We start from the raw sequence: 57,266 nt of genomic DNA, 5'->3' as shown, positions 1-57,266 counted from the left end.
TCTAAAAAGGGGGCGCAAATCAGAAACATCGGCGATGAAAATTCTTGTGGTAGAAAATGACGAGCTAACTGCCAAATCGCTTGACAGAATTCTCTCGAGCCAAAACTATATCGTTGAAACCGTCAGCGATGGAGAAACGGCATGGGAGTTAATCGATGTCTTTCCCTACGATCTAATTATCGTAGACGCTACCTTACCAAAACTCGATGGGATTAGTCTGTGCAAGCAAATCCGCTCTAGCGGTCAAACGTTACCGATTCTTCTGTTAACCAGAGCGGACAGCAGCCAAAGTGGGGTCGCCGGATTAGACGCAGGAGCTGACGATTATCTTCTCAAACCCATCGATTCGCAGGAGTTGTTAGCTCGCGTTCGGGCGCTCTTACGTCGGGGAAGTTCTGCCTCGCTCCCCGTGCTCAAGTGGGGCGACTTACAACTCGAACCGAGTACCTATGAAGTCACCTACGAAGAACACCCTCTATCCCTGACGCCAAAAGAATACGCTATCCTGGAGCTTTTTTTACGCAATCCCCGCCGCGTGTTTAGCTGCGGTGCCATTCTCGACCATCTCTGGGAATTCGAGAAGTTGCCCGGAGAAAACGCCGTCAGAACCCACATTAAAGAACTCCGCCACAAACTTAAAGCCATCGGCGCTCCGGCGGATATCATCGAAACCGTTTATGGCATCGGTTACCGCCTCAAAGAACAAGATCGGACGTGTTTGCCCGAATCGGCAGAAAACATTGGCGACGACGATCCTCGACAGCAGACGCTAACAGGCGTAGCCGAGGTTTGGAAGCGGTTTCAATCTAGGATTTACGAGCAGTTGGAAGTCATAGAGCAAGTAGCTACAGTTCTCTTGGCGCGATCGCACGATCGACAACTGCAAGAGCAAGCCGAACAAGAAGCTCATACCTTAGCAGGTGCCTTGGGCACGTTTGGGTTATCTAAAGGGTCTCAATTGGCGCGAAAAATCGAACAATTGCTGCAAGTCGATCGCTTGTGGGAAGAAAAAGAAACCCTGCGGCTGCATCGGCTTGTGAAAGCCTTGCGCCGCGAAATCGATCGCGCCTCGGAAAGTTCTTTGTCCGAAGGAACAATTCAGCCAGAGGAGCGCCCCTTTCTATTGGTGGTGGAGAGCGATCGTCAACTCGCACAACAGTTGGCTAAAGAAGCCGAAAGCTGGGGAATGGAGGCAGAAAATGCTACCAGCCTCTTGCTCGCCAGAGAAATTCTCGAAGATCGAAGCCCTAATGTCGTGCTGCTCGAACCTTTTCTATCCGAGTCCCCTGAAGAAAGTTTCGAGTTTGTCGCACAACTAGCGCATCAAAGACCTCCCGTCCCCGTTTTAATCTTTACAGATCGAGATGGTTTGGAAGAACGGCTCGAATTCGTTCGTTCGGGAGGGTGTGCCTTCCTGCAAAAGCCAATGTCTCCCGCTCAAGTCCTCAACGCGATCGATCGGGTGCTGCACCGGGGAAAACCGCCCGATGCTCACGTGATGGTTGTAGACGACGATCCCAAAATTTTGGCGATTTTGCGAACCTTGCTCGAACCTTGGGGACTCAAAGTTACGACCCTCGACGATCCTCGTCGATTTTGGGAAACCCTCGAAGCCGTTGCTCCCGATTTGCTGATTTTGGATCTTAAAATGCCTCACGTTAATGGCATCGAACTGTGTCAAGTGATTCGCAACGATAGTCATTGGGGAGGATTGCCCATTATCGTTCTGACGGCAAATATTAACCCTAAGTTGGTCGATCGGGTATTTGCTGCTGGTGCCGATGATTTTGTTAGCAAACCCGTGGTTGGTCCCGAATTGATCGCTCGTATTATCAATCGTCTAGAGCGATTGAAACTTCTGCAAAGATTGGCAGAAGCATCAAGCCATCACATATCACGAAATAATGATTCTGTCAAGGCATAGTCTCGATCTTGTTGCGATCGAACTCAGCTTGGTAATAAGGGTTAGAAGATCGCACCACAATTGCATGGCGGTAAGGACGATAAATCGTTCCTTTGCGTTCAAATTGATTGAGTAGCTTGGTTACGGTTACCCTCGTCGTACCAGCCACTTCCGCCAATTCTTGATGAGTCAGCGGTAACTCAATTAACTGGCCTTGTTGAACCTTCCGACCGAATTTTTGTGCCAACCAAATTAGGATTTTGAATAAGCGTTGAGGAATTCGATCCGAGCGGAGAATATACAAGAGTTCCTCTGTTTGCTGGATGTGGCGACGAACGGCATCCGACGACCAATTCCACTGATGCAAAGAAATACAAGCCGCTTTGACGCGAGTCAAACATTGAATTTGATAAGGAACTATTTGAGAGAATGGCTGACCTACTACGTCCCCAGTTCCCCAGTATCCTAGCGTTATTAATGTGCCTTCTTCGTTCCAAGTCAGGGTTTTTACTGCTCCTTGTTGCAAGAACCAGATAACATCTCTCATTAGCGGAATGAGATCGCGCGGTTTAAATGTATGTAGCCTTTTGCCGTTGGCTAGAGTAGTTTGCATAAGTGACAACGCGACTGGCACGAGAACAGATAAATTTATCGCTTTTAAATTTTAAACTTGTTGCAAATAATTTGCAACAAGTGATGATGTCAATTATTCTCGCGATCGCGCCAAATCCACAACTTCCTGCTTCTAGCGCCGGGGCGCGATCGAAGCTACCCCACCAATTTTATTGAAAGGATAAAAACGAAAAATAGCACGACCGATCGCATTTTGCTGGGGCAAAAATCCCCAAATATGGGAATCATTGCTATTGTTGCGATTATCTCCCATAACGAATAAATGACCTTCAGGGACTTTTAGAGGTGGTAAATTATAGTTGGGAGGGTCGAGGATATAGTTCTCTTGCAAAGGCTTATCATTAATGTATACAGTGCCATTATCAACGGAAACAATTTCACCCGCTTGAGCGATAACTCGTTTGATAAACGCTTGGTCTTTTTCATAGCCTTGCATTTGTAATTGCGAAGGCGGTTCAAACACGATAATATCGCCTCGTCGCGGCGGATGAAAATAATAAGAAACTTTTTCTACCACCAGGCGATCGCCCTCCTGTAGCGTCGGCAACATAGAATCAGAGGGAATATAGCGAGGTTCCGCAATAAAAGTCCGAATTAAGAAGGCAATAACTAGGGCAATAATGACAATTTGCAGATTTTCCCAAACAGATTGCCAAAATTTAGACCTTGCAGTAGTTCGAGCTTTTTGAGAGTTGGTTGGTTCGGATTGAGAGCGATCGGTTGTCGTTAAATCTTTTTTGTCAATTGTCATAACAGTAACTGAAGTTAGTTGCTCGAAACCAAAATTAACAATTGTGAATCATCAATCGTTCGATCGCCACTCACCGTTTAAGTGGGCTTTTGCTTTTTGCCAAAGACGCTCTAACTCATCTAGCGTATAGTCCGTCAAAGGGCGTTCGGCAAACGTTTCCATTTTAGAGAGGCGTTGAATAAACCGTCGATTCGTCTCTCGTAAAGCTTCAGAGGGATCTAACCCATACCAGCGAGCTATATTGATTAAAGTAAAAAGAACGTCGCCTAATTCTGCTTCCTGGTGGGTCTTATCTTCGGTTTGCAGAGCTTCTTTCAATTCTGCTAATTCTTCCTCAAACTTTTCCCAAACTCCTTCTACATTATCCCATTCAAATCCAGCTGCGGCAGCTTTCTGAGAAATTTTCATTCCTGCCATCAGCGGTGGCAAAGTACGCGCATAGCGACTGATTTTACGACTGAGCGATCGGAATTCTTTTGGCGTTTCTCCCTTTTCTGCGGCTTTGATTTTTTCCCAATTGTGATGCACTTGTTCCGCATCTTCTACAGTTACGTCGCCGAAAACGTGAGGATGGCGGCGGATGAGTTTCTGGGTAATGCCCTGGGCGACTTCTTTGAGAGTAAACTGACCGGATTCGCTGGCGATTTGTGCTTGTAGAATGACTTGTAAGAGTAAATCTCCTAATTCTTCTGCGATCGCGTCGGGATCTTCAGTGGCGATCGCATCGACGACTTCATAAGCTTCTTCTATAACGTAGGGAATTAGCGTTTGTGAGGTTTGTGCCAAATCCCAGGGACATCCTCCATCGGGCGATCGCAATCGAGCAACGACTTTAATTAACTGTTCTAGCGCTTCTAATATCGCTTGGTAAGTCTGGTTCGTCGTTTCTTGAGAGCTAGACATGAGGTTAATTGCAAAGGTCACTTCATTATTCTTAACTAGATTTTGGTCATTTGTCATTTGTCATTTGTTAGTGGTTAGTAGTTAGTAGTCAGTAGTTAATTGTCTCGGAGTTTCCCCCTCTCCCCAGTCTCCCCGTCTCCTCATCGTCCTATGCGTGTAATTACTTATTTCCGAGCCAAGCGATCGCAAAGATTGGGTATTCTCCCTCTTCTCTAATTTTTACAAAACTTAATATAATGACAAGAGGAATAAATAAGTATTTTTCCTTATGTTATGATGGACAACTTTCAACTGCCGTGGCTAACTGCCACCATTCTTTTTCCCCTACTAGCCTCTTTGGCAATTCCCTTCATTCCCGACAAAGATGGCAAAACCGTTCGCTGGTATGCACTAGGAGTAGGTTTAGCAAATTTCGCCCTAATAATCTACGCTTTTTGGAGCAACTACGACTTTCGCGATACTAACTTTCAACTTGTTGAAACCTATTCTTGGCTTCCCCAAATCGGATTAAATTGGACGGTTGGCATTGATGGCATATCAATGCCATTAATTGTTTTATCGGGATTAATTAGTACCCTGGCACTTCTCGCCTCTTGGAAGATCGAGCGCAAGCCAAAACTATTCTATTTCTTGATGCTGGTATTATATAGCGCCCAAATCGGGGTGTTTGCCGCTCAAGATTTATTGCTATTCTTCCTCATGTGGGAGTTAGAATTAGTACCCGTCTATATACTGATCTCTATTTGGGGAGGCAACAAGCGCCTCTACGCCGCTACTAAGTTTATTCTCTATACCGCGCTAGCTTCTATTTTTATCCTGGTTGCCGCTTTAGGCATGGCATTCTATGGCGGAAACGTTACCTTTAATATGACTCAGTTGGGAATGAAGCAATTCCCCCTTGCACTAGAAGTACTCGCCTATGCAGGTTTTCTGATTGCCTTTGGAGTCAAATTACCGATCTTTCCCTTACATACTTGGCTTCCCGACGCACATAGCGAGGCATCTGCGCCAGTTTCCATGATTCTAGCCGGAGTGTTGCTGAAAATGGGCGGCTATGGGCTGATCCGCATGAATATGGAAATGCTGCCTCACGCTCACGTTAAATTTGCTCCTGTGCTAGCTATTCTCGGCGTAATCAACGTCGTCTACGGTGCATTGGCTGCCTTCGGACAAACCAACCTCAAGCGCCGTCTCGCTTCCTCCTCCATTTCTCACATGGGATTCATCCTCATCGGTATCGCTGCCTTTACCGACTTGGGAATCAATGGCGCAGTACTGCAAATGGTTTCTCACGGCTTGATTGCTGCTGCCCTCTTCTTCCTGTGCGGTAGTACCTACGATCGCACTCATACGCTGATGATGGATGAAATGGGGGGGTTGGCCAAGTCTATGCCCAAGATTTTTGCCCTCTTCACCGCAGCTTCAATGGCCTCTTTGGCGTTGCCAGGCATGAGTGGTTTTGTAGGCGAGTTGACGGTGTTCCTCGGAGTCGCCACCAGCGATGTTTACACTTCTCCCTTTAAAGTCGTGACGATCTTCCTGACGGCTGTAGGGTTGATTCTGACCCCTATTTATCTGCTGTCAATGCTACGAGTTGTCTTCTATGGAAAAAACAATCCGGAATTGATGCTAGAAAAATTTCAAGCCGACGCAAAGCCTCGCGAGATATTTATCACTGTCTGTCTGTTGATTCCGATTGTCGGTATCGGTTTGTATCCTAAGTTGGCGACGAATACCTATGATGTGAAGACGGTAGAAATCGCAACGAAAGTTCGCGCTGCCATCCCCGTCATCGTGCAACAACAAGAAAGCTTTTTTGAGACTAACTGGTCAAAAGCCCTATCCTCAACCGCTGCGATCGCGCCACAACTTTCTAAAAGAGATGGTTAATTAATCGCTTCAAGCAATCTCGATTGGTAACTCCCGCAGATTCAAACTGTGGGAGTTTTTTATTGACAAGTATTGACCAATAAAAAGAAGATTTTCTTGCTTTTTTAAAGATTCCGTAAAATTTTGGAAATCGGTAAAAATGTATGCTAGCCCTCTAATCTTTACTAGATAAAATTTACTTATCTTGTTAAATACTCATCAATCTTAAAAGCCTTTATGCAAGCCTTAAAGCTTTCTATTGTCATACTGACATCCGTCCTAATTCCTGCGCCAGCATTGGCAGGGATTCTCAGTACCATTGGAATTACTCAAATCTCTACACCGACTCAAGGGAATCTGCCAACAGCCGATACGATTCAAGTATTTGAGGAAACTACCGATGTTGCTTTCCCTGATGGCGGCATTGCTTTAAATGCCGGAAAAATCGCTCCTGGAACATTAGTAGATAGCTATAACATTTACTTTGATACTGAGAGCAATTCTGATTCTTGGAAAACTGCAAGCGGTTCGATTAGCTTTAGTAGTCCTATTGTGGGGTTAATTTGGAGCCGTCGCAATCTCGAAGCCAGTGACGCGCTTTTTGGCGCTGCGGGCGTTTCCTATGGGGGAAATTGGCGAGGGCTGGAATCTGAAGATCGCCAGGGATTGTCTGATTTCTTTATTAGCGGTGGAGGAAATACGTTAGATTTGAGCTTTAACATTCGGGGGACGGGGTATGATGAGTTGCGCGTTCTGACTGCTGCCGCTCCCGAACCTTTCACTATTCTAGGTGCAGCAACGGCACTGGGATTTGGTTTCTTCTTCAAAAAACGGCTTTCTCAAAAGCAAAAATAAGCATAAATCGCAGGACGATCGCCTTATGATTTCAATTCTTGGGGTTATCTGCCGACGATTGCGAAGCCAGATAAAATGCCATGTTCCAAAAATCCTTTTCTAGACTAGCAATTTGTAGAAAAGCCGATTCGGCTTGTTTTTGAATGCGATCGCAAGCGGTTGCCAAAGCTTCGTCAGCTTGTTTTTCTAGCAACTTTACATATTCGGTAAATCCTCGGTTTCCCCAACGATTGGCAAATTCTGCGTAAGGTTCTGGCATCGTTCCAGGTAATTGCCAAGCTTGATTGTAGGCGAGTTCGATCGCCCAAAGTGCAGTCGCTTGAACCGGATAAGGCATCTCATTCGTCTGAGCCATATACTGCGAGTATTTGGTAGTAGTTGCCTGTTTCTGGGTTTTTAGGTTGAGCTTCCTTTCGGCGGCTTTTGCTTCAAACCAATTCAATTCGTCTTTCAGGGCGCTCAGACCGCCTAAAATCACATCAAAATGTTCCTGGGGCGCATTGGCAAGAACTCTAGCCACAAAACGAGTAAATTCCACTACAAACAGATAATCTTGAACTAGCCAGGTATTAAATTGTTGCGGTTGAATCGTTCCTAAATAGCACCGTTCCAGAAAAGGATGTACTGTCGCTTGTTGCCAAACTTGAGGATGGTTTTGTAGGAGTTGTTGGCAAGTTAAATTCATCTAAATTCTCAGAATTTCTTGAATCTTTATAATAACCAGGTATATCTCTCTATCTATTTAATAACCTGCGAGTTTCGTCGGCGGCGGCTTTCATCGCTTTTTCTGGACTGAGTCTGTTAGCGATCGCCGCACTGAGGTAACGTTGTAAAATGTCGGAAGCTTGGGCATACTGGGCGATAGGAGGGCGAAGGGCAGCGTTTTCGATAACTTCTAACAGTTGCGGATAGTGGGGATACTTAGCAACAACGGTCGGATCGTTAAAAAGAGACTTGAGGCTGGGAACTTTGCCCGTTGCTAGAATAAATTTGCGCTGAATTTCCTCGCTCGTTAGAAATTCGATAACTTTCCAAGCTTCATCGGGGTGTTGGCTGGTTTTGGCGATACCGAGTCCCCATCCCCCTTGACATGCCCCGCTATCGCGTCCTGGCGCATGCACCATGGGTTTGATGCCATACTTGCCGATAATTGCCGAACCTTCTTGGGCAGCTAGGCTAAAAACATAGGGCCAATTGCGCAAAAAAGCCGCTTTGCCATTTTGGAATAAGAGGCGGGTTTCTTCTTCGGTATAGGTGGTTGTGCCGGGTGGAGAAATACCTTTCTCAATAGTACTGCGTAAAAACTGAACAGCTTGTATGGCTTCCGGGCGATCGAGTCCTACTTCCAAAGTTTGCGGATCGACCCAAAATCCTCCATACCCTTTGAGAATTTCGACAAACATTGCCGATAAACCCTCATATTGTTTGCCTTGCCAGAGGTAGCCCCAATCGACCAATCCTTGCTGTTGTAGCGATCGAGAGATTTCAACCAGTTCTGCAAAGGTTTCGGGGGGTTCGTACCCGGCTTGTTCTAATAAATCTTTACGATAGTAAAGCATACCTGCATCGGAACGCAGGGGAATGCGATAGAGTTTTCCTTGATAGCGACCGCCATTGACATCCCCTTCGAGAAAGGCAGATAACTGTTCGGGAGAAAGTCTATCCGATAGATCCATCAGCCATCCCGCCGCCGCAAATTTCGATGCCCAGGTAACATCCATGAAAACGAGATCGTAGGGAGAATTTCCCAACAGAAATGAGGAAGTGTAGAGATCCTCACGCTGGTCGGCATCGTTGGGACCTTCAATAACTTCTATGCGAATGTTGGGGTGAGTTTGATGAAATTCTTCAACGGAAGGCTTCCACTCGGCGGCTTCGGGAGCGTGCATTAAAACCGAGACGGTGACGACTTGTTGAGTGAAAGCAGGGATTATCCAACCCAAGATCGCAACTAAAACGATCGCGAGCGACAGAAAACCATACAGGATCGTCGTTTTGGCTTTCACTCCCCTCGTGCGTTGGCTGACTCGCTTGCCTATAGTCATTTCGATCGCAACACAAAATTATACTTTCAAACTTCAACATTTAAATAACTTCTACTTCGTCTTCTCGAAAATGGGCTTTAAAGTTTTTTTCAAACTTAACTACAATCGGAAGGTTAGCGCTGACAGGTCTTCCCTGCCAATTAGTCACGATATCGATGATTTCTCCCTCCATGCCTTTGAGATCCAAGGGTTGGTTTTTACTTTTTGGGTAATGATAAACTACAACTGATTTAGTAACGCGAACGCGATCGCCAACTTTCATCTTTGGTTCTCTCTCTCTTACTAGATCGGCTTCATGGCCTAATCGAGCATTCATTTTTGAATAACCTTATTATTGTTGCATAGGAACGTCCCCTCTCGGATCGTAGAAAGGCGATATAGAAGAGACAGAAGACTCTCAATAGATCGGGTTTGCTTAAATCCTCTCACCCCAGATCTCGACGCAGCACTTTTCCGTTAGGTCCGACAATCATTCTCGGTAAAGTTTTGATGTCAACTATAGCGAGGGTTTTCATGTCGTAGGTAGTGTAGGCGGTCGATTCGGACTTGAGATTGACATCGACTACTGTTAGCGTCTTGCGAGGCGGAAGATTGCTATTCAATAACTTGCGAGGGCCGCTTCCGATTGCCCCTGCATGAAGCAACTCTAATTTGCCCTGCTTTCCGGGAAAATAGGCGTGATGGTGTCCGCTAATGTAGGTATGCACTCGATAGCTCTCCAGTAGAGAGCGCAAGCGCTCGGCATCGGCGAGATAATTCCCAGCTGTATCTCTGCCCGCTGCTACGGCATAGAGAGGCAGGTGACCGAGAGCGATTCGCATCCTAGCTTGCCTGGCCGCAGGACTGGCGAGGCTTTTTTGTGCCCAGGCGATTTGCTCTGGGGGGATGATATGAGTCGAAGCGTCCCAAACGAGATAAAAAATGCCGTTCTGCACAAAGGTGTAGTAGAAAGGATAGCCCGCGCGATCGACGAATTGCAAGCCCGGATGATGCTTGGGATCTCTCCAATAGGCAGCGGCTAACTGGCGATCGCGCGCGAAGATAAATTTTCCTTGCGCCAAGGCTCCCGAACCGTCGTGATTGCCAATGGTAAAACCCAAGGGAATGTTAGCTTTTCTCAGGGGAGCCGCCACGTGGCGGTCGAAAGCTTCCCACATAGCTTTGAGCTGAGATCCGCTGAGGGAGCGTTTTTGAGCGGCTACCATGTCGCCGCCGCATAGAACGAGATCGGGTTGCCAATCGGGAATGAGCGCGATCGCGCGATCGACTTCTGGTTCGTAACTCGTCGAGCCATAAGAACTATTGAGATCGCTGATGACAACGATGCGCGCGTCCCTCCGCACGGGAGCGGCTGACGGGTTCGGGACGGTCGGTTTTGCCGTCGTCTCCCAATTTGGGAGTGCTTGGCGAGCGCAGGTCGCAACTCCCAAACCGCCTACGGTTCCCGCGATAAATATTAAGAATTGGCGGCGTTTGTAGGTCATCGATCTTTTATCTGCTAAACTGTTAGCAAAACAAGAGTTTAAGTTAACAAAAATAAAATTAGCATTTCGGGGGAACATAATCTCTAGCAAGGAAAGTCCTTCAATTAGGACTATTCCAAAAAATAGATTATTAAATTTTCCTAAACAAGTTCTTTACTTTTTACTTTTAACGTAAAACACGGTTTCTATTGAATTGAGAGCTTCTTCTATGAGGGCAACAGCAGAACTTTCTCCTGGGACTCTAGTGGGCGATCGCTACCTGGTGCAACGAACATTAGGATATGGAAGTTGCGGTTGTACCTATCTAGTTTTCGACAACCAGAATTCGGCTCAGCTCCGCGTCCTGAAGGAATTTGCCCCAGCAGACAACAGAGAATCGGTCATACAAAAGTGTTACTCACTCTTCGAGCAAGAAGCACAAGTTCTGTGCAAGCTCAAGCATCCTCAAATCCCTCAATGTTTTGGCTTTTTTGAAGACCGAGGACGGTTGTTCCTCGTACAAGAGTATATCGATGGCAAGACTTATTGCGAACTACTCCAAGAACGTCTTGCCCTGGGAAAAGTTTTCTCGGAAGCCGAAGTACTGCAATGGCTTAAAGACCTACTGCCCGTTCTAGAGAACATCCACAGTCGTCGCATCATTCATCGAGACATTTCTCCAGATAACATCATGTTCCCAAACCAGGGAAACAAACCTGTATTGATCGACTTTGGGGTAGTCAAGCAGGTTATCACTCAGATAGGAAGTCAGATCGGGAGCGAAGAAACGGCTGCTTCAGTTCGGGGAACGATGGTAGGAAAGGCGGGCTATTCACCGCCGGAACAGCTGCGTCTCGGTCAATGCTATCCCAATAGCGATCTCTATTCTCTGGCGGTAACCGCTCTGGTGCTTCTGACAGGAAGACATCCGAGCGAACTATGCGACGGATACTCTCTCAAGTGGCAGTGGCGAAAATTTGTCAAGCTTCACCCTTCTCTCGGTCTGATTCTAGATAAGATGCTGGCAGAAATTCCCAAAGACCGCTTTCAATCTGCTAGCGAAGTCCTAATGGCTCTGTCAACTATTTTGCCGCACAGAAGCTCGCTCTCATCGATGCCTCCCCGTCCAGCCCAACCCCGTAGTTACTATCGCAACGAAGGAGAACGGACAGAGTTTGGGAGCGAAGACGATACTTTAATCGCTCATTCCTATCTCAAACCCCCTTCATCGGCAGCGAAAAGAAGTTTTCCTTCTCAGCAGCGCACGGTCATTCAAGAGCCAGGGACGAGCCTTCAAATCGACCGGGATACGAGCGTTCAAGCCAAAGCGAAAAGTAGGCTTCCCAGCCAACATCGGCGCAGAAAACGAACTTCCCAGCCAATTGGGAGAAGACAGTCGGTTGCCTCTTCCGTGCGCTGGCTGACCGCAGGCGTTTTAGTCGCGGGGTCGTTGATAGGAGGGTGGGCGATTGGCGAGCGATCTCCTAAAATCGCCTTTGTGTGCGAAGTTTTCAATAACTGTGCCAGCGATCGACCGTTGCCAAAAACTGCCAAAGGAGATGCCCAAGCGCAGAAGAAAGTAGCTGAAGCGTCTTCCTTCGAGGGCAAGAAGGAATTGCAAGAGATTAGCGATCGCCTCGGCGGCACTAGAGACTCATCGTTTGGAGCGCCTGAAGTACCTAGCGCCACCCCAGAGTCTACCTCGCAATCCCAACAAGAGTTCGCTAATTATCAAAGAGAGCTGACCGAAAAAGTGCGACGCCTCCAAAGCCAGATCTCCGAGCTAGTTTCGCGAAGAGGTGGGGAGCAAACGGAATCCTCGGTGAATGGGAACACAGAACAAAAAGTCGAGCGACAAACCAAAGCACCCGAAGAAAACTCCGAGAAAAAGGCAACTCAGTCTGAGGAGACCGCTTCCTCTCAAAGCAGACAAGCAGAACCGCTCGAAACCCCCCTTCTCGAACGATCTGATTCGATTCCTTTAAAAGACGAACCAACTCCCGCCGCTCGAGAAACCCCGGCACCAGAACAATCCCCTGCGGATGTTGTTGCCAACTCCAACTCTAGCGAGTCGGAACCGAAACCACAAGCTCAAATTAATTTGAGCGCTGCCCAAAAAAACGAGGTTGTTCTGCCAGAAACAAAACCCCCGGCGGCATCTGAACAACCAACTCCCGCTCCGAAAAAAACTAACCCACCGGCTGAAACTTTTAAGCCCGGTTACTGGCAACCTGCCGCTAGGATCGACCCGCAACGACCTTTTCAAGTTAAATTGATCAACCAGACAGGCGAGCAGATTGAATACGCCTTGACGACCAATGAATTTTCGCCGAGACAGTTAGCATCCAGGGAAAGCGCTACTTTAACCCGCGTTCCCCTCGATGCTAACCTTTTGATTAATCCCATTGCATCGCCAAGCAATGGCGAGTTCGCTAGTAGCTTGAAGTTTGATGTAGCCGCTTCTAACAATCTGCTAACCGTTACGATTTTACCGGGCGAGCGCGAGCGGGCGGGGGACAGCACGGTTAACGTGCATCGAACTGGCGCTATCTATATCTTCTAGCTAAGAGCTGGACTTCGCAACTGCCGATTTGGGCTGGCGGTTGCGCCACCAAGCCAAGAGAGTACTGGCGATAAAGATACTCGAATACGCGCCCGCGATAAAACCTACAATCAACGCTAGGGCAAAATATTTGAGCGTTTCTCCCCCCAGGAAAAAAATAGCGACTAGGGGGAGTAACGTCGTCAGGGTCGTGTTGATCGATCGCCCTAACGTTTGATTGACGGCATTATCAACCGTTTCGTTAATCGAGAGATCGGGGAACTGAACCAGATTGTCCCGAATGCGATCGTAGATGACTACCGTATCGTTAACCGAGAAACCGATGATAGTCAACAGCGACACCAAAAACAAGCTATCGACTTCTATGCCTGCGACCAAACCCAAAATAGAAAAAATACCAGCCGTAACCAAGACGTCGTGGAATAGGGCTATGAACGCAAAAAAAGCGTAGTCAAATTGGAAACGGACGCTTAGATAGACGAGAATGCCGAAGAAGGAAACAATTAACGCCAGCATCCCCGACACAAACAACTCCCGACCGATGGTTGGACCAACTGTATCGAGTTGAGTCTTTTGGGGATCGAATTTGCCAATTTGTTGGTTAAGGCTGGTTTCTAACTGGGTTCGTTGGTCTACATTGAGGGTTTTGCTGCGGATCGACAAACCATAGTTTTCGATAACTTGGATGCTGCTATCTCCCAAATCTTGCTCGGAGAGAATGGCTCGAACTTTGGCACTGTCAATCAGGCGATCGCAGTTTCCCGCTACGGAGCAATCGAGTTCGAGTTGCAACCGAGTACCGCCCACAAAATCCAAGCCGGGACGCAGCGGGGCTTGAAATTGTGAAAAGGAAATGACCATGGCAACGACACCAGCCAAAATTACCAGTAAAGATATCGTCCACCAGATGCGTTGCTGTTTGATAGCGCTAAATTTCATTATCATTCGTCATTGATTATTTCTGATTTCTGACTTCTGAGTTCATCTCATCCCTTCAACGAGACAGGTAAGTTGGGACAAAAGAGTTCTGGTTTTTGTCGAATCCCTGGAAATCCCAACACCAATAGCAACATGAAAGTCCGACTGCAAGTCAGCGCAGTGAACATACTGACCCCTACGCCGATGCCCAGCGTAACGGCAAAACCCCTGACTAAACCCGAACCCAGCCAAGCTAGCGCCCCGCAAGCAATTAATGTAGTAACGTTACTATCCAAAATACTAGAAAAAGCTCGATAAAAACCGGCTTCAACGGCGCGATAGAGGGTGTTGCCAGCGCGGAGTTCTTCTCTGGTGCGCTCAAAAATGAGTACGTTAGCATCCACTGCCATACCGATACTGAGGATAAATCCCGCGATTCCAGGTAAGGTTAAGGTTACTCCCACCAAAGCAAAACAAGCTAGCGTTAGCAACGCATAGATAAGCAAGGCTAAATCGGCAATGAGTCCGGGAAGTCGATAGTAAACTCCCATAAAAATTAACACCAAGATCAAGCCAGCCATTCCGGCATAGATACTGCGACGGATGCTGTCTTGTCCTAGCGTTGCACCGACAGTGCGGTTTTCTACCACTTCTACTGGGAAAGGAAGCGAACCGCCGCGAAGCTGGACGGCTAGTTCGTTAGCCGTTTCAACGGTAAAGTTGCCCGTAATCACGGCATTGCCACCAGTAATCCCCGTTGTGGCAAATTTCACGTCAACAATCGGAGCGCTGATAAGATCGTTATCGAGGAAAATTCCAATACTGCGCCGCGTTCCTGCTAAGTTCTTAGTCAGTTCGGCAAATTTGTTGGCTCCTTCGCTATCAAAGCTAATAGCCACTTCCCAGGCACTGCCTTGAGTAGAACTCGGATAAGCGTTTTTAAGATTTTTTCCGGTTAAACCGACCGATTCAAAGAGTGGTGCGATCGCTGCGTTAGATTTCTTGATAGATTCATTTAATTCAGCAATTCTTTGAGCATTTCCTTGAGGATTTTTTCTGAGCTGGGTGAGTTCTGTTTCTAACTGCCGTTTAATAGCATACTCGGCATTAAACTGAGCTTCCGTTCCCTTTTTCTGCGCTCGAAATTCTAGCTGTGCCGTACCGCCTAAAATCCGTTCGGCTTGTTGAGAGTCGGTTACGCCCGGTAACTGTACTAAAATCTTATTGGCGCCGACAGTTTGGATGAGAGGTTCTGAAACGCCTAGCGCATTAATACGGTTTTCAATGACCGTTTTAACGGCTGTCAAATCTTCTGGTTTAATCTCTTTGGCTTCCTTGGTGGTTTGTACCTGAATCGTTAGTTGCGCGCCGCCTCTAAGATCCAAGCCAAGCTGAGGGGGAATCAATATTATAGTCGCGATCGCGCCGACGATTAGCGCCAAAATTAAGGCAATTTTCCAACTTTGTTTTTGCATATTCGCTATTAATAGTTAGTTATTAGTAGTTAGTTGTTGGTTGTGCGGATCGATAACGACTAACCAACAACTAATAACTAATCATCAAACCTTCAAGGCCAGCATGTTCTTCACGGCTTCAACAATTTGGGGAGGTTGGACGATAGTGAGTCTCTCTAGGGTGCCATTATAAGGCGTGGGAATATCTTGAGACGATAGTCGGACAACTGGCGCGTCTAACTCATCAAACAGTTGCTCGTTGATTAGTGCAATTAATTCTGCCGCAATTCCCCCCGTCTTCATACATTCTTCGACGATAATAACTCGGTGAGTTTTGCGAATCGAGTTGCTAATCGTCTCCATGTCGAAGGGTTTAAGAGAAATCAAGTCGATAATTTCGGGGTCGCAACCTTCTTTTTCCAACTGTTTCAATGCCTGCAAGCAATGGTGACGCATCCGCGAGTAGGTCAGAATTGTTACATCTTTGCCAGGACGAACGATTTCTGCTTTATCTAGCGGGACTAAATACTCCCTATCGGGTAAATATTCTTTCAGGTTATAAAGCAAGACGTGCTCGAAGAAAAGTACGGGATTGTCGTCGCGAATCGCCGACTTGAGCAATCCTTTAGCGTTATAAGGGGTCGAGCAGGCAACGATTTTTAAGCCTGGAACGGCGTGAAAATAGGCTTCGAGACGCTGGGAATGTTCTGCCCCTAATTGTCTGCCTACGCCGCCAGGACCGCGAATCACCATCGGAATTTTAAAATTTCCGCCGGAGGTGTAGCGCAGCATTCCCGCATTATTAGCAATTTGGTTGAAGGCGAGGAGCAAAAACCCCATATTCATTCCTTCAATAATCGGTCGCAACCCAGTCATGGCTGCGCCTACTGCTAATCCGGTAAAACTATTTTCTGCGATGGGCGTATCGAGAACCCTTAGCTCGCCATATTTCTGATATAAATCTTTGGTAACTTTGTAAGACCCGCCATAGTGTCCTACATCTTCCCCAAGAACAAATACCCGTTGGTCGCGAGCCATTTCCTCATCTATAGCTTGGCGCAGCGCATTAAAAAGTAATGTTTCTGCCATAGTTTTTACCAATTACAGCACAAGTAATCCTAACATTAGGATAGTTATTTATCGAGCCAACGACTAGCGACTTTGTATCTCATTTGCGATCGCGTCTATAGCCCTCTTCTGTCATTCCTGGAAAACATTTATCACAAGGATAACCGAGATGTCCTTTGACGTAAGCGTTTTGGCGATTAATTTTAATTGTTGAAATCAAAACATAGTTTGATCGCCAAAACGCTTATCAGATCGGAGTTTAAAAGATCTCGCTGCCCTAAAGTGACAGAAGAGGGATAGGCTGGCTCGTTCGCGAGAAATAGAGCAGCTCTATTGTTGCCGACATTTTCTCGCGCCTGCTAAGGACAACCATCCCAAGATTAGCAAGGCTGTAGTTGTTGCTGGTTCCGGCACTGTAACTCCGCCATTAATGTAAAACTGGGTTCGCTGCCAAACCTTCGCTCCAACTTTTTGTCCCATAATCTGGCTTTGGATATTTCCATCGCTAAAGTGAATTCCTCCATAAAGACGAGACATACCAGCTTCTTCGGCAGCCTCAGTAAACGTCGCCCAAGAAAGAGTAACCGTATCATTTGGCGTTATCCCAGGTTCAAATCGAGATGTCCCCGGATAAAACGTTACCGATGCCCCAAACGCATCGCTTCCAGTAAATAATTTGAGAATTTCAGCCGATGCCGAACTAAAAGCACTGTGTCCGGACGTGTATTCGGCAAACGGAGGCGAAGGATGGCTCCCTGGAGTCTGGTAAGTTATAAACTCGGTGGCTGGCATGGTGACAGTTCCTTTTCCCGCACCTCCCCATGCCTCGATGCAAAACGTACCAGTGCCATCGTCAGTACCAATCAATCCCAATCTACCTAACTCGCGAATTGCTCTGACGGGACGAGTATAATCATAAAATCCTTTTGCCTCCCAAGTGGCAATTCCCGCATCCATAACGGCATTGCCAAGGGCAAAGAACATCTGAATATCATCATCGAGAGTATGATTTCTTTGTTGGGAAACCAGTTGACCGAAGTACATCCAATGACCGGGAGGAAAAGGCGTTCCGGCTGGATCTTCCCAAAATTCGGCAATCAGTTTTTGCTTGTCGGTGAGATTGGCACTGATATCGATTAGTTCTTGTGCTTGTTGGATAAATCCAGGATTGATAATCGTCCCAATAAGGGAGCGATCTATATTCACTTGCGAACCATCTTGAAGCGTGATGGTTTTAGCTGCCAAATCGACCGTCGCTCCCTCGACTAATAGAAACGGTTCTGGGGCAGGAGGTCGAAACTCATTCCCCGAAGCAAGAGCAAAAGGAATTACTTCACCCCAATGAGGCGTAAGGTATTGTTGCAAAGGCGCACTTGCCTCATCGCTTATGTATTCTGGCGTCCATCTTTCGATGTCGATAACGTTCTCTGGTCTGTTGTTGATGGGTGAATACCCGCTCGTATCTACATAGCCTCCCAATTGGTTAGATCCATCGTAGCGTCTCAACTGCATGAGAGCATCTGCCATGACATTACCAATTCCCACTGCTGTTGTCGTGTCGGTAGTGAGATTGTTGGGGTCGAAACCCAGATTCGACATACGTGCATTGAGAGAATCGATGCGATTGGGAAACAGTTCGGCAAGCACTCGATAAGCGGCATAGCTAATAGCTGTTTCTTTATTTGCAAGCGTGTTTTCGCTGCCGGGGCGTTGTAGGTTATCGCCCAGTTGAGTGCTGATGGGCGTGAGTTCATAAGCCGACCAAGCATCGTACATGGCGGTTCCCAGAATGCCGTAGGCGCGGGAAGCCCCTGTCGGACCTATTTTAGGATTATATTTGACTGCCTCTAGCGCTTCGCTCACCCAGCTATTGGCTAGGGTAGCGGCGTTCGCAGGTAGGTCGATCGCGCTCCCTGCAATGGCTAGTCCAACAGACAAGAGAAATGAAAAACGAGATTTATCCATCCGACGAGAAAGCCGAGTTGATAGAGAGATTGGGTTCATAAATCGAGTCAGTAGCTAGAGCCTTAAAATGAGCTATCCCGCGTTTTACTCACGGTTTGAAAGATGGTAATGACACAAGGAAGCTATTTCCTATCGGCAAAATTATGGATAGTACCAACAATTTTTTGTCAAAAAATATGAAAGTTTTTTCAAAAAAAGGTACTAGAAAATTTCAGGATTAAGCCGCTCAAAAGAGATTTATTAATCCTTTCTAAATCTCTACAAGAATTAAAAACTGCCCATTACAGCAGAAATAATCTGGAGAATTAAAAGCTTGCTCCTGTTGTTGGATTAGATTTAGAAAAAATTTAATTTGATTAATTCTTTAATAACACTCTTAAAAAAAGCCGTCTACGTTTTTGAAAGAAGTTCATCAAAACTTCAAAATAAACTCGGTAAAATCGAGGGAAATTTAAAATTTATATGAAGCGAGGGATTCCGTTAATGTTGATTAAATACCCTGAGAAAAAGGCGAGGGGTAGAGCAATTCGCCCTACCCCTTTGCTACGGGGAATTATGACAGCCAGAAATTTATTGACTTTGCTTGTGATGACAAACTTCAATTACCGTATGTACGTTTCCCCGTGGGTTAAAATCCCCTTTAATTTTAGCTTCTAGTGGATCGCAAGCAGCCACAAAGTCATCTAAAATTTGATTGACCGCTTCTTCGTGGGAAATATAGCGATCGCGGTAGCTATTAATATACAGTTTCAGAGCTTTTAACTCCACGACCTTTTCATCCGGACAATAGGTAATATAAATCGTGGCAAAATCGGGATAGCCAGAAAAGGGACATTTACAAGTAAACTCTGGCAAAGTAATGTGAATATCGTAACGGCGACCGATACGGGGATTTGGGAAAGTAATTAACTCTCCTTGTGCGATCGCGCGTTCTCCGTATTTCATTTCTGGTTTTTCTCGTTCGGGTGCTTGCATTTTACCATTCTCATCAACCTACCTAGGGGAGCGATCGCCCTTAAAAAGCTATCCGCTCTCGCATAGGGATAGTGTCTCATTTAGCGACACGGGATGCGAGAGCGGTCTAGTGGGTCTTCTGGTTGAAACCTGACTGCCGGAAGGAACGCCAGCAGCAGTTTAAACAGGTTAAACTGACTGCTAGAGAACAGCCCCGGCACGCAGCCGGCTATTATCAACCAGGAGACCCATGATTTTACTACTTTCTACCATGGGCATCACCTCCTTTGTTGCCTGAACGGTTTATGTCTCAAAGACGACATCTGTCATCCTAACCTATTTTCTTTGTGAAAAGCAAGGCAGCGGGCAAGAAATCGTTGAGCAATTGCTTGCTGGGTGCCGAAATGCAAATGAATATAGGAGGCATGAACTTGTTGAAATCGCCATCCTTCTAGAAAAACCGGACTGTTTACCCAACAGCCTCTAGTTTCAAATAGTGGTGGTTGAGGCTGGGAAGTTAGTTGAGAGCGATGAAATTCGTGTCCCCAAACAGTTTCTTTAGCCCTAAAGAGTAAACTGTTGTCTAGAGCAGTTGCTTGGCGGTATCCAAGGGTTAGATGTTTTCCCATTGCGGCATTTGCAGGCAAAATCCCGACCATAGACCAAGTTTGTTCGTTAAAGTCTACTAGCTTTTCGCACAGATACATCAAACCGCCGCACTCGGCATAGGTTGGCATTCCCGATAAAACGGCTTGACGAACGGCTTCGCGTGCCGAGTGATTTTCAGCAAGCTCTCTAGCAAAGACTTCAGGAAACCCGCCACCAAAGTAGAGTCCGCAAGCTGCTTCAGGCGGTTTTGCGTCTTCCAGAGGACTCCAAGGAATAAGTTCAGCGCCGAGTTTTTCTAATAGGTCGAGATTATCTTGATAATAAAAATTAAAGGCGCGATCGCGGGCAATAGCGATTTTAATCGGAGACGGGGGGACTGGGGGACTGGGGGACTGGGGGACTGGGGGACTCGGTGAAGAATAGACTTTTAGTAAAGGTAGCAATCGTTCCCAATCGAAACTATTGTGAGCTAAGTGTGCTAAGCGATCGAAAAGGGTTTCTAAGTGGTTTAGTTCTGCGCTTGGAATTAAGCCGAGGTGTCTGTCTGGGATAGCAATCTCGTCTTGGCGGTGCAAAATTCCTAGAATTGGAATTTTGACAGGTTCTAGGGCATTTTTGAGTAAAGTTAAGTGGCGATCGCTCCCAACCCGATTTAAAATTATGCCAGCAAGGTTGATTCTGGGATCGAGCGAACGATAGCCGTGGACGATGGCAGCAACCGAACCCGACAAGCGACTACAATCAATGACTAATACAACGGGTAACTCTAGCAGTCGGGCGATATGAGCAGTACTAGCAAAATCTGTTATTTGTCCTTTGTTTTCACCAGATGATGCAACGCCGTCAAATAATCCCATGACTCCTTCTACTAACGCATAGCCCATACCTTGGCAATGGGAAGCAAAACAGGATCGCACATAAGCTTCGGAAGTCAGGATCGGATCTAGATTGCGACAAGGGCGATCCGTGACCGAGGTATGAAACATGGGATCGATGTAATCCGGACCGATTTTAAAAGACTGCACCTTGCTTTTTTGACGAGACAAAAATGAAAGCATCGCCAGGGTGACGGTTGTCTTTCCTACCCCACTACGTTCGCCCGCAATAACTAAGCTCATTTCAATTTTTTTAAGTTAAGAATTTCTCTTAAAATTTAACAGTAAACATGAATTATACAAATTTTGATAGATTACATAAAACATTGCGCCTAAAGCAGTGATATCCATGTTGAAATAAAATTCCCAGGAAAATCAAAAGAAATAAATAAAAGGATTTTATTCGCTTGATTTAAATTTTGGATGGTTAGTCGAGCGATTAATCTTCCGGATTGCAGCTTATTTCTAATAAAAAGTCATCGGGATCGTAAAAATAGATTCCTCAAAGGATGAAGTCGGCGATCGCGTGGCGGGTTTGGATGTGGGAGCCGATGATTATGTGATTAACCCCTTTAGCATCGAGGAATTACTGGCTAGAATTCGCGCTCATCTACGCCGTACTCAAGAAAAAGAAGAAGATGTCTTACAATTTGAAGACTTGAGTTTAAATCGCCGCACCCGCGAGGTTTATCGGAGCAAACGCGCCATCGATCTAACCGCCAAGGAGTTCGATCTACTGGAGTATCTTCTGAGTCATCCCCGACAGGTACTTACCAAAGACATGATTCTAGAGCGCGTCTGGGGATACGACTTTATGGACGATTCTAAATTATTGAAGTTTATATCCCCTACCTGCGCCTAAAATTAGAAGAAAACAACGAAAAGCGTTTGATTCATACGGTACGCGGTGTTGGTTATGCCTTACGAAAGTAGAAATTGAGAGATTTGTCTGGGGCGATCGCACAACTGACGGTCTTCTTGTTTTAGACTGGCATTGGTTTTGAGATAATCTTTTACCCAGTTGCAACCCCTCTCTAATAGTTGGTCTGGCGTAAAATTCGCATCCACATTCGAGAGAATTACTTCGCCAACCGAATCGGTAGAAGCTAATACTCGACCGTCTCGATTAAAACTCAAGCTTTTTACACCTGCCATGTGACCGCCAAAGGATTGTATTCTCTCTCCTTTAAGGTTCCATAGCTTGATCGTCATATCCTCGCCTGCCGAAGCAATTAGTTTACCATCGGGACTGAATGCGATCGCATTAACTGCACCCTCATGACAAATAAAAGTCAGCAATTCTCGTCCTTGCAAATCCCAAAGTTTTACTGACCCATCTTTGCTAGCTGTAGCAATGGTCTGTCCGTCGGGGCTAAATTTTACCATCATAACGCCAGCTTGATGACCTTTCAATGCGAACAATTCTTTCCCTTGACGATTCCAAAGTTTCGCCGTACCATCTTCGCTAGCCGTCGCGATCGTCATTCCGTCAGGACTAAACGCTATACTCCACAAACCTGCTTGATGACCTTTGAACGTTACCAGTTCCTTGCCTGCCAGATTCCACAATTTAGCGGTTGTATCCCAACTAGCACTGGCAATAGTTTGACTGTCAGGGCTAAAACTTACACTTCTAACATCTGCTTGATGACCCTGCATTGTAGCCAGTTCTTGACCCACTAAATTCCATAGCTTAACGGTTCTGTCTTGACTGGCAGTAGCAATTTTCTGTCCGTCTGGACTAAATTGTAGATTTCTGATGAGTTCTTGATGACCGTTGAGAGCAACAATTTCTTTTCCTTGGCGACTCCACAGTTTTGCCATCATATATTTCCCCGTCGTGCCGAAAATCTCGCCGTTGGGACTGAAACTAATGCTTTCTGTTGCGGCATCGCCAATATTAATACTTCCAGCATTGGTCTTCGCAAAACTCCACAGTCTAACCGTTCCATCCTCGCTACTGCTAGCGAGGGTTTGTCCATCAGGGCTGAAACTGACACCCCAGACGTTATCGGTATGTCCCGACAGCGTTTGTAATAATTGACCTTGACGGTTCCACAGTCGAACGCTTCGATCCCAACTCGCTGTGGCAACAATTTGACCGTCGCGGCTAAAAATAGCACTGGCAACCGTATCGCCGTGTCTTTGCAGGGTTGCTAGTTCTTCTCCCTTTAAATTCCACAGTTTCGCCGTCTTATCTCGACTGGAAGTAACAATCGTTTGACCGTCGCGACTAAAATTGATGTACATTAACCACGATAGATGCCCTCGTAATGTTAGCAATTCTTTGCCATCGGTACTCCAAACCTTTGCCGTGCCATCCCGACTGGCAGTAGCGATTATCCCCCCTTCGCCCCCCTTACTAAGGGGGGTTGGGGGGATTGGACTAAAACTAATAGCAACCACAGGCGCATTATGAGTTTGAAACGATTTTATCTGTTGACCTGCTAAATTCCAAAGTCGCATCCTACCGTGCCACTCCATTGCCGCCACCGTTTTTCCGTCGGGACTCCAAGCGACGCAGGCAACCCAATCCTGGAAACCCGATAAAGTCATTAGTTCTTTGCCATCGGCAACGCGCCAGATTTTGACGGTTTTATCGCGACTGGCACTGGCAAGCATCGTTCCATCGGGACTGTAATTAATACTCCAAACGGCATCGCTATGACCTCGCAGGGTATGCAATAACTTGCCATCGCGTCCCCAAATTTTGACCGTTTTATCCCAACTCGAACTCGCTAAAGTTTCACCGTCGGGACTAAATTGAACTCGCGTGACAATATCCCCATGACCAACTAAACGATTGCTTTCTCGCACCCAGTAAAGGGACTGTTGAAGAGATTTTTCGACTCGCATTTGTAGGTCTGTGTCTGCATTCTGCCAACCGATTTGTTTAAGCTTAATCCCCGCCTTCAAGCTTTGGAGTAAGGCATCGAAGGGTTGTTCGGATTCAATGGCGACTTCTGAGGCGATGGTCATAGCATTTACTTCGCTAAGAGCAACTCGGCGCTTTTGATAAGACGTTTGCCACGCCAGCAATCCTGACAGTCCCAGAAGGGCAACGGACCCCAAAGAAAGCAGAGAAACCAATCGCAATCCTTTACGAATAGTCTGTTTAGCTTGTTGTTCGGCTTCGGTGAGAATTTGATTTGCCTGTTGGGAAGCAGCTAACTCGCTTTGCACTTCTCGTTTGTCGTATTCCTCGCTGGCAGCTAAGAAACGATAATCTTGGTTGCTCAAACTCTTTCCTTTTGCCCAAACTTGAGCTTCTTTTAGCGTTTCTCCTCGCAAAAGAAAGGTTTCATCTTGGTAGCCAGAATCCACCCAGGCATTAAGAAATTGAGCGTAGGGTCGAATCTTCTGGAACTGTTTTTCAACCCATTCGAGATTAAATACTCCCTCGTAAATGCGGTTGTAAACTTTCAACTTTCCCTGTTGTTTGACGACTAATCCCGATAGGAGCAATTCGATTTGTTCGGGGGAATCATCCGCCGAGACGTTTCCAGTTTGTAAGATTTGCTGATAGAGTCCGAGTAATCGGCTAGCGCGTTGTTCGTTAACCAGAATGCGATCGCGTATCGTTCTTAAATGCGGTGGTTCGTCCTGTGCTGCCCAATTCTCAATAATATAAGTCCGAACGAGATCTGCAATACTATTCTTAAACTTGACATTTTTTCCCCCACTCTCCCCATCTCCCTCTCTCCCTCTCATCTCTTTTCCCTGCTGTACGACTAACTGACACAGCTTTTGCGTCAGAAATGGTTGTCCTCCCGTCCAAGATAAAATCTCTTCCATCGCTGTTGTGGGATTGTCTGTAACGCCGATTAATCCTTGCGCTAGCGGTTCTACTTCACAAGTGCGGAAACCATTTAATTGTATTGCTCGACCGATATTAAAAGGCGTTCGCGTTTTGTCGGCAATCAAATCGGAAGGCGTTGTTACTCCTAGTAGAGCAAAGGTGAGGCGTTTTTGTTCGTGACAAGCTCGAATTAAGGCAAAAAAGTCATCGGTATTAAAAGGTAAGCTGAGAGTGCTATCGATCTCGTCAAAAAAAATTGCGATCGCATGGGGAATTAACTCTGGTAAAGTAGCTTTCAGTAACTCGCCCAATCGTGCTACAGGCGATAGATCCTGTCTTTCGGCTAACCAATTACGGATATGAATTTGACTGGAAAGATTAAAAGTCCTTACCAGTCGCATGATGATATCGGCGTACCATTGTTCCGGCGTAATACCTCGGTTGCCAATCCCCGACAGATCAACCGTCGCGCAAGCAATGCCGTCCTCTTGCAATCGTTTCGCGACTTGTACTCGCAAGCTAGATTTTCCCATCTGACGACAGTTGAAGACATAACAAAACTCCCCTGCTTTCAAGGCGCGATAGAGTTCTTCATCTGCTTGTCGCATGACGTAACTAGGAGCATCGACTCTCAAGCGACCGCCGACTTGATATTCGTAGAATGAGAGCATATTTTGCATGGCTAGACCTGCCTTTCTATTTTCAGGCGATCTCCCTTCGCTAAGATGGTATTTTTTATAAATAATGTTTAATTACCAAACTGTCGATACAGAAAAGTTAAGGATTTGAGACGCGATCGCACTTAACTTTTGAAAGACTTTTGCTGTAGAACTGGGTTTTGGCTTCAGAAATTCTTGGCGGTATGAGTCATCGAATCGAACTCAAACCGTTGGGAATAGTCTGTAACCCCATAAAGATTAAATGAGATTGTCGGTTCGCAACCCAAAGGCTCGACGCTGTGAATGGTATCGGGTAGAAAGCCAATAATATCTCCAGGCACGAAAATTCTTTCGCTAACTAACTCGATTCGATTAGGATATTCTAGAGTAGGCGATCGCCGCCAAAACCGATGCTTTTCTTCTCCGTTAATAAGAGCAACAATTCCCCAAGTGGCATGGTTGTGAATCGGCGAAATATTTCCTGGCAGCCAAGCTACCATTTGTACTGTCAGGGGAAAGTCGCAATCCTCATAAAGAAAATGCACCGACCAACCAGGAGCGTTCGGGGGATCGACAAATTGCATTTGCAGCCAATAGGAGCTAGTGAGAAGCTTTCGCACTCTGGGCGCGATCGCGCGAATGCGATCGCGATCGTCTGCTACAGTATCGAGAATGTCCTCTAGTTCCGTGAGAAATCGGTAGAGACGATAAGGCTTTTGGGGTAGTTCGAGTTCGTCTAGAGGAAGCGCAACGCAGTCGCCATTGCCATTTACTAGCCAATCTTCACTCATATCTGCGAACTCTTCATCACAATAGGACCCGTAGGACGAGAAGAATTCGGATCTTTTTCTAGCGTTACGATTAACCCTCTAAATTGAGGATGATAAAATTCTGCGTACATTTGAGAAGTAAAGGGAAGTTGAGAGGTAAAGTCTCCCCAAGAATAAGGCTTAACCTCACCGCAGGGTAACTTTCTACTATCAATTACCGTCCAGAGCAAATAAACGTATCCTGGGGGAGGAGCAGGTAGATTGCGAACGACCATTACCGCTTTTTCTCGGTCGGGATTCATCATAATACTGCCTGAAGCTGTATTAGTTGCGTTGACTCCCTTGAAGGTAAATAGGCGAGTTCCTGATTCTTGAAGCAAAGTATTGACAGCTTGAGACTGACTGAGTTCTTGGCGCAAACGCTGGTTATCTGCCGTAAGAACGCTCAAATTCTGACGCAAGCGGTAGTAATCGAACCCTAAAACAGCAACAAACAAAGCCGCCAAACTGCCAGCGACTCTTCCCCATCGCATCCGAGATCGTTTTGCTGCGGTAGGTTTATCGCTCGAAATTTCAGCCTTGGCGAGGATGGCTGGTAATAGATGAGTTGGTGTTTCTACCTCGGTAAAACCATCGAGGACTTGTCGCAAGACTTCTTGTAAGTCATCGACTTCTTTGACGAGTTCGGGATTGTTAGCAAGTAATTGCTGAAACTCTTCAGCTTCTTCAGGGGTGAGGTCATCGACGACAAAACCTGCCGCGAGGGATTTGATGCGATCGCGTTCTGGAGATTCATTCATAGGTTACTGCACTGGAATCTAAGAGAATTTGTTTGAGTTTCAGCAACCCCTGACGGGTGCAAGTTTTGAGTGTCCCTAGAGGAAGATCGAGTTTTCGGGCAATTTCCGCCTGAGTGAGTCCTCCATCGTAAGCCATCTCGATCGCTCTTCGCTGCTTGTCTGGGAGTTGGGAGAGAGCATCGCGAAGGCGTTTTTGACGCTCTGCTAGGGTAGCTTGCTCGACTGGCGTAGGATAAGATGTTTCTTGAGTCATGGTTTGTCCCCATCGTTCGAGGAGTTTTAGCTGTCGGTTGCGAGAACGAAGTTTATCGAGCGATCGAGATCGGGTCATACTAACGAGATAGCGCACGAAATAGCGACAATCGGGATATCTAGACGCATTGCGCCACAATGCCAGAAAAACATCTTGAGTCAAGTCTTCTGCTTCTTGAGAGTTTCCCAGGATTTTGAGCGCTAATCCATAGACGAGCCGACCGTAACGATTGAAGAGAACATTTAACGCATAGGAATTTCCCTTTTTGAGCGCATCAAACAACGCTTCATCTGTTAAAGACGAAGGTTCGGTTGGGTTGGATTTGGGTAGTTGAGGCTCCATGCTTTCTCAAGAAGCCGATAATTTCCAAGTTAGCAAGAAACTTTTTTCCACAATCTCCCTCCTGTAGCAGCATCAACTATTCTCTATCTATATGACGCTTGGCGCAGCGAATTGGATTGGGTTTTTTTCTACAAAAAATTAACACAGAGCGAATGGGAATAGAGCATCAATACTTGATGTTAAAACGATCGCGTCAATAACTTTTCAGATGATTTAAATCCAAAACGTCTTAGCGATCGTCATGAAAGATAGACACGACAAAATTCAAGGAGATCGCTATGCACAGACCTTCCAATTTATTGCTCAAGCTATGTTTAAGTAGCCTAGTCTTTTCTGTATCGCTCGTTGCGATCGCCTCAGTAAAAACTTCTGCCACTGCGATCGTATCCTCTAGAATTGAAGTCGCTCAAGCCAATCCTTGCGCTTCGGCTAATCCTTGCGCTTCAGCCAATCCCTGTGCTGGTAAACTCGGTTCCGTCGGCGGTACCCTATCGAGAGAACTACAGGGAAAACCCGTCGTAGTTGATATCTATGCCAGTTGGTGTCCGGCTTGCAAGAATATCGCACCTACTTTATCGCAACTGAAACAACAATATGGCGATCGCGTTCATTTTGTCGTCCTCGACGTAAGCGATAAATCTGCTTCACAGCAGTCGGAAAGCAAAGCTAGCCAGTTGGGACTTGCTGAGTTTTTTGCGGCGAACAAATCCAAAACAGGAACGGTGACGATTATCGATCCAGCTACAGGCAACATCTTAGCGCAACACAAAAACAATCCCGACTTGTCAGCTTACACTAGCGTCCTCAATACCGAACTCGCTAAAAAGTAGTTTTTAGTACGCGATCGCAACAATCCAGATCGATGCTGCTCTGGCTCAAATCTAGCTTGCATCCGAGCAGCATTTCTAGAAACGCAGAATTCCCGAAAATTTGGAGAATCTTGATGAAAATCGTCCGCAAACCCGACGAAAAAATTGCTACGGGTAAAATTTCTCGACGACAAAAACAGTGGTTGTTTTTTGGTGGTTTCGTACTGCTAGGATTAGCGATCGCCTTAATCTTTGCCGAACCCATCTCCAAGAAAATCGAATACTCGATCTCGGTAGTGGAAAACAGCTATCAGCAATGGTTGGACAAACAGGATACGACTAATCCGCTAGTGCTTTTTCCTCTAGCCTTTATTGGCGGACTGATTGCCAGTATTTCCCCCTGTATCTTGGCAATGCTACCCGTTAACTTAAGCTACATCGGCACGCGCAATATTAAATCTCGTCGAGATGCTTTTGTTAAGGCAAGTTTGTTTGTACTCGGTACGATAACTATCCTCAGTCTCTTTGGTTTGGTTTCCTCGTTTGCCGGAGTGGTTATGGTCGAATACCGAGGCTATATTAACCTCATCGTCGGCGCGATCGTTTTAGTAATGGGTTTGAGCCTGTTGGGAATTGTCAAAATCCCTTTACCTCAAGTTAATGTCAATACCTCTGGTTTGAGTCCCTATGGAGTCGGCGTAACCTTTGCACTGGTGAGTTCTCCTTGTGCGAGTCCGGTTTTATTTGCGGTACTGGCGGCGGCGGCAACTGGATCTCAAATCATGGGAGTGCTAACAATGGTCAGTTATGCTCTCGGCTACACGATTGTCATTTTTCTCACAAGCCTAATGGCGGGACTGGCAAAGCAAACCAAACTTTTGCTGAACTACTCGGAGTGGATTGTCCGCATTGGCAGCATAGCTCTACTCCTAGCAGGGGGATATTATCTGGTTGTTGGTATGCTTTGGTTTTTCTAAGTCAATTCAAATTTCATCGCCTTTTTAGGAGACAAAAAATGCAAGAAACTTATTACTTAAATGAAACCTTTTATACTGGCAAAGCAGCTTGGCAGATACTGATGCAAAGTTCGGATAAACTGATTATTGTCAAGTTCGTTGCGCAGCACTGTGGTTCCTGTATTACTCTCAAGCCTGTGCTGGAGGGGTTGGCAACCGAATATGTCGATCGCCTGCACTTAGTTGAAATCGATATAGTTGAAGAAACTGAAATGGCGATAGAACTGGGGATTAGAAATGCTCCGACTGTAGTACTGTTTAAACAAAAGCAAGAACTGGCTCGAATTGCAGGACTGAAGCCGAAAAAGCAATATCTGGAAATGGTGCAGCAGGCACTCTAAATGTTAGGATCGGCTTCCGCACAGGCTATCTATCAGCAGAGACTAAATGCTCTGAGCAAGGCGATCGCGTTCCTTAAATTACTTTAATTTACCTGAATGGTGGTGTTTTGAGGTTTTTATGGGAGCGATCGCGCTTGATTTCCGAATTTATCCTGTAAAGCTTCAATGCGATCGAGAATTTCAACAAATTCTTGACCAAAAGGGGTTAAGCGGTACTCAACGCGGGGTGGAACTTCTGGATAACTTAATTTCTCTACAATTCCGAACTGAATCAGTCTCATTAAACACTCATTCAATACTTTTGTACTCAACCCTTTTTCAGTTTTCACCAATGCGCTAGGGCGAATTGTCCCACAACGAATTTGCGCGAGAATATGGATCGTCCACTTGCACCCAAGACAATCCTCAAATATAGCGATTAGGTCAGATGGATAGTTAGAAAAAATTTTTGAGTCTGCGTTCGCTGACGATTTCATATTTGCAACTAAAAAGTACCTACCTTACCAAAAAGTATTGTCTTGAAGTTGAGTTAGAAGTCCTTTATCTTAACCTACATCAGCGATCGCTAGGAGTGCAAAAAATACAAATGTTTCCAATTCACGATGAAACTACTGCACCAGAGGCTTCTAAACCACTGCTGGAGCAAGCAAAAAAGAACCTCGGTACGATTCCGAATTTGGAGAAGGTAATGGCTGAATCTCCCGCGCTGCTTGAGGGATACGTTCGCCTCTGGGAGCTATTTGATACTACGTCATTATCACTTATCGAACGTCAGGTTGTTTATCAAACAGCCAATTTTGAGAACCAATGTGAATATTGTGTTCCTTGGCACACGAAGCTTTCACAGCTTGCTGGTATGCCTCCCAATGAGATTGAGGCGTTAAGGCGCGGAGCAGAATTATCAGACCCAAAGCTTGAAGCATTGCGGCGATTCACGCAGTCTTTAATCTTGAATCGAGGAAAGATAGTAGAAGCCGAATTAAAGGCATTTTTCAGAGCAGGCTATTGTGCCCAGCAAGCTCTTGAAGTAATCTTGGGAATTGCAGTTAAGACAATGAGCAACTATACAAACTCCATTGCTGGCACACCTCTGGACAAAGCAGTCGAGAAGCTGACATGGAAAAAGCCTATTATTTCAATGAAAACAAACACAGAACTTTTGGGAGAGCGAAGCGGCTGCCAGCAACTTTAAACTTGACCCCAGCGAATCCCTTCAGTCCGGTGCAATGCAATTGTGAGGTGGCACTTTCTATTTTCTTCAGCAGAAGAAAACCCACCTCAACGATCGTTACTTGAGATTCCACATCTGTCTTTTAATCAACCATTCCCCTGATGCCTCTTGGTGGAGAAGCCAGGTCTTTGTTAATTTGAATGAATTCGTTGTCCCATCAGCGTAGGCTATAGCAGTCCCGTCAACTTGCGCGATTCCGTATATCCATCGCTCGTCGATCCGCAGAGCATCAATGGGTTGAGATTGGATACTCCATTTCGCCACATCATAGTCCTTTTGTTCGCTCTTTGCAATCTCGTCCGGTCCATGCTCAGGCTCTGAACCCGGTGGAATCCGAATTGCGTCTGCGGCAAATAGCTGACCATAGGCTACTGAATCGTTGGCGTTAACGGCTGCCTGATACTTCTCGCACATTCCCTTAAGAACCTCGTTCGCATCAATCATAGTTCGTGTCTCCTTGGTTAGTTTGCTTTCTCCTTTTGCATGGGAGGCAAGCAGTATTGATATAACCGAAACAGCCAGCCAGAACAACTATCCCCTATTAAGATGATATCGAGAATAAGAATTTAACTTTTAAAGATTGCAGCTAAACTTTTGAAAAATTTAAACAATTTAATTGACTGTAAAACTCTCCAGTTTCATAAGATAAATTGCACAATAACTTTTCCAGACTTTGCTCTGGATTTCCCAGATTTACGGCAATTTTGAGTAGATAGAAAGCGAGATTATGATCTTTAATATTTTCCGTGCTATATCTAATATTCTTTTGTCCGATCGCGCTAATTAACCTCATCCAAAAGTTATACATCGAGTTGTCTAAAGCTTGCGGTTGAGTATACGTGTAACCGTTTTCTTCTCCTAGCACGATCTTTGAGCCAAAATGATGATAGCCACCTTGTAATCTGGTCAAAATGGTTCCTGGGGGCAAAAGTGGAACGACATCTTCATGATTAATAATGCGAAGCAACGGAAGATGCTGACACATTTGAGCGCCTTTTCGGTCGGTTACTTTTGGCTGACCGAAGGTAATACATTTTTCGAGTTGATAGCCATCTTCTTTGAGGAACATCATCAGAATAACTGCGATCGCGCCTCCTAAACTATGTCCGGCAATTCGAGTTTTATACTCTTTGTTTAGGTGTGGCAAAATGGCTTTATAAACATCATCAGCAGCGATATAAAACCCCGTATGAAGGTCGATATTGACGCGACGATCCATAAAGTTTTTGTTGAAGGAACGTTGCATATAGCGAAAATTAAGCAACCAGTTTCTTAAATTACTCGAACCTCGAACGGCAATCCATTGAGTTTGAGTTAGATCGTCCACTTCAACGATGACATTTACTTCCGATCGCCGCACTTCGCGAATAATTAATTTAGATGGATTGGGTACTCTCCATCCTAATGTTTCAGTAATATCCCATCCGATTTGACTGATAGTATAAGCTAGCTGCGATCGCAAGCCATATTCTAAGATTTCTTTGAAATTAATAGCTGTCATTTTTGCTCCTGTTAGAATTAAATTATTTTGCATTAATCTATATTCTTTTTATAGGATTTTTAAGAAGAAATTTCGATACAGAAAAGTTAGGATTTTATCGATGAGATCGACTTAACTTTTCAGCCTTAATTCTTGCGATCGCATAGATAAAACATAAAAGAAGCCCGCGCGGGCGGGCATTACTTGTTGAGGCAATTAAGCTTGATGCAAGAGACTTTAAACCACAGTGCTAGTAAGATTTAAAAGTTGCTGTTCGGCTGCATTGAGATTGCCTCGGACGTTGACGAAATCTTCGTTACTCAAATTAATCAGTAAATCTTGCTGACCGCGAACGAAGCTGATTTGTCCGCCAACTTGTAGATACTCGCTAAAGTCGAAGGTATCTCCTGCTTGGAAACCTCGAATGCGATCGAGATCTTGCTGTCCGTCTTGGAAAATCTCGCCGCCAAAGCGGAAAGTATCGCCTCCGCCGCCACCCCGTAGAATGTCGCTCCCCGCACCGCCATCGAGCCAGTCATCACCGCCATTGCCGCGCAAAACGTCATTACCTAAACCGCCAGCAAGATAGTCTTTCCCGTTACCGCCGATGAGGGTGTCGTTTCCGTCGCCGCCGTAAACCAAACCGTTGACCGTTCCACCGCGACCGTCAAAGAGATCGTTACCAGCACTCAGCAAGACATCTCCGTTAATCGTTCCTTGGTTGCGAACCCGCACGAATCCTTCAGCTTCGCTAGCATCGATCGCGAGTTTTCCGTCAGGAATAGCACCGCCATCAATCGTGCCACGGTTGATAATCCAACCATTAAGTTGAGTGCGGTCTTCAATCAAGACAGTTGCCCCATTTTCTGCGGCAAAAGTGCCGTAGTTTTCGATATTGCCATTGAAAACGGATGTTTCTGCACCCGACGCGCCAACCCAATAGAGACGCACCGCAGAAGCTTGGTTAGTATTGTTATCGGGCGCACCATCGGGCAAACCGCGTCCCTGTACCAATCCTCGGTTAACCACCGAACCATTGACTTCAGCACCCAACTCTAAGGAGATAGCATCGCCATTTAAGCCTTCTCCAACATCGATAACGCCAGTAGAACGGTTTTCAATAAAGATATTGCGAGCCGTTACATCGCCGTAAACCGTTCCGTTACGAGGATCTGCCGAACCTGTAATCAATCCCTCGTTAATCAGCGTTACTTCATCGCCACCGATATTAACAGAACGACTGCTACTGGTGATAATGCCATCTTCAGTGTTGCGAAGTACGCCATTAACTTGACCGCCATTAGCGAAGTTAACCCCATCTCGTCCGCCGTTAATCGTGCCACTGTTAACGATTTCTCCTGTCAGTTGGCTGCCATTTGCCAAGAGAATACCCGTTCCGTTGGCAAGGTTATCGCTAATAATCGTGCCGCTATTGATAATGTCGCCATTAAGTTGCGTGCGGTTTTCTATCAATACGGCTGCGCCATTTTCCGCCGCAAAAGTGCCATAGTTTTCGATATTGCCTTTAAAAACGGACGTTTCTGCACCCGAAGCGCCAACCCAGTAGAGGCGCACCGCAGAAGCTTGGTTGGTATTATTATCGGGCGCACCATCGGGCAAACCGCGTCCCTGCACCAATCCTCGGTTAACCACCGAACCATTGACTTCAGCACCCAACTCTAAGGAGATAGCATCGCCATTTAAGCCTTCTCCAACATCGATAACGCCAGTAGAACGGTTTTCAATAAAGATATTGCGAGCCGTTACATCGCCGTAAACCGTTCCGTTACGAGGATCTGCCGAACCTGTAATCAATCCCTCGTTAATAAGTACCCCGCCAACACCGCCAATATTGACAGCGCGACTGCCACTGGTAATCGTGCCAGTATTGAAGATACGAGCAGAGGCGGTATCGCCATTAGCAATGTTAATGCCATTGAAACCGCCATTGATTAAGCCATCATTATTAATGACAGTACCAATTCCTTCAACTTGAATGGCTGTATTAGTTGGATCTGCACTAACAATCTCGCCGCTATCTTTGACATCAATTTGATTGAGTGTATTTTGAGTGAGGACGGCGGGTTGAGTTGCATCTGTCTCTAGACGACCTGCGACTTTTAAAGATTCGCCAAATTCATCTAAGATTACGCCTTCAGTTACGGTTTGTCCGGCAGGAATGTTAATAGTAGTCATGAGATTTTTCTCCAATTGCTTAGTTTTGTACGATTAATGGTTAATTTTTTCCGAGCTAGTTACGCAGAAACATCAATTGTCTGACTGATTTTGCGTCTAGTCCTTGGACTGCTTGGGAATTTTTTGTTGCTTGAATTCCTGCAATAGAAATTAACAAGATTAGAGTCAACCAAACTCCCAAGGATATTATTTGTCTGACAAAAATTGACTCTTCCTCTTCGAGAGGTTTTTGGTTCGCTTTGAGGAATTCTTCTTGGAAAATCTGACTCCAATTGCTTGAACTTATCATCCAAAAGTAATTCCAACTAGGGGCGGACTTCTCGCGATCGCAAAATTTGGGTTTTGGCATAATTATCCCCTCCAATAATTTCGGGATTAATTTGCTTTCCGACGCAAACGATACCCTGCTAAAAAGGTTGCGCCAAAAACTAGCAAACCTGCACTAATACCTGGTTCTGGTACGCTGACTTTTTCGATTTTGATTCGAGCTATCTGATAGTCTGGGGCTGTAAAATCAGCATTAGTAAATAATCCATTAGCTGAATCTAAAACGCCGCCAGTCCCGCGCGGACGAAAACCTGGGTGACGTTGAATCGTTCCGTTTTCTTCAACTCCCTGAGCGATTTGTGGCAAGGTAAAGGGAACATTGGCTAAACTTTCGTCATTGACTTCCGTTCCTGCATCCCAAACTTGATTGCCGGAAATAATAAAATCTGCCCCTAGAAAATTCCCTTCGCTATCAAAAATTTCAAGAGGATTTTCATCGGCAATGAAGGCATCATTGCTGGGAAAAAACATGGCAGCATAACTGAAGAAGTGATTTTGAGCTAAATTGCCATTGAGATTAATAAGAGTTGAATTAGATTGACCGGGGAAAAGTCCAAAAAAAGGATTTTCTTCGGAAGAAAGAATGTCTTGCGTTCCTTCATTGCTATTAGCAAATAAGCCTGAAATTGTATTTTCTAGCGGAATGATGAAATTATTAACATCGATACCGAGATTTTCAAAACCTGGAAGACGATTTTCTAACCCTGTATATCCATCTTCGGCAACGTGTTCGATTCCAGTTGAAGCAGTAGCACCAGGATCGAAGGTATTAAAGCTACCATCGTGAAAACCAAACCAAACTGGAGTCACTAAAGCGCCTTGTTGGGGTGCTATATTCTCAATGGTTAACTTTAAGGTGACAGCTTTGGCTACCGATGGTATTGCGATTGTTGATGCGATCGCGCAGGTTGTTGCTATAATTCCCTTAAATTTCATCTATTTTTCTCCTATTAGAATATTCGATTAAGCGATCGCTGTTTTTAACTCAGTCTTACCTGCTTGGTTATGCTTGGTTAAAATTATCTTTTTTGAATAGGAAATACCGCGATATTTTAGTTGAATATTTGTTTGACGTAGAATCGATTGAGGTTTAGGATTTTCGATTTGATAAGTAATGCCGCGATATTTTACGGTTATTTCATTTTTAAGAATGGGTGAAGAGATGGCTTGCAACTCATACTGACAACCGCGATAGGAAAGTTTCATAATTTTGGCTCCGTTTATCTCTTTTGTTTGCTAATCCTTTTATAAGGCTTTTGAAAATTAGAATCGATACAGAAAAGTTAGGGAGTTAGCAGGAAGAGAAACTTAACTTTTCGAGAGTTGGAAGTGTGAAGTTAAGATAGGCAAAAAACTGAAGACGCGATCGCAGCTTATCAAAAACAAAAAAAGTTAAGGAGTTAGAACAACAATAACTCTTTAACGTTTAATTTTTTATTCCGAACTTTTGTTTAGTTAAAAACCACCAACAAAGATATCAGCAGCACTCAGAATAATCAGAGAACCTGACGGGAAGACAATCGAGGTAATTTGCTGTTGCGCGGCAGCGCCAGTCCCATCAACATCGAAAAACAGTCGGACAGGTTATGCACTTTGATAACTTAACTTTTAGGAAGATACGATGCGATCGCAAAAATACTGCCGATATAACTCGCAACTGGGAACGACAAGATCGCCTTGCAAATTAACTAATCCCATGCTGTGTAACTTAAATTTTAAATTTTGTTCTAATTCAACAGGAGTGGAAGCTTTAATAACGCGATCGCAAGCGGATGCCAATTGAGGATGTTCTTGCAAATGGCTTAAATGGCGATGTAAATGATTGCTGTAAATCCCTGCATCTGTCGCTGCCGTTTGCATTAATTGTTCGAGTGTCAGATCTCGTCGCGCGAGATGATATAGTGCCTGTTGGACAAGATAAGGATGTCCTGCCAGAAGTTGCATTAGTTGAGACAGTTCGCCTTCAGATAAGTTAAGTTGATAGCGTTTAGATAAATCGAGAACTTGTTCGTTACTAAAAGGATGCAATTCGATCGCCAATCCTACATTAAACGGCGATTGATTGATATCGAGAGGAATATAAACTTCTGTAGAATGAACGATAATCAGCCGCAGGTTTTGCCAGAGGGGATTGCCGCTTTCTCCGTAAGCTGCTTCTTCGTACCAAGATCGCAACAGCGAAAAGAAATCATCGGCAATCTCTGGATGTAAAAATACCTCGTCAACGCCATCGAGTGCTAGAACTAAAGGTGCATTAAGTTCTTGCAGCAAACAGTCTTCAAAATACGTCGTACAATTACTTTTAGAGCCAAAAGTATCGCTCCAATAATCGTCTACTTGTTGGGATAGTTGTAACTTACGAGCAATGGAAGCACAAAACCAGCGCAAAAAGCGATCTAAATCGCTAAAAATGGCTTTATCTGCTCTTTGGAGGCTTAAGGGAACAGTATAGACTCGATCTGAAATCTGTTGTCTGGCGCGATCGAGTATTCTGACCATTAAGGAAGTCTTACCCATTTGAGTCGGTGCTTTAATGCGAATGAGCGCACCCGATCTGATAATCTCTTGATAGCAGCGCGATTCAACGGTCGGACGTTCTATATAAAAAGCCGATTTAAGGGGAATTAATCCTACTGGCGACTTTAATTCTACAACCTGAGAACTGTCGATTGGCGATCGAATACATACTACTCGAGCAGCTTGCTGGGCCAGCACTGCCATTAAATTTGTTTTACTAACCTTTTCTCCAAGACTTAAGGAAAGTAACTGCCACAGCTTAGGCCCGACATCATGCTTGATATACTCAGGAGCATAGCCAATCTCGTCTGCGATCTGGTCGTATCTTTTTCCTTGCAAGGCTCCCTGAAAAACGGCGACTTCAATATTTCTTAGATGCCGAGAAGTTTTGGCAAAAACGGCTGCATCTGCTACTCTAAGTGCGATTTCAAAGGATATGGGTTGTTCTTCCCCTATGTCTTTCATTTGTCTGCGCTAACTTTGTTAAAAAGTTAACTTAATTATCTTATGTCTACTGCCCGAACGGCTATATCAGTCGCCGAACTCACTGCCTATATTCGAGACCTTTTAGAAGGCGATCGCTTGCTGCAACAGATTGTAGTGGCAGGCGAAGTTTCCAGCCTTCACGAACATTCTAGGGGATTGTTTTTTACCCTCTGCGATCCCCATGAGGATGCTGCGATCCAATGCGTCGTCTGGAATTCTTTGCGATCGCGACTGGCACGACAACCGCAGCGAGGAGAATTATTAATCGTTCTAGGCAGTCTTCGTCTCTATCCGAAACGAGGAGAATATCGACTGACGGTTTTTCAAGCAGTAGCCATCGGCGAGGGATTGCAAGCATTGCAGTATCAACAATTGCGATCGCGCCTACAAGCTGAAGGATTGTTCGATCTCGAAAGAAAACGTCCCCTTCCCCCCTATCCGCAAACTATTGCCGTAGTCACTTCTCCTACTGCTGCTGCTTGGGGAGATATTCAACGCACTCTTGCACGGCGCTATCCTGGATTGCATATTCTTCTCTCCCCTGCAACCGTTCAAGGAATAGACGCGCCCGATTCTATCGTCGAGGCAATCGAAAAAGTGAATCGAGATGGTCGCGCTGAAGTATTGATTCTAGCAAGAGGTGGCGGTGCAGTGGAAGATTTATCTTGTTTTAATGATGAAAGAGTGGCGAGGGCGATCGCTCAAAGTAAAATCCCCATTATTACAGGAATCGGTCATCAACGAGACGAGTCATTAGCTGATTTAGTTGCCGATTTTAGCGCTCATACCCCAACAGCTGCCGCAGAAACAGCAGTTCCTTTATATTCTCAACTGGTTATCGAACACCAACAACGAGTCACAGCGCTAATTGAAGTATGTCAGCGGCGAATTGACCTAGAATCGAAACGTTTGGAACAATTGGAAACTCGTCTAAAACGCTTCCCCTCGACTTCTCCACAGCTACTACAAGCTACTGCACGCTGCCAGTTATTGAAACAAAAATTAATGGCTCTCGACCCGCGAGCAGTTTTACAAAGAGGCTATGCGGTAGTAAGAGAAGAAAATGATACTATTGTGCGCTCTAGTTCTAATTTAGCTACGGAGCAAACGTTAAAAATTCAGTTAGGTCGAGGAGTTATTAAAGTAAAAATTACTGAAATTCTACAATGAATAGCGATCGCAAAAATAATCAAAATTGGAAGTATGAGGAAACCGTAGCCCAAGTTGAGAAAATTATCGAGCAGATCGAATCGGGTTCGCTGCCCCTAGAAGAAGTTTTTGAGAAGTTCGCGATCGCGATCGAACGTCTGCGCGAATGCGAATCTTTTTTAGCAATTGGGAAAGAGAGAATGAATTTATTAATAGAAACGTTAGAAAAAGAAGAAGATATTGAATTTTAAGATAATACCAATTTTCAGGTTTTCGCGATCGACATTCTTCACCCCTCTCCCTATTTGGGAGAGGGGTTGGGGGTGAGGGCGATCGACTATCTGTGTCATTAATGAATGAAAAATGGTATAAGTCACTAGGTAGGCATAATTAATACTTTTTATAGTCATCTAATAATTCCATTGAATTTTGTCAATTCATCTGTCGTCTTATTATTTCAAATTCTGATTTCCTCAAGAACTTCCCGAATCAAATCCGACGGAACCCGGTCGGTTATTGTCACCTTCCCTATTTGAGTGGGAAGAATAAATCGAACCTTACCTGCTTTTACTTTTTTATCAGTTTGCAACGTTTCAATAACAGCTTCGCTATTCAAATCAGTAGGAATTTTTGTCGGCAAACCTGCTTTTTGAATTAAATGATTTTGGCGGATTTCTTCCTCCTGAGTCCACATCTGTAATTTAGTCGCAATTCTTCCGGCGGCAACCATTCCTATTGCTACTGCTTCGCCGTGATTAATGACGCTATATCCAGTCAAACTTTCGATCGCATGACCGATAGTATGACCGTAGTTTAAAATCGCTCTCAATCCGGCTTCTTTTTCATCCTTGCCAACGACATTGGCTTTCGCTTGGCAAGAACGAGTTAGAATGATTTGTAATAATTCTTCGCTCAAATAAGCAATATCATCTAAACGATCTGCTCCTTCTAATTTAGCGAATAAATCTCCATCCCAGATAACGCCATATTTGATGACTTCTGCCATCCCAGCACGAAATTCTCTCACGGGTAAAGTTTTTAAAACTTGGGGATCGATTAATACTAGACGAGGTTGATAAAATGCACCAATGAGATTTTTTCCTTTGGGATGATTGACACCCGTTTTACCCCCAATAGAGGCATCAACCATTGACAGTAACGAGGTAGGAACTTGCACGAAATTAATCCCCCGCAACCAGGTAGCCGCCGCAAAACCCGTCATATCGCCAATTACGCCGCCTCCTAAAGCCAACATGGTAGAGGAACGTTCCAGGTAATTTTCTAAGGCGGTATCGTAGATTTGGGCGATTGAATCTAAGGTTTTATTGACTTCGCCTTCGGGGATCGAGTGAGTAAAGACATCAAAACCAGAATCTTTGAGAGAAGTTAAGGCTATTTCACCATAATGGCTAAAAATATCTGGATTGGAGACAAGCAAAATTTTTTTTCCTAAATTAAGCTTGTTGATATAGCTACCCAGTTGAGTGAGACTACCAGGCGCGATCGCAATTTCATAAGAGTTTTCGGGTAACTTAACCGCAATGACAGAAAGCATGAAGAATAAGAACTGGGAAAATGCAGTGAGAATAGGGGTATCTCTCAAGAGTACAATAGCAAAGAACAAATGTTTAGTAAGTGTTTAAAGGAAAAATGTCGATGTTTGCAGTCATCTCCTACATAGCCATCCTATTGCTATTTACTGCGATCGCTCTGGGACTGTACTTTGGATTCCGTAGCATTAAACTAATTTAAGCAGCGAACCGTTATCAGTTATCAGCGATGCGAAATAACTGATAACTGGTAACTGATAACTGGTACTTACTCCAGTCCCATCTGACCCCAAAAACCCGAAATAATGCGAGTGCCATCTTTGAGGATGTGAATTTCTATTTGGTCGGATGCCCAAGTAATTTTGTCTTGGAAGGCGGGATTGAAGACGCGAACTTTTTGATTGCTAGAGGATACAGGCGATTCGGGAGAGTGAATGGCTAGAGATTCAATATACGGACCATCGATTAAAATATCTAGCTGTTCTAATAACTCTGACGAACCTGGCGGGGCAGATTTGGATTGCAGTTGTTCTAAAGTAAAGCCACTAAACGACATGACATTTAATCGCGCCGCTTTGACTCGCTTAGCTAACTCTGCCAAGGCAGGCGCTTGCCAAAAAGGTTCGCCACCGGAAAAAGTAACGCCCGTGTTGCGAGGATTGCTGAGGATTTTTTGAGCGAGTTCTTCGACTGAGATGAGTTGATTGATTTCAAATGACCAAGAAGAGGGATTAAAACATCCAGGACATTCTCGCGGGCATCCTTGCACCCAAACTACAGCACGACAACCAGGTCCGTTGACTTCTGATTCATCAACATAGCCCATAATGTTCAAGTAACCTGGGGGAATTTTTTGTAGTGCCGATAAAATTTTCGCGGTTACGTTAGTCATTGTTATTCATTATGAGTGAATTCTAAGCGCGATCGCGTTCTATCTCTAACTATCATGTTAGTTGAACGGCTCGATTGACGAGCGATTTAGTCAATATATTTTTAAAATCGGCTCGATGATTGGCTCAAAATTACAATAAACACTTTTCGATGGTTGCAACTACGGATTGCGATAGTGCCCTGAGTGCATATCCTCCTTCGAGTCCGAAGAGAATGCGGCGAGTAATTTTTAATAGGTAATCGGTAAACGAACCATAATCTTTTGGTTGCAAAGCTATCTCAGCTAAAGGATCGTCGGAATTGGCATCGTAACCCGCACTCACGATTAAAATATTTGGCTGGAAATCGCTGAGGAAAGGAACGACTAAATTTTCAAAGGCGGGTTGATAACTCTCAAACGTACTCCCTGGTGCCATAGGAATATTGAGGACGTTATTATGCTTGCCGCGATCGCTTGCCCTCCCCGTTCCAGGATAGCAAGGAGATTGATGGAGCGAGCAATAAATAATATTGGGATTAGTTTCGACAATTGCTTCAGTGCCATTGCCGTGATGCACGTCCCAGTCTAAGATTGCCACCCGATTTACCCCTGGTTGTTCTAAGGCATAATAAGCTGCGATCGCAGCATTAGAAAACAGACAAAATCCCATTCCTCTTTCTCTTTCTGCATGATGTCCTGGCGGACGCGCCAAGACAAAAGCGGGGTTATTGGTTGCCAGTACCTTATCGACTCCATCTAACCAAGCGCTGACGGCTAATAAGGCCAGATCGTAGCTGCGAGGGCAAACGGGAGTATCGAGATCCAACAACCCTCCGCCGCTTTCTGCAATCTGGCGTACTTTATCTATGTAGGCGCGAGTATGTACCTTTTGGATGTATGGCATGACATCCCTATTCGGTACGGGAGTTGGCAATTGCCAGTCCAGTTTATTCGCCCAGGTAACTGTTTTTAGGGCTTCTACAATTGCTGTCAAGCGTTCCGATCTTTCTGGATGATAGCGTCCTGTATCGTGAGCAAGAAATTCGTCCGAGTAAATAACTGGAAACATGGTCTGGAAAATGTTGATAAAGTTACGAGAGGCTAGCAGAAGAGATCAACCTTTCGATTGCTCGTTCCATTCGCTGAAAATGCGACCCTTGCCAATAAATTTGGCTACAACCCGTGCAGCAATGAAATTCTTCAATTTCTCTGCTTATTCGCGAGGGAACCAAGTCTACAATTGACGCTTTATCAATTGGTTTGATATTACCATTACAACGCATGCATCTTTGAAATGGCTTGATAGCATCAAACAAGTTAAAATGTCGCAACACTTCGACAACTTGCTTTTCTGGGTTGGTTTCCCTTACATAGTAACCGTAGGTTACTAGATTTCTCATTAATACTCCTTTATCGCGAGTTAAAAGAATCCTATCTTCTAGTGCCGAAATTTGAGCGAGTTCGGCATCTTCATAGTCATTGCGATAGAGAGTATCAAAACCCAGCATCCGTAACAATGACGCTAGTTTTCCTAAATGAACATCTAACACAAAGCGTGCAACTTCGGGTAAAGGCGGCTGAAGTCTAATGCCTGACGGAATTTCAGGAGAGGCGGAGATAGGATAGACAGTAATGCGATCGCCATCTTGAAGACTATAAGAAAATTCTACCGCAACTCCATTGGCAACAATGGCATAAACTTCTGGGTGGGGAACGCCTAATGCTTCGATGGTGTCTTTAATCGACGGGCGTTCTTTAAACTCATGAGTAAAACTTACTCCTTTTCTGTGTGGCGGAAGGAAATGATTGAGTTCGGCTTGAAAGCAAAAAATTGCTCGTGCCATAAGGCAAAACAAGGTTTTGGATGCCAGCAATACTATTGTATTGATTTTACTGATAAGCTGCTAGTTCTCTGATTTTTCTAGTTTTATTCCATCGCTTGGTAGGAAATTGACCCCAGATCTATGTTATTTAAGCGGTTCCTATGGGAATACTTGAAAGAACTAGAACTGTAAGGAGTAAAAATGAAAGCATCGGAAACTAGCCTGCGTAACTTGCTAGAAGGAGGTAAACAATTTCAGATTCCACTTTTTCAACGTCCATATGCTTGGGAAAGGAAAAACTGGGAAACTTTATGGGAAGATATACTGAGTCTCTACAATGGTGAAGTTGAAGGTTCATATTTTCTTGGTCCAATTGTAACTCAAGCAATACCTGGAACGGCAGATGGCATATCTCCATTTGTTGTGATTGATGGACAACAACGTCTTATAACCCTTACTATTCTTTTAGCAACACTAAGAGATCATTTGATTAAGCAGAAGAACGATTCACTAGCAGATGAGCTATATGAATTGTACTTAATTAATAAGTTTAAACAAAGCAATGATTCTTATAAAGTTCTACCAACTCAAGACGATCGGGATACCTATAAAAAGATAATTTCTAAAGAAGATACAAGTGAATTAGAAGGAAAAAGCAAAGTATCTGAAGCTTATGTTTTTTTTGATAATCAAATCCAGAAATGGTACTCTGAAAGAGAAACCAATTTAGAACTAGCAAAGTTAAAAATAGTTATATTAGAAAATTTAAGGCTAGTCAATATAACTTCGGAAGATGAAGATAATCCGTATCTAATATTTGAAAGCCTAAATCATAAAGGGCAGGCTTTAACTCAGGCAGATTTAGTACGAAACTATATTTTCATGAAGCTGCCTGCTGAAAAAAGAGAAAAAATATATCAAAATGAATGGTTGCCTTTTCAAGAAAAATTTAAAGCTGACATGAAAGAAGATGAATATGTAGAAGAACTAACTAAGGCATTCTGGTTTTATTTACGCAAAGATGGAAAAGGAGTTAGTCAAAAAGAAGTTTATAAAGCTATTAAAAAACGTTGTGACAATTCAGAAAAAGGAATTGAGTATGAAATCAAAGAGATTGTTAGATTTACCAACTACTATCAACGTCTTAACTTCAATCATAGAGAACCAGAGCCAAGGCTAAATACTTGGTTTAAGCGATTGCTTCGTTTAAAGTTTAATACTTGTCACATATTTTTATTAAACGTTTATCATGAGTACGAGGCAAAACTCTTATCTATCCAAGATTTTGAGAATATTCTTCTATATTTAGAATCCTATTTTGTGCGTCGCCTATTCGCAGGAGTTTCTACACAGGTTTTAGGTAATGTATTCAACAATTTGTATCAAGAGGTAAAAGATTCAAAGAATTTAGTAAATGATTTACGTGAAGTTCTAATGAGCTATGAAGGGAAGAAAGTTTGGCCTAATGATGATGATTTTCGCAAAGGAATAGTCAATAAAAGTATTTACAGTTCTGGTTCAATCGATCGAGTAAAACTTATTTTAGAAAGATTAGAGAATTTTCAAAGTAAAGAACTCGTCGATCCTCAACCTCTTAATATTGAACATATTATGCCTCAAAAATTAACTCGTGAATGGAAAACATTGTTAGGAACTAATTGTGATAGTATACAAAAGCAATATCTTCATACGTTAGGGAATCTAACCTTGACAGGCTATAATTCCGAACTATCAAATAAATCATTTGCTGAAAAGAAATCAATTTACCAAAAATCTAACTTGTCGCTAAATAAATCTTTTAAAGATGTAGAGACTTGGAACGTAGGAACTATTCAAAAACGTGCCGAGTATTTAGCTGACATAGCAATTAAAGTTTGGCCCCGATAAAAAAACGATCGGTAAGTGTGCGATCGCATCTTGATTTCTAGAAAGATAATCGCACTGCTCCATAACCGCTTTAACTAAGGCGCTGACGAATCCATAGGGCAAAGAGGGGAAGCGCTAGGCGATAGTCTAATTCTGACCCATAGATCAAACCTTTATGTTGTAACCCCGCGATCGCACCTTGGAGACTTCCCCCGCGACAGAGGCAATGCTTGCTAATGTAATCTCGACTCTGCGGTTTATCGGTAGGATCGAGCGCCAAACTTTCTAATAGTTGTGCCTGAGAAGGAGGAAGCAGCACCAGCAAGGATTCAAAGGTGGTCGATAAATCCGCGAGTAATGCTTGAATGGCTTGTTCGATTTCTGCATTGCCAATTAGTTTCTGGCTGACGCGCACGGCACGCAAGCGCCCTATTAAGGCTGTCGCATCGGCAATATGTCCCTGTACCGCATCCAAAAAAGTGTCCAAAGCTTGCGATCGCGGATCGAAGGCTAACCCTTCTTGGTTTAAAACTTCCTGTGCCCAAGCCGCCACTACTTCATTAGCGACTGGGGTTAGCTGAATAATTTCTAAGTTCTTGCCAATCGCTTCGGTTGGATGGCTGGTTTCTGCGATCGTTGCTACTAGCACGTAACTTACTGCTGTCTGGCGTTTAATTTCCTCTCTAAGTAAGGTTTCCCATTCTCCCTGGCGATCCCAAGCACGAATGTGGGAAAATCCATACAAGATGAGAACAACCCGTTTATCCAAGGAAGTGGCGAGGCGGTGGGGAAGGCAGAGCAAGCTTTTAAATGCCTGCCAAAGCTGCTCTACAGTCTCGCTTTGCCGCAGCTTGATGCTTTTACCGTCTTCTTTAAGGCTAAAAAGATCCTTTTCTTCTTCTACCCATTTGTGCAATAGGGCGATCGACTCTGGACTCTTACATCCTTGACTGATGCCTTCGCACAGCAGTTGCACGAACCGTTTGCTATCGGTAGCGCGAATACAGTCTACTTCTATCATTTTTGCCCCAACAGCGGCAGCAGCACGCCTTACCAGCGTTCGTCGTCCGCTACCGGGCACCCCTGCAATTAAGACATCTCTATCTAATGCGAGTGCCTGGGTAATTTGCTGGAACTGCACCTGTCGCCCAAATAAGTCTAGTGGTGCGGAGATGTTGGAGATCGTCACGCTTGTTTCTGTTTGTAGATCGCTCGGTGATATTACCATTTTCCTGGCTAATGCCAACCATAAAACTATCTAATCGTGTCAATCGATTTATTAAGGAATTATTAATCTCGATTGCTAGCACTATTTAATAGTGCTATTAAATTATAAATAAGCTTTTTTGTTTATAGATTTATGGTGACACTATCAAAATCGAGAGTTCCTTCCCAAGAGACGGTCATTTGGCATCATCTTGATATTGATAAAGCAATTAGCCTGCTTGATAGTGACCCAGAATGGGGGTTAAATGCAGAGGAAGTCAAGCAAAGACTAGCGCAATATGGCGCAAACGAACTGCAAGGGCGAAAAGGTAAGCCCTGGTGGTTAAAGTTCTTGCTGCAATTCAACCAACCCCTGCTGTATATCTTGCTGGGGGCAGGAGCAACCAAGGCAATTTTGGGAGAATGGGTGAATGCAGGGGTAATTTGGGGTGTCACCACCACCAATGCGCTACTGAGTTTTATTCAGGAGTCTAAAGCAGAAGGAGCGATCGCAGCTTTAGCCTCTTCAGTACAAACCGAAACCACAGTGATTCGATCCGGCAAAAAACAGCGCATTCCTTCCGGTGAATTAGTGCCAGGAGATATCGTTATCCTCAATTCAGGCGATAAAGTTCCTGCTGATTTGCGCCTGTTTAAGGTGCGAAGCTTGCAAATTAACGAATCTGCCTTAACCGGAGAATCCATTGCCGTCGAGAAAAGCACAGAAATGCTACCTGCCGATATTCCCTTGGGCGATCGCTCGAATATGGCCCACGCTGGCGGATACGTTACCTTTGGGCAAGGAATGGGGATTGTCGTTGCCACGGGGAATCAGACGGAAACCGGGCAAATTTCTAAACTAATGGAAGAGCATACGGGTTTATCTACGCCTTTAACCCGTAAATTCAATAAATTTATTCAAAAATGGCTTTTAATCGTCCTTTGTTTGACGACGATTACCTTTCTCGTTGGCTTACAGCATCGAGGGATAAAAGAGGCGGCGGAAGCGGCAGTTGCCTTAACCGTGAGTGCCATTCCTGAAGGATTGCCAGCCGTCATCACCATTACCCTCGCCATCGGTGTCAGTCGCATGGCAAAACGTCACGCTATTATCCGCAAGCTACCTGCCGTCGAAACCTTGGGAAGCGCTACCGTCATCTGTTCCGACAAAACCGGAACCCTTACAGAAAATCAGATGACCGTCCAGAGGATTTTTGCTGGGGCGAAATGTTACAGTCTCACGGGGTTAGGTTATAACTTAACTGGAGAAATTTTCCTCAACAACAAACCCATGGACATGACTGGGGAAATTCTCCTCAACGATCGCGCCATCAATATTACCAACGAACCGACTTTACGCGAATGTTTAATCGCAGGTTTATTGTGCAACGACTCGCATATTGAATACAAAAACGAGCAATGGATCGTCGTGGGAGATCCGACAGAAGGTGCATTAATTGTCGCCGCTCATAAAGCTGGGTTAGAGCAGCCAGACATAGAAAAAGCTATGCCGAGATTGGATTCAATTCCCTTTGAATCCGACTATCAGTATATGGCAACCCTGCACCAAATTCCCAACGGTAGAATAATTTATATCAAAGGTTCCGTCGAGGCAATTCTCAAACGCTGTCAATATGGGTTAAATGCAACCGGCGATCGCGAACCGATTGAAACTCTTGAATCTGATATTACCGAACAAGTACAACGCATGGCACGGCAAGGGTTGAGAGTGTTAGCCCTAGCCAAATTACCCGTACCAGAAAGTCAATCTACAGTAGACCATGAGGATATCGAGCAAGGATTAATCTTTTTGGGATTGCAGGGCGCGATCGATCCGCCCCGCGAAAGCGCGATCGCGGCGGTAAAAGCTTGTCGGGGTGCAGGAATTCAAGTCAAGATGATTACCGGGGATCATGCCGTCACTGCCAGCGCGATCGCTCGACAAATGGGCATCAATAAAAACGGCAAGATCGTAGCATTTACGGGCGCTCAACTCGCTACCATGAGTAGCGACCAATTAACCCAAGCGGTAGAAGATGGCTCAGTTTTTGCCCGCGTCGCCCCAGAGCAAAAATTGCGTCTCGTAGAAGCCCTACAATCGCGGGGTGAAATCGTTGCCATGACGGGCGATGGAGTCAACGACGCACCCGCCCTCAAACAAGCTGATATCGGAATTGCTATGGGAGGTGTAGGAACAGAAGTAGCTAAAGAAGCTTCTGATATGCTACTCGCCGATGATAACTTTGCTTCAATCGAAGCAGCCGTTGAGGAAGGACGGTCAGTTTATAAGAATTTATTGAATGCAATTTGTTTCATTCTTCCCGTCAATGGGGGAGAGTCGATGACAATTTTATTGAGTACTTTACTCGCCAGAGATCTACCGATTCTCTCTCTGCAAATTCTCTGGATTAATATGATTAATACCATCACCATGACGACTCCACTCGCTTTTGAACCAAAGGCTAGTCATGTAATGCAAAATCCTCCCCGCAATCCCAACGAGCCTTTATTAACCAAGAGTCGCCTTCTACGAATTCTAGCTATTTCTGCGTTTAACTGGGGCTTAATTTTTGGAGTATTTGAATATATTCGTGCGACAACGGGAGATTTAAATCTCGCCCGAACGATGACGATTAATTCTTTAATTTCTGGTCGGATCTTTTACCTGTTGAGTATTAGTCAATTGATTCCCCATTTAAGAGCAAAACTGAAAGATGAAGGTAATACAGAAATAGAAATTCCTGCCATTGGCTTTGGAATTATTGGGGCGATTGCTTTACAAATCGTTTTTGCCCATGCTCCTTTAATTAATCAAGTATTTTATACGGCTCCTTTAAGCTGGAGTCAATGGTTGTTTTGTTTAGCAGTCGGTACGCCGATGATCTTTTGGTCAGCTTTTGTCAATCGTTTCGATCCTCCCAATTAAAGAGTTTAGGTGTCAGTTAAAACGGTCAGTTTAACGTAAACCCCCTATCATCTCTCCGAGCAAGAGAGATAGCGAAGCTAGGGGGTATTTTTTGCGTTAATCTAAAATCGAGCTAAGTACAACTTTAGCTTGGGAATTAATTCCCAAGCTAACAGCTCAAGTCCACTTAAGTAGACTTCATCTATTGGTTCCAAGAAATTAATTTCTTGGCGGGTGTCGATAATTTACCGAAGTCAACGAAAGATACATGCTAACTAATTTTCAACAAAAAATCATTGATACAACTGAAGCTCAAATTAATACATTTACTGCTGGGAAAGGTTTTCCTCTTTTACTACTCCACGGCTATCCTCAAACTCATTATATGTGGCACAAAATAGCACCTCGTTTAGTCGAAGATTTTACAGTAATAATCGCTGATTTGAGAGGCTATGGAGACAGTTCTAAACCTCAAGGAAAACCAGACCATAGCAATTATTCTAAGCGGGCAATGGCACGAGATTGGGTTGAGATTATGTCGCAATTAGGCTATGAAGAATTTTATCTCGTCGGTCACGATCGCGGCGCAAGAGTTGCCCATCGTTTAACTCTAGATTATCCCGAAAAAGTTAAAAAATTAGCCGTCTTAGATATTATTCCTACCTACGATCTCTACCAAACTACCGATAAAGAATTTGCTAGTGCTTATTATCATTGGTTTTTTCTCATACAACCCTATCCTCTACCCGAAACGCTAATCGGTGCCAATCCCGAATATTTTTTACGCCATTGTTTGCAATCCTGGAGTAAAGATTTTTCTGCTTTTACCCCTGATGCTTTAGCAGAATATATTCGTTGCTTTAGCGATCCCGCTACGATTCATGCAACTTGTGAAGACTATCGCGCTGGCGCCACCATCGATCTCATTGATGATGAAGCAGATCTTGCCAAAAAAATCACTTGTCCGTTTTTGGTACTTTGGGGCGAACAAGGAATAATTGGACGCAAATATGATGTTTTAGAAATTTGGAAGAGAAAAGCGATCGCAGTGAAAGGAAACGCTATTAACTGCGGTCATTTTCTCCCAGAAGAAGCCCCAGAAGAGACTTATTCGGCAATTCGAGAATTTTTCTGATAAAAATTTAACTTTCAGTTGTAGCTGTAGTAGAGGGCGCTTCCGTTTCTGTAGCCGAGAAAAATCGCTTGCCAATCCAAGCTGTCAAAATGTGAGATAATAGCCCGACAGGACCGGCAAACAGGCAAAGAATTAGAGAGTGAAGCGTCCAAATGCCAGTTTGCTGTCCTTCCCAATAAATCCACCTGCCGACAAATAAATCCATCACTAAAAAATGAGTCCAGCCCGTTGCCATGACTGTTTCATCTGAAAAGGCTTTAGCGAGATCGGCTAACTGAGGGCTGGCAAGGGCTTGTGCCGATTCGGGCGTAATAGCCTCAACAAAAAAATAAATATAAAGTACAGCAAGCGCTACAAATGGAAGCAAGGACTCCATCACTTTTTTGGTAACTCCCCAGTTAGGCAGGAGAATTATCAATGCCCAAAAAGGCAAAACAAAGAGATTGGAAACATTAAACAGTTGAGTAATCGTCATCGCTACTATCTAGAAGTCTGCATTCTACTCTACCCAACTAGAGTAGCACCTCGGAACAGATCGACCCACAATCGCCTTGTTTGGCTCCATTTGTTAAATTATGTATTGCCTATGATGCCTAAATTCTTAAAGACGGGCACGATCGATTAAGGTAGCTATCTTCAATTTAAGTGTAATTCTTGATACTGGGCAATTCGAGAGAATCGAGCTAGCCTAGTGCATAGTGGCTCGCCAGCGAGGATAGTGTCTATTAATTTTTAAAAGGATACATCATTTTCATGATAAAGAATCTTAAAAAAGTCTTAAGGTTTTATAATGAGGAGTGTTAATAGGAGGAATAGAGGTGTTTACACGACTAGCACAACAGCACCGTCAATTTGTTCGAGACTTGGTAATGAATCTCCAAGCATTGGCGATCGTTCTTGAAAACCGAGGCTATTTGGCTTCTTGTTATACCTGCGGCAGCCAAATGAACAGCGCTTCATTTATGGTTAGCCTGGGAGAAAATCATTTAATTCGCTTTTTGGTGTCCGATTATGGGATCACTTGGACAGAAATGCGCGACGATCGCGAATTGATGAAACTAGAAGGCGCAGAAGCGATCGCTCAATTACAAGATCTCGCCAATCTAATAAAGTATCAGATCGAACCTTCACAGTCACAGGATCGGGATAATCACGCAATTCACAGCAAGTAAAGTCGAGCTAATAGTGATTATTGTTGTTCTCTAGAGACGAATTTCTATCGTTTTACTCAAGCAGAGAAGACTATATGCGATCGGGATGCTCGTACTATATATGTACCCAATTCCAACATTAACGGAATTGCTCTAACTCGCTTTGTGCTGCTTTCATTGCCACTGCGATCGCGCTTTCAACAGCGGCTTTTTTACTATCTAGAACGATACTTTCTTTTTCTGTCCGTTGAGCGACTACCGCACAGATACAGCCAGCAGAAAAGCCATAGACGCCGGCCATTTTGAACAACGTTCCTGCTTCCATTTCATAATTCAAAATATTTAAGTTTCGATATTCTTGAGTAATTCCTTGCAGCCAACGTTGCAGATGGGGATTAACAGAAGATTCATAACGCTCTTGACCTTCATAAAAAGTATCCACAGAAGCAGTAATGCCTAGATGATAATCGACTTTCAATGCTTGCGCCGATCGCGCCAAAGCGACGGTCAAAAAGGGATCGGCGGCGGCAGGATACTCTAGAGGGGCAATGTCGTTGGCAGCACCCTGTCGGCATAAAGCGGCTTGGGAGATAACGAGACTGCCTATTGGCACGTGTGGCTGAATCGAACCGCATGTGCCAATGCGAATAATTTCGGTAATACCAACCTGAATCAATTCGTTGACGACAATACTAAGAGAAGGCGCGCCCATGCCGCTAGTCGCAGCTAAAATGGGTTGACCGTTAGATAGATAACCCAAGTAGCTATTGAGTCCTCGATAGTCTGATAATAAACGAAAATCGCGTAAGTAGTTTTGGGCAATGTAGCGCGATCGCTCCGGTTCCCCGGATAAAAATGCTAGCTTGGGTGGATTGTCGCCTAAATCTTCTGTCCCAAAACCGATGTGATAAAGTTTCATTTTCTAACTATTTTTTGTGCAAGCGAGGATTAAAGATCTCGCTCAACCCTTCACCCAACAAAGACAATCCCGTTACCATTAAAGTCAAGGCAAGACCGGGAAACAAAGTCGTCCACCAAATTCCGATCGAAAGATCTGGCATCGCTTCTTTTAAATCGTGCCCCCATTCCGGGACTTCTTCTGGTAGTCCCAATCCCAAAAATCCCAGTCCTCCCAAAATCAAAATCGCATCTGCTGCATTGAGGGTAAATAGGACGGGAACGCTTTGAATGACGTTGAAAAATAGATAGCGGGAGAGAACTCTAGTAGGAGTTGCCCCCATCGCTTGTGCGGCTTCGACGAACAATTCTGTTTTAACGCTAGTCGTATGATTGCGAACGACACGATAGTATTGGGGGATATAGGAAATGCTAACTGCGATCGCGACGTTCAAAATTCCCCGCCCCAATACGAAAGCCAGAGTCACCGACAGCAACAATCCCGGCAGCGTATAAATAGTATCCATTAAAAATAGCAGAATTTTATCGACTCGACCGCTGAGATAACCGCTAATTAACCCCAAGGGAACGCCAATAATTAGGGAGAGAGTGGTAGCGAGAAGAACGACTTCTAACGCCGCTTGAGAACCATAGAGGGTACGTGCAAATACGTCGTAGCCGCGAACGTTCGTGCCGAACCAATGGCGGCTTTCTGGGGGTTCGAGAGGGTTATTGCTTAACAAATCGGTAGGATCTGGGATGAGTCCCCAAGCGGTTAGTAGCGGGCAGAAAATTGCTAGCAGGATGAAGACAACCGTAATAATTAGTCCAAAGAGCATCAATTGCGATGAGATGCTAGGACGCACTAATAGGTTCAACCACGAAGGCAAGGAGAGTTTTGAAAAAGTCATTCGTTTCCAGCTAAGGGGGATTTTTCTAGGAAAATCATATCAGCAGCATTCTGAAGTTTTACCGCTCGGTCAAGTTTTTTAAGGTTGTAAATTCTGACTGTTACGGAGCAGCGTTTCTGTCATTGTTGCTAGCTGCTGCAATTGTTCTTGCAGATCCCCAGCCTGTTTTTTAGAGGTTAACTTTCGTTTTAGGGCTTCCTTGGCTAAATCTTCTCGATTTAGCTTGAGGGCTTCTACCGCTACTCGATTCCAGTCATCTATTTCTTGAAGGGCTGCTTTATAGCGAGGTTGTATATCGTCCCAGACCACTTTTATATCCCTCAAAGCTTCATTTAAGATCTGTTGGGCATTTTTGGGATCTGAACTTCGCAGAGCTTGTTTGAGAGGTTCGTATAATTGAGAGGTATTGAGTTGAGTAGCAATCGGCACAAACTCTCTAATTTGTCTGCTATCGCTAATGCCAGTTTTACACCAAGTCGCAAAATGCTCGCAATTATTGAATAGTAAATTGTATTTTCTCTCGCCCAAGCGACTTTGAGCGCGATCGACGACGACATCGGCAATAAAACAAAATCCTATTGGATATTCTCTGACGTAAATTCGATTTCCTCTGGTAAAAGTTTCTATTGAGGTTCTTTCGATAGTTTCGCTAGGTTTGCGATAATGAATGACACTCCCATCACCGCAGTCGATCCCGTGATGTTCGTAAACGCCTTGCAGATTAATTAATTCCCTGTAGACGTAAATTTGATCCCCACGTGACATGTTTGGTGGTTTTTTGTAAAATAATCTATCCTCCAGACTAAACTGAAACGCGATCGCCTTGATGAGTTTTGGCAAAACTATCCAAAGCTGGTTAAACCCTATTAAAGTGATTCTAGCCTGCTTTTCCCACTGCTTCGATCGCCGATTCTAGCGCGATCGCGACGTGAGTCCAATGGGTTCCCCCCTGACAAAAAACGATATAAGGCTCTCGTAGGGGACCGTCGGCAGAAAATTCAGAGGTACTCCCATCGATAAACGTTCCGCCAGCCATGACTAACTGACTCTCATATCCTGGCATTTCTGCGGGAACGGGGTCTAGATAAGAACCGACGGGAGAATAACGTTGAATCGCCCGACAGAAGGCAATTAGCTTTTCTGGCGAACCCAATTGAATCGCTTGAATAACATCCCGACGGGGAACCAGCGGCGGCGGGTTCACAGGATAGCCCAATTTATCAAAAACATAGGCAATGAGATGACTGCCTTTCATTGCTTCGCCGACCATTTGCGGTGCTAGGAATAAACCCTGAAATAGCAAGCGATTTTGGTCAAAAGTTGCCCCGCCACTGCTGCCAATTCCGGGTGCCGTCAAACGACATGCCGCTGCTTCTACCAATTCTTCTTTTCCTGCAATATAGCCCCCTGCCGTGACGATGGTTCCCCCCGGATTTTTAATCAGAGAACCTGCCATTAGATCTGCCCCTACATCTGTCGGTTCTCGATCTTCGATAAATTCTCCGTAACAATTATCGACAAAGCAAACGGTATTGGGATTTTGTTGTTTGACTAGATGAATAATCTTTTCTATTTCCTCAATCGATAAACTCTGTCGCCAGGAATAGCCGCAGGAACGCTGAATTAATACCAGACGGGTATTGTCTTTTACCGCAGTGTTAAGCGCTTGCCAATCTATCGTCCCTCTTTTGGTTAGGGCTAATTCCCGATATTTAATGTTAAACTCAGCGAGGGAACCTTGAGCGATGCCTCGCAGACCAATGACTTCTTCGAGGGTATCGTAGGGTGCGCCTGCGACGGCTAGCATTTCGTCTCCAGGGCGAAGCACGCCGAACAAAGCACATGCGATCGCGTGAGTTCCCGATACAAACTGTACCCGCACGGCAGCAGCTTCTGCTCCCATCGCGCGAGCAAAAACTTTGTCCAGCGTCTCCCGTCCGAGGTCGTCGTGTCCATAACCGCTCACGCTGGAGAAATGATGAACGCCAACTCGATAGCTGCGAAAAGCTTCCAGAACTTTTTTGAGATTTTGCTTGACCTGGGTGTCAATTTCAGAAAAAATCGGTAAGAGGGCTGTTTCTGCCGCTTTAAGTAACGATAAATCGTCCATTTACTCAGTGAAAGTAAAATTTTGTTGCCGATTATTGATTTAATACCCCAACCTACCCCTGGGTCAAATCAATAAAGGTTTTTTCTCATTCAGTTATGTAAATAAAATCTTAAATTGCTTGTCATATTTACCAACTTATGTATTAAGTTCTTCGAGCAAAGATTTACATCACTGAATTTCCTATCTTTTTCGACGAAAATTCCATTTTAGGTTATTGCATGACTGTTGCCACATCTGACAAACTTTCTCCTGCTTGGAGCATTATTATTTACATAGCTACGGTTCATCTGATAGCCTTACTCGCTTTATTTCCTGGTAACTTTAGCTGGGGAGCCGTAGGAGTTGCTTTCTTGCTTTACTGGCTAACTGCTTGCATAGGAATTACATTAGGATTTCATCGCTTAGTTTCTCACCGAAGTTTTGAAGTTCCCAAATGGTTAGAGTATGTCCTAGTTTTTTGTGGTACGCTCGCCTGTCAGGGTGGTCCACTTTATTGGATTGGCGGACATCGAATCCATCATAAATATTCCGATACCGAATTAGATCCCCACGATTCTAATAAAGGTTTTTGGTGGAGCCATCTCGGTTGGATGTTATGGGAAAATGCTTCCGTAAAAGAAGATATTCCTCGCTACACCAAAGATATCCAAGACGATCCTTTCTATCAATTTTGTGAAAAATATTTCATTCCCATTCAAATTGTCTTAGGATTACTGCTTTACTGGTGGGGCGGTTGGTCGTTTGTAATTTGGGGAATTTTTGTGCGCTTAGTGGTCGTATTTCACGTGACTTGGTTTGTTAACAGCGCCACTCACAAATTTGGCTATCAAAGTTATGAATCTAACGATAATTCAAGAAACTGTTGGTGGGTTGCCCTACTAACTTTTGGCGAAGGATGGCACAACAATCATCATGCCTATCAATATTCAGCACGTCACGGTTTGGAGTGGTGGGAAATCGATCTCACTTGGATGACGATTCGAGTTCTACAAATTCTTGGGTTGGCCAAAAATGTTAAGTTAGCGCCAACGCGATCGAGCGACTAAGTTTTTTCATAGCTAAATACCCTATTTATTTCGCGTTAAAAACGCGATTTTTTCCATTTTTTTTTCTAGGTTATTGCATGACTGTTGCCACATCTGACAAACTTTCTCCTGCTTGGAGCATTATTATTTACATGGCTACGATTCATCTGGTAGCCTTACTCGCTTTATTTCCTGGTAACTTTAGTTGGGGAGCCGTAGGAGTTGCTTTCTTGCTTTACTGGCTAACTGCTTGCATAGGAATTACATTAGGATTTCATCGCTTAGTTTCTCACCGAAGTTTTGAAGTTCCCAAATGGTTAGAGTATGTCCTAGTTTTTTGTGGTACGCTCGCCTGTCAGGGTGGTCCACTTTATTGGATTGGCGGACATCGAATCCATCATAAATATTCCGATACCGAATTAGATCCCCACGATTCTAATAAAGGTTTTTGGTGGAGCCATCTCGGTTGGATGTTATGGGAAAATGCTTCCGTAAAAGAAGATATTCCTCGCTACACCAAAGATATCCAAGACGATCCTTTCTATCAATTTTGTGAAAAATATTTCATTCCCATTCAAATTGTCTTAGGATTACTGCTCTATTGGTGGGGCGGTTGGTCATTTGTGATTTGGGGAATTTTTGTGCGCTTAGTGGTCGTATTTCATTTCACATGGTTTGTTAACAGCGCCACTCACAAATTTGGCTATCAAAGTTATGAATCTAACGATAATTCAAGAAACTGTTGGTGGGTTGCCCTACTAACTTTTGGCGAAGGATGGCACAACAATCATCATGCCTATCAATATTCAGCAC

The 57,266-nt window shown here is 44.5% G+C and carries 53 protein-coding genes and 1 pseudogene (1 of these 54 only partly in view); 18 read left to right on the top strand and 36 right to left on the bottom strand.

Annotation, left to right across the window (positions count from 1 at the left end; genetic code table 11):
* Positions 1-34 precede the first annotated feature (34 nt).
* The gene (locus NIES593_RS02070) at positions 35-1,924 is read left to right on the top strand and encodes a response regulator (protein ID WP_073597976.1); all 1,890 of its coding nucleotides are present in this window, start codon (positions 35-37) and stop codon (positions 1,922-1,924) included.
* Here the strand turns inward: NIES593_RS02070 and NIES593_RS02065 are convergent.
* From NIES593_RS02065 to mazG, 3 genes are all read right to left on the bottom strand, one after another.
* Entirely contained in the window at positions 1,914-2,516 is a 603-nt protein-coding gene (locus NIES593_RS02065) for a Crp/Fnr family transcriptional regulator (RefSeq protein WP_073597975.1), read from the bottom strand. The genes NIES593_RS02070 and NIES593_RS02065 overlap by 11 nt on opposite strands.
* A gap of 132 nt (positions 2,517-2,648) precedes the next feature.
* The gene (gene lepB, locus NIES593_RS02060; RefSeq protein ID WP_139253604.1) at positions 2,649-3,287 is read right to left on the bottom strand and encodes a signal peptidase I; all 639 of its coding nucleotides are present in this window, start codon (positions 3,285-3,287) and stop codon (positions 2,649-2,651) included.
* A 51-nt stretch (positions 3,288-3,338) separates the two neighbouring features.
* The gene (mazG, locus tag NIES593_RS02055) at positions 3,339-4,190 is read right to left on the bottom strand and encodes a nucleoside triphosphate pyrophosphohydrolase (RefSeq protein ID WP_073598057.1); all 852 of its coding nucleotides are present in this window, start codon (positions 4,188-4,190) and stop codon (positions 3,339-3,341) included.
* 276 nt (positions 4,191-4,466) lie between these two features.
* On the opposite strand from mazG, the gene NIES593_RS02050 reads away from it, so the two are divergent.
* On the top strand, positions 4,467-6,080 hold the full coding sequence (locus NIES593_RS02050) for an NAD(P)H-quinone oxidoreductase subunit 4 (protein WP_073597974.1): 1,614 nt from the start codon (positions 4,467-4,469) through the stop codon (positions 6,078-6,080).
* A gap of 216 nt (positions 6,081-6,296) precedes the next feature.
* Entirely contained in the window at positions 6,297-6,914 is a 618-nt protein-coding gene (locus NIES593_RS02045) for a PEP-CTERM sorting domain-containing protein (protein ID WP_073597973.1), read from the top strand.
* A gap of 31 nt (positions 6,915-6,945) precedes the next feature.
* Here NIES593_RS02045 and NIES593_RS02040 read toward each other — a convergent pair whose 3' ends face one another.
* From NIES593_RS02040 to NIES593_RS02025, 4 genes are all read right to left on the bottom strand, one after another.
* Positions 6,946-7,599: a TenA family protein gene (locus tag NIES593_RS02040; protein ID WP_073597972.1), complete on the bottom strand. Its 654-nt coding sequence runs from the start codon at positions 7,597-7,599 to the stop codon at positions 6,946-6,948.
* Positions 7,600-7,648: 49 nt separating this feature from the next.
* On the bottom strand, positions 7,649-8,959 hold the full coding sequence (locus NIES593_RS02035; RefSeq protein ID WP_073597971.1) for an ABC transporter substrate-binding protein: 1,311 nt from the start codon (positions 8,957-8,959) through the stop codon (positions 7,649-7,651).
* A 40-nt stretch (positions 8,960-8,999) separates the two neighbouring features.
* Positions 9,000-9,221, bottom strand: a complete 222-nt coding sequence (locus NIES593_RS02030) for a ferredoxin-thioredoxin reductase variable chain (RefSeq protein ID WP_041392539.1) — start codon at positions 9,219-9,221, stop codon at positions 9,000-9,002.
* 163 nt (positions 9,222-9,384) lie between these two features.
* Positions 9,385-10,443 carry a metallophosphoesterase family protein gene (locus NIES593_RS02025; RefSeq protein WP_073598056.1) on the bottom strand — a complete coding sequence of 353 codons (1,059 nt, stop codon included), beginning with the start codon at positions 10,441-10,443 and terminating at the stop codon, positions 9,385-9,387.
* A gap of 208 nt (positions 10,444-10,651) precedes the next feature.
* Here NIES593_RS02025 and NIES593_RS02020 point away from each other — a divergent pair, with 208 nt between their 5' ends.
* Positions 10,652-12,985, top strand: a complete 2,334-nt coding sequence (locus NIES593_RS02020; RefSeq protein ID WP_073597970.1) for a serine/threonine-protein kinase — start codon at positions 10,652-10,654, stop codon at positions 12,983-12,985.
* Here NIES593_RS02020 and secF read toward each other — a convergent pair whose 3' ends face one another.
* From secF to NIES593_RS01990, 6 genes are all read right to left on the bottom strand, one after another.
* Positions 12,986-13,924, bottom strand: coding sequence for a protein translocase subunit SecF (secF, locus tag NIES593_RS02015; protein WP_073597969.1), 939 nt, complete (start codon positions 13,922-13,924; stop codon positions 12,986-12,988).
* A 47-nt stretch (positions 13,925-13,971) separates the two neighbouring features.
* Positions 13,972-15,378: a protein translocase subunit SecD gene (gene secD, locus NIES593_RS02010; RefSeq protein WP_073597968.1), complete on the bottom strand. Its 1,407-nt coding sequence runs from the start codon at positions 15,376-15,378 to the stop codon at positions 13,972-13,974.
* Between the two features lie 84 nt (positions 15,379-15,462).
* Entirely contained in the window at positions 15,463-16,446 is a 984-nt protein-coding gene (locus tag NIES593_RS02005) for an alpha-ketoacid dehydrogenase subunit beta (protein WP_073597967.1), read from the bottom strand.
* 309 nt (positions 16,447-16,755) lie between these two features.
* A complete protein-coding gene (locus tag NIES593_RS02000; protein WP_245817226.1) occupies positions 16,756-18,429 on the bottom strand; it encodes a vanadium-dependent haloperoxidase in 1,674 nt (557 codons plus the stop codon).
* Positions 18,430-18,960: 531 nt separating this feature from the next.
* The gene (gene queF / locus NIES593_RS01995) at positions 18,961-19,365 is read right to left on the bottom strand and encodes a preQ(1) synthase (protein ID WP_073597965.1); all 405 of its coding nucleotides are present in this window, start codon (positions 19,363-19,365) and stop codon (positions 18,961-18,963) included.
* 305 nt (positions 19,366-19,670) lie between these two features.
* Positions 19,671-21,071 carry a cobyrinic acid a,c-diamide synthase CobB gene (locus tag NIES593_RS01990; protein ID WP_073597964.1) on the bottom strand — a complete coding sequence of 467 codons (1,401 nt, stop codon included), beginning with the start codon at positions 21,069-21,071 and terminating at the stop codon, positions 19,671-19,673.
* Positions 21,072-21,327: 256 nt separating this feature from the next.
* Here NIES593_RS01990 and NIES593_RS01985 point away from each other — a divergent pair.
* Positions 21,328-21,761: pseudogene (locus NIES593_RS01985) on the top strand (winged helix-turn-helix domain-containing protein); the annotation flags it as partial.
* Here the strand turns inward: NIES593_RS01985 and NIES593_RS01980 are convergent.
* The 4 genes from NIES593_RS01980 to NIES593_RS01965 all read right to left on the bottom strand — a co-directional run bounded on the left by NIES593_RS01980 (position 21,750) and on the right by NIES593_RS01965 (position 27,451).
* On the bottom strand, positions 21,750-25,307 hold the full coding sequence (locus tag NIES593_RS01980; RefSeq protein ID WP_073597963.1) for a WD40 domain-containing protein: 3,558 nt from the start codon (positions 25,305-25,307) through the stop codon (positions 21,750-21,752). The pseudogene NIES593_RS01985 and the gene NIES593_RS01980 overlap by 12 nt on opposite strands.
* 164 nt (positions 25,308-25,471) lie before the next feature.
* Positions 25,472-26,077 (bottom strand): cysteine dioxygenase family protein, encoded by a 606-nt coding sequence (locus NIES593_RS01975; protein ID WP_073597962.1) that lies wholly within the window; start codon positions 26,075-26,077, stop codon positions 25,472-25,474.
* Entirely contained in the window at positions 26,074-26,856 is a 783-nt protein-coding gene (locus tag NIES593_RS01970) for an anti-sigma factor (RefSeq protein ID WP_073597961.1), read from the bottom strand. The genes NIES593_RS01975 and NIES593_RS01970 overlap by 4 nt, the downstream gene beginning before the upstream one ends.
* The gene (locus tag NIES593_RS01965; protein WP_073597960.1) at positions 26,849-27,451 is read right to left on the bottom strand and encodes a sigma-70 family RNA polymerase sigma factor; all 603 of its coding nucleotides are present in this window, start codon (positions 27,449-27,451) and stop codon (positions 26,849-26,851) included. The genes NIES593_RS01970 and NIES593_RS01965 overlap by 8 nt, the downstream gene beginning before the upstream one ends.
* Before the next feature lie 278 nt (positions 27,452-27,729).
* Here NIES593_RS01965 and NIES593_RS01960 point away from each other — a divergent pair, with 278 nt between their 5' ends.
* The 3 genes from NIES593_RS01960 to NIES593_RS01950 all read left to right on the top strand — a co-directional run bounded on the left by NIES593_RS01960 (position 27,730) and on the right by NIES593_RS01950 (position 29,617).
* Positions 27,730-28,281 (top strand): TlpA family protein disulfide reductase, encoded by a 552-nt coding sequence (locus tag NIES593_RS01960; protein WP_073597959.1) that lies wholly within the window; start codon positions 27,730-27,732, stop codon positions 28,279-28,281.
* 113 nt (positions 28,282-28,394) lie between these two features.
* Positions 28,395-29,237 carry a cytochrome c biogenesis protein CcdA gene (locus NIES593_RS01955; protein WP_073598055.1) on the top strand — a complete coding sequence of 281 codons (843 nt, stop codon included), beginning with the start codon at positions 28,395-28,397 and terminating at the stop codon, positions 29,235-29,237.
* A 38-nt stretch (positions 29,238-29,275) separates the two neighbouring features.
* Positions 29,276-29,617, top strand: coding sequence for a thioredoxin family protein (locus tag NIES593_RS01950; RefSeq protein WP_073597958.1), 342 nt, complete (start codon positions 29,276-29,278; stop codon positions 29,615-29,617).
* A 116-nt stretch (positions 29,618-29,733) separates the two neighbouring features.
* Here NIES593_RS01950 and NIES593_RS01945 read toward each other — a convergent pair whose 3' ends face one another.
* Positions 29,734-30,093 carry a winged helix-turn-helix transcriptional regulator gene (locus NIES593_RS01945; protein WP_073597957.1) on the bottom strand — a complete coding sequence of 120 codons (360 nt, stop codon included), beginning with the start codon at positions 30,091-30,093 and terminating at the stop codon, positions 29,734-29,736.
* 2 nt (positions 30,094-30,095) lie between these two features.
* On the opposite strand from NIES593_RS01945, the gene NIES593_RS01940 reads away from it, so the two are divergent.
* Positions 30,096-30,809 (top strand): carboxymuconolactone decarboxylase family protein, encoded by a 714-nt coding sequence (locus tag NIES593_RS01940; RefSeq protein WP_245817222.1) that lies wholly within the window; start codon positions 30,096-30,098, stop codon positions 30,807-30,809.
* A gap of 96 nt (positions 30,810-30,905) precedes the next feature.
* On the opposite strand, the gene NIES593_RS01935 is transcribed toward NIES593_RS01940, so the two are convergent.
* From NIES593_RS01935 to NIES593_RS01905, 7 genes are all read right to left on the bottom strand, one after another.
* Positions 30,906-31,292, bottom strand: a complete 387-nt coding sequence (locus NIES593_RS01935) for a YybH family protein (protein WP_073598053.1) — start codon at positions 31,290-31,292, stop codon at positions 30,906-30,908.
* A gap of 142 nt (positions 31,293-31,434) precedes the next feature.
* The gene (locus NIES593_RS01930) at positions 31,435-32,349 is read right to left on the bottom strand and encodes a lipase family protein (protein WP_175561008.1); all 915 of its coding nucleotides are present in this window, start codon (positions 32,347-32,349) and stop codon (positions 31,435-31,437) included.
* A 216-nt stretch (positions 32,350-32,565) separates the two neighbouring features.
* Positions 32,566-34,524 (bottom strand): calcium-binding protein, encoded by a 1,959-nt coding sequence (locus tag NIES593_RS01925; protein WP_073597955.1) that lies wholly within the window; start codon positions 34,522-34,524, stop codon positions 32,566-32,568.
* A gap of 55 nt (positions 34,525-34,579) precedes the next feature.
* On the bottom strand, positions 34,580-34,873 hold the full coding sequence (locus NIES593_RS01920; RefSeq protein WP_073597954.1) for a hypothetical protein: 294 nt from the start codon (positions 34,871-34,873) through the stop codon (positions 34,580-34,582).
* Positions 34,874-34,899: 26 nt separating this feature from the next.
* Entirely contained in the window at positions 34,900-35,787 is an 888-nt protein-coding gene (locus tag NIES593_RS01915) for a spondin domain-containing protein (RefSeq protein ID WP_073597953.1), read from the bottom strand.
* Positions 35,788-35,814: 27 nt separating this feature from the next.
* Complete coding sequence (locus NIES593_RS01910; RefSeq protein ID WP_073597952.1) at positions 35,815-36,057, bottom strand: DUF4278 domain-containing protein; 243 nt, start codon at positions 36,055-36,057, stop codon at positions 35,815-35,817.
* Between the two features lie 402 nt (positions 36,058-36,459).
* Positions 36,460-37,833 carry an AAA-like domain-containing protein gene (locus NIES593_RS01905; protein WP_073597951.1) on the bottom strand — a complete coding sequence of 458 codons (1,374 nt, stop codon included), beginning with the start codon at positions 37,831-37,833 and terminating at the stop codon, positions 36,460-36,462.
* Positions 37,834-37,875: 42 nt separating this feature from the next.
* Between NIES593_RS01905 and xseA the strand changes: the two genes are divergently transcribed.
* Both xseA and xseB read left to right on the top strand, forming a co-directional pair.
* The gene (xseA, locus tag NIES593_RS01900) at positions 37,876-39,024 is read left to right on the top strand and encodes an exodeoxyribonuclease VII large subunit (protein WP_073597950.1); all 1,149 of its coding nucleotides are present in this window, start codon (positions 37,876-37,878) and stop codon (positions 39,022-39,024) included.
* Positions 39,021-39,254, top strand: a complete 234-nt coding sequence (xseB, locus tag NIES593_RS01895) for an exodeoxyribonuclease VII small subunit (RefSeq protein ID WP_073597949.1) — start codon at positions 39,021-39,023, stop codon at positions 39,252-39,254. The genes xseA and xseB overlap by 4 nt, the downstream gene beginning before the upstream one ends.
* Here xseB and NIES593_RS25060 read toward each other — a convergent pair.
* Both NIES593_RS25060 and aroB read right to left on the bottom strand, forming a co-directional pair.
* Complete coding sequence (locus NIES593_RS25060; protein WP_281250691.1) at positions 39,225-39,353, bottom strand: hypothetical protein; 129 nt, start codon at positions 39,351-39,353, stop codon at positions 39,225-39,227. The genes xseB and NIES593_RS25060 overlap by 30 nt on opposite strands.
* Before the next feature lie 107 nt (positions 39,354-39,460).
* On the bottom strand, positions 39,461-40,558 hold the full coding sequence (gene aroB, locus NIES593_RS01890) for a 3-dehydroquinate synthase (protein WP_073597948.1): 1,098 nt from the start codon (positions 40,556-40,558) through the stop codon (positions 39,461-39,463).
* Between the two features lie 101 nt (positions 40,559-40,659).
* Here aroB and petL point away from each other — a divergent pair, with 101 nt between their 5' ends.
* Complete coding sequence (gene petL / locus NIES593_RS01885; protein WP_139253603.1) at positions 40,660-40,755, top strand: cytochrome b6-f complex subunit PetL; 96 nt, start codon at positions 40,660-40,662, stop codon at positions 40,753-40,755.
* A gap of 66 nt (positions 40,756-40,821) precedes the next feature.
* Here the strand turns inward: petL and NIES593_RS01880 are convergent, their stop codons facing one another.
* The 3 genes from NIES593_RS01880 to NIES593_RS01870 form a co-directional block, all read right to left on the bottom strand.
* The gene (locus NIES593_RS01880) at positions 40,822-41,445 is read right to left on the bottom strand and encodes a 4Fe-4S single cluster domain-containing protein (protein ID WP_073597947.1); all 624 of its coding nucleotides are present in this window, start codon (positions 41,443-41,445) and stop codon (positions 40,822-40,824) included.
* 130 nt (positions 41,446-41,575) lie between these two features.
* The gene (locus NIES593_RS01875; RefSeq protein ID WP_073597946.1) at positions 41,576-42,493 is read right to left on the bottom strand and encodes a histone deacetylase family protein; all 918 of its coding nucleotides are present in this window, start codon (positions 42,491-42,493) and stop codon (positions 41,576-41,578) included.
* 22 nt (positions 42,494-42,515) lie between these two features.
* The gene (locus tag NIES593_RS01870; protein ID WP_073597945.1) at positions 42,516-43,268 is read right to left on the bottom strand and encodes a Mut7-C RNAse domain-containing protein; all 753 of its coding nucleotides are present in this window, start codon (positions 43,266-43,268) and stop codon (positions 42,516-42,518) included.
* A 180-nt stretch (positions 43,269-43,448) separates the two neighbouring features.
* Here NIES593_RS01870 and NIES593_RS01865 point away from each other — a divergent pair, with 180 nt between their 5' ends.
* On the top strand, positions 43,449-45,134 hold the full coding sequence (locus tag NIES593_RS01865) for a DUF262 domain-containing protein (protein WP_073597944.1): 1,686 nt from the start codon (positions 43,449-43,451) through the stop codon (positions 45,132-45,134).
* A gap of 70 nt (positions 45,135-45,204) precedes the next feature.
* On the opposite strand, the gene NIES593_RS01860 is transcribed toward NIES593_RS01865, so the two are convergent.
* Positions 45,205-46,341, bottom strand: a complete 1,137-nt coding sequence (locus NIES593_RS01860; protein WP_073597943.1) for an ATP-binding protein — start codon at positions 46,339-46,341, stop codon at positions 45,205-45,207.
* 132 nt (positions 46,342-46,473) lie between these two features.
* Here NIES593_RS01860 and NIES593_RS01855 point away from each other — a divergent pair, with 132 nt between their 5' ends.
* Entirely contained in the window at positions 46,474-49,245 is a 2,772-nt protein-coding gene (locus NIES593_RS01855) for a cation-translocating P-type ATPase (protein WP_073597942.1), read from the top strand.
* Positions 49,246-49,492: 247 nt separating this feature from the next.
* Positions 49,493-50,359: an alpha/beta fold hydrolase gene (locus NIES593_RS01850; protein ID WP_073597941.1), complete on the top strand. Its 867-nt coding sequence runs from the start codon at positions 49,493-49,495 to the stop codon at positions 50,357-50,359.
* Between the two features lie 7 nt (positions 50,360-50,366).
* Here NIES593_RS01850 and NIES593_RS01845 read toward each other — a convergent pair whose 3' ends face one another.
* The gene (locus tag NIES593_RS01845; RefSeq protein ID WP_073597940.1) at positions 50,367-50,834 is read right to left on the bottom strand and encodes an ABA4-like family protein; all 468 of its coding nucleotides are present in this window, start codon (positions 50,832-50,834) and stop codon (positions 50,367-50,369) included.
* Between the two features lie 343 nt (positions 50,835-51,177).
* Between NIES593_RS01845 and NIES593_RS01840 the strand changes: the two genes are divergently transcribed.
* A complete protein-coding gene (locus tag NIES593_RS01840; RefSeq protein WP_073597939.1) occupies positions 51,178-51,531 on the top strand; it encodes a DUF1815 family protein in 354 nt (117 codons plus the stop codon).
* A 118-nt stretch (positions 51,532-51,649) separates the two neighbouring features.
* Here the strand turns inward: NIES593_RS01840 and NIES593_RS01835 are convergent, their stop codons facing one another.
* The 4 genes from NIES593_RS01835 to NIES593_RS01820 form a co-directional block, all read right to left on the bottom strand.
* Positions 51,650-52,429, bottom strand: a complete 780-nt coding sequence (locus tag NIES593_RS01835) for a nucleoside phosphorylase (protein ID WP_073597938.1) — start codon at positions 52,427-52,429, stop codon at positions 51,650-51,652.
* A 7-nt stretch (positions 52,430-52,436) separates the two neighbouring features.
* On the bottom strand, positions 52,437-53,318 hold the full coding sequence (locus NIES593_RS01830; protein ID WP_073597937.1) for an ABC transporter permease: 882 nt from the start codon (positions 53,316-53,318) through the stop codon (positions 52,437-52,439).
* A 78-nt stretch (positions 53,319-53,396) separates the two neighbouring features.
* The gene (locus NIES593_RS01825; protein WP_073597936.1) at positions 53,397-54,083 is read right to left on the bottom strand and encodes a lecithin retinol acyltransferase family protein; all 687 of its coding nucleotides are present in this window, start codon (positions 54,081-54,083) and stop codon (positions 53,397-53,399) included.
* Positions 54,084-54,195: 112 nt separating this feature from the next.
* The gene (locus tag NIES593_RS01820; RefSeq protein ID WP_073597935.1) at positions 54,196-55,428 is read right to left on the bottom strand and encodes a methionine gamma-lyase family protein; all 1,233 of its coding nucleotides are present in this window, start codon (positions 55,426-55,428) and stop codon (positions 54,196-54,198) included.
* Between the two features lie 218 nt (positions 55,429-55,646).
* Between NIES593_RS01820 and NIES593_RS01815 the strand changes: the two genes are divergently transcribed.
* Positions 55,647-56,474, top strand: a complete 828-nt coding sequence (locus tag NIES593_RS01815) for an acyl-CoA desaturase (RefSeq protein ID WP_073597934.1) — start codon at positions 55,647-55,649, stop codon at positions 56,472-56,474.
* Positions 56,475-56,551: 77 nt separating this feature from the next.
* On the top strand, positions 56,552-57,266 hold the 5' portion of the coding sequence (locus NIES593_RS01810; RefSeq protein ID WP_073597933.1) for an acyl-CoA desaturase. 104 nt of this gene lie beyond the right edge of the window; 715 of the gene's 819 nt are visible here — the first part of the coding sequence; it begins with the start codon at positions 56,552-56,554; the stop codon falls past the right edge of the window.

The sequence above is a fragment of the Hydrococcus rivularis NIES-593 genome (genome assembly GCF_001904635.1).
In the GTDB taxonomy this organism is placed as follows: Bacteria; Cyanobacteriota; Cyanobacteriia; order Cyanobacteriales; family Microcystaceae; genus Hydrococcus; species Hydrococcus rivularis.
Note: the sequence above shows the minus strand (reverse complement) of the source record. Positions and strands in the feature narration are given on the sequence as shown.

Excerpts from the sequence above, each read along its gene's own strand:
- NIES593_RS02070 (WP_073597976.1), top strand. The coding sequence starts at position 35 with ATGAAAATTCTTGTGGTAGAAAATGACGAGCTAACTGCCAAATCGCTT.
- NIES593_RS02065 (WP_073597975.1), bottom strand. The coding sequence starts at position 2,516 with ATGCAAACTACTCTAGCCAACGGCAAAAGGCTACATACATTTAAACCG.
- lepB (WP_139253604.1), bottom strand. The coding sequence starts at position 3,287 with ATGACAATTGACAAAAAAGATTTAACGACAACCGATCGCTCTCAATCC.
- mazG (WP_073598057.1), bottom strand. The coding sequence starts at position 4,190 with ATGTCTAGCTCTCAAGAAACGACGAACCAGACTTACCAAGCGATATTA.
- NIES593_RS02050 (WP_073597974.1), top strand. The coding sequence starts at position 4,467 with ATGGACAACTTTCAACTGCCGTGGCTAACTGCCACCATTCTTTTTCCC.
- NIES593_RS02045 (WP_073597973.1), top strand. The coding sequence starts at position 6,297 with ATGCAAGCCTTAAAGCTTTCTATTGTCATACTGACATCCGTCCTAATT.
- NIES593_RS02040 (WP_073597972.1), bottom strand. The coding sequence starts at position 7,599 with ATGAATTTAACTTGCCAACAACTCCTACAAAACCATCCTCAAGTTTGG.
- NIES593_RS02035 (WP_073597971.1), bottom strand. The coding sequence starts at position 8,959 with ATGACTATAGGCAAGCGAGTCAGCCAACGCACGAGGGGAGTGAAAGCC.
- NIES593_RS02030 (WP_041392539.1), bottom strand. The coding sequence starts at position 9,221 with ATGAAAGTTGGCGATCGCGTTCGCGTTACTAAATCAGTTGTAGTTTAT.
- NIES593_RS02025 (WP_073598056.1), bottom strand. The coding sequence starts at position 10,443 with ATGACCTACAAACGCCGCCAATTCTTAATATTTATCGCGGGAACCGTA.
- NIES593_RS02020 (WP_073597970.1), top strand. The coding sequence starts at position 10,652 with ATGAGGGCAACAGCAGAACTTTCTCCTGGGACTCTAGTGGGCGATCGC.
- secF (WP_073597969.1), bottom strand. The coding sequence starts at position 13,924 with ATGAAATTTAGCGCTATCAAACAGCAACGCATCTGGTGGACGATATCT.
- secD (WP_073597968.1), bottom strand. The coding sequence starts at position 15,378 with ATGCAAAAACAAAGTTGGAAAATTGCCTTAATTTTGGCGCTAATCGTC.
- NIES593_RS02005 (WP_073597967.1), bottom strand. The coding sequence starts at position 16,446 with ATGGCAGAAACATTACTTTTTAATGCGCTGCGCCAAGCTATAGATGAG.
- NIES593_RS02000 (WP_245817226.1), bottom strand. The coding sequence starts at position 18,429 with ATGAACCCAATCTCTCTATCAACTCGGCTTTCTCGTCGGATGGATAAA.
- queF (WP_073597965.1), bottom strand. The coding sequence starts at position 19,365 with ATGCAAGCACCCGAACGAGAAAAACCAGAAATGAAATACGGAGAACGC.
- NIES593_RS01990 (WP_073597964.1), bottom strand. The coding sequence starts at position 21,071 with ATGAGCTTAGTTATTGCGGGCGAACGTAGTGGGGTAGGAAAGACAACC.
- NIES593_RS01980 (WP_073597963.1), bottom strand. The coding sequence starts at position 25,307 with ATGCAAAATATGCTCTCATTCTACGAATATCAAGTCGGCGGTCGCTTG.
- NIES593_RS01975 (WP_073597962.1), bottom strand. The coding sequence starts at position 26,077 with ATGAGTGAAGATTGGCTAGTAAATGGCAATGGCGACTGCGTTGCGCTT.
- NIES593_RS01970 (WP_073597961.1), bottom strand. The coding sequence starts at position 26,856 with ATGAATGAATCTCCAGAACGCGATCGCATCAAATCCCTCGCGGCAGGT.
- NIES593_RS01965 (WP_073597960.1), bottom strand. The coding sequence starts at position 27,451 with ATGGAGCCTCAACTACCCAAATCCAACCCAACCGAACCTTCGTCTTTA.
- NIES593_RS01960 (WP_073597959.1), top strand. The coding sequence starts at position 27,730 with ATGCACAGACCTTCCAATTTATTGCTCAAGCTATGTTTAAGTAGCCTA.
- NIES593_RS01955 (WP_073598055.1), top strand. The coding sequence starts at position 28,395 with ATGAAAATCGTCCGCAAACCCGACGAAAAAATTGCTACGGGTAAAATT.
- NIES593_RS01950 (WP_073597958.1), top strand. The coding sequence starts at position 29,276 with ATGCAAGAAACTTATTACTTAAATGAAACCTTTTATACTGGCAAAGCA.
- NIES593_RS01945 (WP_073597957.1), bottom strand. The coding sequence starts at position 30,093 with ATGAAATCGTCAGCGAACGCAGACTCAAAAATTTTTTCTAACTATCCA.
- NIES593_RS01935 (WP_073598053.1), bottom strand. The coding sequence starts at position 31,292 with ATGATTGATGCGAACGAGGTTCTTAAGGGAATGTGCGAGAAGTATCAG.
- NIES593_RS01930 (WP_175561008.1), bottom strand. The coding sequence starts at position 32,349 with ATGACAGCTATTAATTTCAAAGAAATCTTAGAATATGGCTTGCGATCG.
- NIES593_RS01925 (WP_073597955.1), bottom strand. The coding sequence starts at position 34,524 with ATGACTACTATTAACATTCCTGCCGGACAAACCGTAACTGAAGGCGTA.
- NIES593_RS01920 (WP_073597954.1), bottom strand. The coding sequence starts at position 34,873 with ATGCCAAAACCCAAATTTTGCGATCGCGAGAAGTCCGCCCCTAGTTGG.
- NIES593_RS01915 (WP_073597953.1), bottom strand. The coding sequence starts at position 35,787 with ATGAAATTTAAGGGAATTATAGCAACAACCTGCGCGATCGCATCAACA.
- NIES593_RS01910 (WP_073597952.1), bottom strand. The coding sequence starts at position 36,057 with ATGAAACTTTCCTATCGCGGTTGTCAGTATGAGTTGCAAGCCATCTCT.
- NIES593_RS01905 (WP_073597951.1), bottom strand. The coding sequence starts at position 37,833 with ATGAAAGACATAGGGGAAGAACAACCCATATCCTTTGAAATCGCACTT.
- xseA (WP_073597950.1), top strand. The coding sequence starts at position 37,876 with ATGTCTACTGCCCGAACGGCTATATCAGTCGCCGAACTCACTGCCTAT.
- xseB (WP_073597949.1), top strand. The coding sequence starts at position 39,021 with ATGAATAGCGATCGCAAAAATAATCAAAATTGGAAGTATGAGGAAACC.
- NIES593_RS25060 (WP_281250691.1), bottom strand. The coding sequence starts at position 39,353 with ATGACACAGATAGTCGATCGCCCTCACCCCCAACCCCTCTCCCAAATA.
- aroB (WP_073597948.1), bottom strand. The coding sequence starts at position 40,558 with ATGCTTTCTGTCATTGCGGTTAAGTTACCCGAAAACTCTTATGAAATT.
- petL (WP_139253603.1), top strand. The coding sequence starts at position 40,660 with ATGTTTGCAGTCATCTCCTACATAGCCATCCTATTGCTATTTACTGCG.
- NIES593_RS01880 (WP_073597947.1), bottom strand. The coding sequence starts at position 41,445 with ATGACTAACGTAACCGCGAAAATTTTATCGGCACTACAAAAAATTCCC.
- NIES593_RS01875 (WP_073597946.1), bottom strand. The coding sequence starts at position 42,493 with ATGTTTCCAGTTATTTACTCGGACGAATTTCTTGCTCACGATACAGGA.
- NIES593_RS01870 (WP_073597945.1), bottom strand. The coding sequence starts at position 43,268 with ATGGCACGAGCAATTTTTTGCTTTCAAGCCGAACTCAATCATTTCCTT.
- NIES593_RS01865 (WP_073597944.1), top strand. The coding sequence starts at position 43,449 with ATGAAAGCATCGGAAACTAGCCTGCGTAACTTGCTAGAAGGAGGTAAA.
- NIES593_RS01860 (WP_073597943.1), bottom strand. The coding sequence starts at position 46,341 with ATGGTAATATCACCGAGCGATCTACAAACAGAAACAAGCGTGACGATC.
- NIES593_RS01855 (WP_073597942.1), top strand. The coding sequence starts at position 46,474 with ATGGTGACACTATCAAAATCGAGAGTTCCTTCCCAAGAGACGGTCATT.
- NIES593_RS01850 (WP_073597941.1), top strand. The coding sequence starts at position 49,493 with ATGCTAACTAATTTTCAACAAAAAATCATTGATACAACTGAAGCTCAA.
- NIES593_RS01845 (WP_073597940.1), bottom strand. The coding sequence starts at position 50,834 with ATGACGATTACTCAACTGTTTAATGTTTCCAATCTCTTTGTTTTGCCT.
- NIES593_RS01835 (WP_073597938.1), bottom strand. The coding sequence starts at position 52,429 with ATGAAACTTTATCACATCGGTTTTGGGACAGAAGATTTAGGCGACAAT.
- NIES593_RS01830 (WP_073597937.1), bottom strand. The coding sequence starts at position 53,318 with ATGACTTTTTCAAAACTCTCCTTGCCTTCGTGGTTGAACCTATTAGTG.
- NIES593_RS01825 (WP_073597936.1), bottom strand. The coding sequence starts at position 54,083 with ATGTCACGTGGGGATCAAATTTACGTCTACAGGGAATTAATTAATCTG.
- NIES593_RS01820 (WP_073597935.1), bottom strand. The coding sequence starts at position 55,428 with ATGGACGATTTATCGTTACTTAAAGCGGCAGAAACAGCCCTCTTACCG.
- NIES593_RS01815 (WP_073597934.1), top strand. The coding sequence starts at position 55,647 with ATGACTGTTGCCACATCTGACAAACTTTCTCCTGCTTGGAGCATTATT.